The 53708-nt window shown below is 68.4% G+C and carries 63 protein-coding genes and 2 pseudogenes (2 of these 65 only partly in view); 32 read left to right on the top strand and 33 right to left on the bottom strand.

What is annotated here, in order from left to right; genetic code table 11:
* Positions 1-30, bottom strand: partial view of an AMP-binding protein gene (locus KLK06_RS57710; RefSeq protein ID WP_308169022.1) — the 5' end (the start) only. Its footprint begins 510 nt before the window's first position; 30 of the gene's 540 nt are visible here — the first part of the coding sequence; its start codon is at positions 28-30; its stop codon lies off the left edge, out of view.
* Between KLK06_RS57710 and KLK06_RS57705 the strand changes: the two genes are divergently transcribed.
* Positions 1-210, top strand: the 3' portion of a protein-coding gene (locus KLK06_RS57705; RefSeq protein WP_250907677.1) for a cytochrome C oxidase subunit IV family protein. Its footprint begins 12 nt before the window's first position; the window shows 210 of its 222 coding nt (coding positions 13-222); its start codon lies off the left edge, out of view; the stop codon is at positions 208-210. The genes KLK06_RS57710 and KLK06_RS57705 overlap by 42 nt on opposite strands.
* Positions 211-299: 89 nt before the next feature.
* Here the strand turns inward: KLK06_RS57705 and KLK06_RS57700 are convergent, their stop codons facing one another.
* Positions 300-605, bottom strand: a complete 306-nt coding sequence (locus tag KLK06_RS57700; protein ID WP_214644410.1) for a hypothetical protein — start codon at positions 603-605, stop codon at positions 300-302.
* A 493-nt stretch (positions 606-1098) separates the two neighbouring features.
* On the opposite strand from KLK06_RS57700, the gene KLK06_RS57695 reads away from it, so the two are divergent.
* On the top strand, positions 1099-1749 hold the full coding sequence (locus tag KLK06_RS57695) for an alcohol dehydrogenase catalytic domain-containing protein (protein WP_250907662.1): 651 nt from the start codon (positions 1099-1101) through the stop codon (positions 1747-1749).
* A 120-nt stretch (positions 1750-1869) separates the two neighbouring features.
* Positions 1870-2022, top strand: a complete 153-nt coding sequence (locus tag KLK06_RS57690) for a hypothetical protein (RefSeq protein ID WP_214644409.1) — start codon at positions 1870-1872, stop codon at positions 2020-2022.
* 540 nt (positions 2023-2562) lie between these two features.
* Here the strand turns inward: KLK06_RS57690 and KLK06_RS57685 are convergent.
* Positions 2563-2994 (bottom strand): calmodulin-binding protein, encoded by a 432-nt coding sequence (locus KLK06_RS57685; protein WP_250907661.1) that lies wholly within the window; start codon positions 2992-2994, stop codon positions 2563-2565.
* Between the two features lie 204 nt (positions 2995-3198).
* The gene (locus tag KLK06_RS57680) at positions 3199-3681 is read right to left on the bottom strand and encodes a hypothetical protein (RefSeq protein WP_214644407.1); all 483 of its coding nucleotides are present in this window, start codon (positions 3679-3681) and stop codon (positions 3199-3201) included.
* A 406-nt stretch (positions 3682-4087) separates the two neighbouring features.
* Between KLK06_RS57680 and KLK06_RS57675 the strand changes: the two genes are divergently transcribed.
* Complete coding sequence (locus tag KLK06_RS57675) at positions 4088-5008, top strand: AraC family transcriptional regulator (protein WP_250907660.1); 921 nt, start codon at positions 4088-4090, stop codon at positions 5006-5008.
* Here the strand turns inward: KLK06_RS57675 and KLK06_RS57670 are convergent.
* The 3 genes from KLK06_RS57670 to KLK06_RS57660 are packed head-to-tail and all read right to left on the bottom strand — an operon-like array spanning position 4962 to position 8484.
* Positions 4962-7016 (bottom strand): xanthine dehydrogenase family protein molybdopterin-binding subunit, encoded by a 2055-nt coding sequence (locus KLK06_RS57670; RefSeq protein ID WP_214644405.1) that lies wholly within the window; start codon positions 7014-7016, stop codon positions 4962-4964. The two genes, KLK06_RS57675 and KLK06_RS57670, sit on opposite strands and share 47 nt — an antisense overlap.
* Positions 7013-7957: a xanthine dehydrogenase family protein subunit M gene (locus tag KLK06_RS57665; RefSeq protein ID WP_214644403.1), complete on the bottom strand. Its 945-nt coding sequence runs from the start codon at positions 7955-7957 to the stop codon at positions 7013-7015. The genes KLK06_RS57670 and KLK06_RS57665 overlap by 4 nt, the downstream gene beginning before the upstream one ends.
* Positions 7954-8484 (bottom strand): (2Fe-2S)-binding protein, encoded by a 531-nt coding sequence (locus tag KLK06_RS57660; protein WP_214644402.1) that lies wholly within the window; start codon positions 8482-8484, stop codon positions 7954-7956. Before KLK06_RS57660 ends, KLK06_RS57665 begins: the two co-directional genes overlap by 4 nt.
* A gap of 184 nt (positions 8485-8668) precedes the next feature.
* On the opposite strand from KLK06_RS57660, the gene KLK06_RS57655 reads away from it, so the two are divergent.
* The 4 genes from KLK06_RS57655 (at position 8669) to KLK06_RS57640 (ending at position 11534) form a co-directional block, all read left to right on the top strand.
* Complete coding sequence (locus KLK06_RS57655) at positions 8669-8884, top strand: hypothetical protein (protein WP_214644400.1); 216 nt, start codon at positions 8669-8671, stop codon at positions 8882-8884.
* A 169-nt stretch (positions 8885-9053) separates the two neighbouring features.
* Positions 9054-9479 carry a hypothetical protein gene (locus KLK06_RS57650; protein ID WP_214644399.1) on the top strand — a complete coding sequence of 142 codons (426 nt, stop codon included), beginning with the start codon at positions 9054-9056 and terminating at the stop codon, positions 9477-9479.
* Positions 9476-9781, top strand: a complete 306-nt coding sequence (locus KLK06_RS57645; protein ID WP_214644398.1) for a transcriptional regulator — start codon at positions 9476-9478, stop codon at positions 9779-9781. Before KLK06_RS57650 ends, KLK06_RS57645 begins: the two co-directional genes overlap by 4 nt.
* Before the next feature lie 406 nt (positions 9782-10187).
* Positions 10188-11534 (top strand): serine hydrolase, encoded by a 1347-nt coding sequence (locus KLK06_RS57640; protein WP_214644396.1) that lies wholly within the window; start codon positions 10188-10190, stop codon positions 11532-11534.
* 542 nt (positions 11535-12076) lie between these two features.
* On the opposite strand, the gene KLK06_RS57635 is transcribed toward KLK06_RS57640, so the two are convergent.
* On the bottom strand, positions 12077-12613 hold the full coding sequence (locus KLK06_RS57635) for a hypothetical protein (protein WP_214644394.1): 537 nt from the start codon (positions 12611-12613) through the stop codon (positions 12077-12079).
* A gap of 128 nt (positions 12614-12741) precedes the next feature.
* Between KLK06_RS57635 and KLK06_RS62885 the strand changes: the two genes are divergently transcribed.
* A complete protein-coding gene (locus KLK06_RS62885) occupies positions 12742-12912 on the top strand; it encodes a hypothetical protein (RefSeq protein ID WP_214644393.1) in 171 nt (56 codons plus the stop codon).
* 225 nt (positions 12913-13137) lie between these two features.
* Here the strand turns inward: KLK06_RS62885 and KLK06_RS57625 are convergent, their stop codons facing one another.
* Positions 13138-14001 carry an oxidoreductase gene (locus KLK06_RS57625; protein ID WP_214644392.1) on the bottom strand — a complete coding sequence of 288 codons (864 nt, stop codon included), beginning with the start codon at positions 13999-14001 and terminating at the stop codon, positions 13138-13140.
* A complete protein-coding gene (locus KLK06_RS57620) occupies positions 13998-14357 on the bottom strand; it encodes a nuclear transport factor 2 family protein (protein WP_214644391.1) in 360 nt (119 codons plus the stop codon). The genes KLK06_RS57625 and KLK06_RS57620 overlap by 4 nt, the downstream gene beginning before the upstream one ends.
* 108 nt (positions 14358-14465) lie before the next feature.
* Between KLK06_RS57620 and KLK06_RS57615 the strand changes: the two genes are divergently transcribed.
* Positions 14466-14981, top strand: a complete 516-nt coding sequence (locus KLK06_RS57615) for a helix-turn-helix domain-containing protein (protein WP_214644390.1) — start codon at positions 14466-14468, stop codon at positions 14979-14981.
* A gap of 208 nt (positions 14982-15189) precedes the next feature.
* Here KLK06_RS57615 and map read toward each other — a convergent pair whose 3' ends face one another.
* The gene (gene map / locus KLK06_RS57610) at positions 15190-15957 is read right to left on the bottom strand and encodes a type I methionyl aminopeptidase (RefSeq protein WP_214644389.1); all 768 of its coding nucleotides are present in this window, start codon (positions 15955-15957) and stop codon (positions 15190-15192) included.
* Positions 15958-16017: 60 nt separating this feature from the next.
* Here map and KLK06_RS57605 point away from each other — a divergent pair, with 60 nt between their 5' ends.
* Positions 16018-16293 (top strand): helix-turn-helix domain-containing protein, encoded by a 276-nt coding sequence (locus KLK06_RS57605; protein WP_214644388.1) that lies wholly within the window; start codon positions 16018-16020, stop codon positions 16291-16293.
* Positions 16294-16534: 241 nt separating this feature from the next.
* Here KLK06_RS57605 and KLK06_RS57600 read toward each other — a convergent pair whose 3' ends face one another.
* From KLK06_RS57600 to KLK06_RS57590, 3 genes are read right to left on the bottom strand one after another with little or no spacing between them, the layout of a single operon-like run.
* The gene (locus tag KLK06_RS57600; protein ID WP_214644387.1) at positions 16535-17365 is read right to left on the bottom strand and encodes a class I SAM-dependent methyltransferase; all 831 of its coding nucleotides are present in this window, start codon (positions 17363-17365) and stop codon (positions 16535-16537) included.
* Positions 17362-18069 (bottom strand): alpha/beta hydrolase, encoded by a 708-nt coding sequence (locus tag KLK06_RS57595; RefSeq protein ID WP_214644386.1) that lies wholly within the window; start codon positions 18067-18069, stop codon positions 17362-17364. The genes KLK06_RS57600 and KLK06_RS57595 overlap by 4 nt, the downstream gene beginning before the upstream one ends.
* Positions 18070-18080: 11 nt before the next feature.
* Positions 18081-19001 (bottom strand): EamA family transporter, encoded by a 921-nt coding sequence (locus tag KLK06_RS57590; protein ID WP_214644385.1) that lies wholly within the window; start codon positions 18999-19001, stop codon positions 18081-18083.
* A 95-nt stretch (positions 19002-19096) separates the two neighbouring features.
* On the opposite strand from KLK06_RS57590, the gene KLK06_RS57585 reads away from it, so the two are divergent.
* Together KLK06_RS57585 and KLK06_RS57580 are read left to right on the top strand one after the other, a co-directional pair.
* Positions 19097-20020, top strand: coding sequence for a LysR family transcriptional regulator (locus KLK06_RS57585; protein ID WP_214644384.1), 924 nt, complete (start codon positions 19097-19099; stop codon positions 20018-20020).
* Complete coding sequence (locus KLK06_RS57580) at positions 20017-20481, top strand: hypothetical protein (protein WP_214644383.1); 465 nt, start codon at positions 20017-20019, stop codon at positions 20479-20481. The genes KLK06_RS57585 and KLK06_RS57580 overlap by 4 nt, the downstream gene beginning before the upstream one ends.
* Positions 20482-20485: 4 nt before the next feature.
* Here KLK06_RS57580 and KLK06_RS57575 read toward each other — a convergent pair whose 3' ends face one another.
* Positions 20486-21649, bottom strand: a complete 1164-nt coding sequence (locus tag KLK06_RS57575) for an NAD(P)/FAD-dependent oxidoreductase (protein WP_214644382.1) — start codon at positions 21647-21649, stop codon at positions 20486-20488.
* A gap of 102 nt (positions 21650-21751) precedes the next feature.
* Between KLK06_RS57575 and KLK06_RS57570 the strand changes: the two genes are divergently transcribed.
* On the top strand, positions 21752-22450 hold the full coding sequence (locus KLK06_RS57570) for a TetR/AcrR family transcriptional regulator (protein WP_214644381.1): 699 nt from the start codon (positions 21752-21754) through the stop codon (positions 22448-22450).
* 331 nt (positions 22451-22781) lie between these two features.
* Here the strand turns inward: KLK06_RS57570 and KLK06_RS57565 are convergent, their stop codons facing one another.
* The 3 genes from KLK06_RS57565 to KLK06_RS57555 form a co-directional block, all read right to left on the bottom strand.
* Positions 22782-25571, bottom strand: a complete 2790-nt coding sequence (locus KLK06_RS57565) for an FAD-binding and (Fe-S)-binding domain-containing protein (protein ID WP_214644380.1) — start codon at positions 25569-25571, stop codon at positions 22782-22784.
* 29 nt (positions 25572-25600) lie between these two features.
* Positions 25601-26461 (bottom strand): fumarylacetoacetate hydrolase family protein, encoded by an 861-nt coding sequence (locus KLK06_RS57560; RefSeq protein WP_214644379.1) that lies wholly within the window; start codon positions 26459-26461, stop codon positions 25601-25603.
* A 114-nt stretch (positions 26462-26575) separates the two neighbouring features.
* Positions 26576-27373: an IclR family transcriptional regulator gene (locus KLK06_RS57555; protein WP_308169018.1), complete on the bottom strand. Its 798-nt coding sequence runs from the start codon at positions 27371-27373 to the stop codon at positions 26576-26578.
* Positions 27374-27733: 360 nt separating this feature from the next.
* Here KLK06_RS57555 and KLK06_RS57550 point away from each other — a divergent pair, with 360 nt between their 5' ends.
* Positions 27734-28273 (top strand): DUF1062 domain-containing protein, encoded by a 540-nt coding sequence (locus tag KLK06_RS57550; protein WP_214644377.1) that lies wholly within the window; start codon positions 27734-27736, stop codon positions 28271-28273.
* A gap of 326 nt (positions 28274-28599) precedes the next feature.
* Here the strand turns inward: KLK06_RS57550 and KLK06_RS57545 are convergent, their stop codons facing one another.
* A complete protein-coding gene (locus tag KLK06_RS57545; protein ID WP_214644376.1) occupies positions 28600-29475 on the bottom strand; it encodes a helix-turn-helix transcriptional regulator in 876 nt (291 codons plus the stop codon).
* A 269-nt stretch (positions 29476-29744) separates the two neighbouring features.
* Here KLK06_RS57545 and KLK06_RS57540 point away from each other — a divergent pair, with 269 nt between their 5' ends.
* Together KLK06_RS57540 and KLK06_RS57535 are read left to right on the top strand one after the other, a co-directional pair.
* Entirely contained in the window at positions 29745-30365 is a 621-nt protein-coding gene (locus KLK06_RS57540; RefSeq protein WP_214644375.1) for an NADPH-dependent FMN reductase, read from the top strand.
* A 443-nt stretch (positions 30366-30808) separates the two neighbouring features.
* Positions 30809-31675 carry a site-2 protease family protein gene (locus tag KLK06_RS57535; RefSeq protein WP_308169016.1) on the top strand — a complete coding sequence of 289 codons (867 nt, stop codon included), beginning with the start codon at positions 30809-30811 and terminating at the stop codon, positions 31673-31675.
* 284 nt (positions 31676-31959) lie between these two features.
* Here KLK06_RS57535 and KLK06_RS57530 read toward each other — a convergent pair whose 3' ends face one another.
* The 4 genes from KLK06_RS57530 to KLK06_RS57515 all read right to left on the bottom strand — a co-directional run bounded on the left by KLK06_RS57530 (position 31960) and on the right by KLK06_RS57515 (position 35512).
* Complete coding sequence (locus tag KLK06_RS57530; protein ID WP_214644374.1) at positions 31960-33195, bottom strand: RNA polymerase sigma factor; 1236 nt, start codon at positions 33193-33195, stop codon at positions 31960-31962.
* The gene (locus tag KLK06_RS57525; RefSeq protein WP_214644373.1) at positions 33192-33515 is read right to left on the bottom strand and encodes a YciI family protein; all 324 of its coding nucleotides are present in this window, start codon (positions 33513-33515) and stop codon (positions 33192-33194) included. Before KLK06_RS57525 ends, KLK06_RS57530 begins: the two co-directional genes overlap by 4 nt.
* Before the next feature lie 39 nt (positions 33516-33554).
* Positions 33555-34166, bottom strand: a complete 612-nt coding sequence (locus tag KLK06_RS57520; RefSeq protein WP_214644372.1) for a dihydrofolate reductase family protein — start codon at positions 34164-34166, stop codon at positions 33555-33557.
* A 737-nt stretch (positions 34167-34903) separates the two neighbouring features.
* On the bottom strand, positions 34904-35512 hold the full coding sequence (locus KLK06_RS57515) for a TetR/AcrR family transcriptional regulator (protein ID WP_214644371.1): 609 nt from the start codon (positions 35510-35512) through the stop codon (positions 34904-34906).
* 333 nt (positions 35513-35845) lie between these two features.
* Here KLK06_RS57515 and KLK06_RS57510 point away from each other — a divergent pair, with 333 nt between their 5' ends.
* Together KLK06_RS57510 and KLK06_RS57505 are read left to right on the top strand one after the other, a co-directional pair.
* Positions 35846-36406, top strand: a complete 561-nt coding sequence (locus tag KLK06_RS57510) for a hypothetical protein (protein WP_214644370.1) — start codon at positions 35846-35848, stop codon at positions 36404-36406.
* 1 nt (position 36407) lies between these two features.
* Complete coding sequence (locus KLK06_RS57505; protein WP_214644369.1) at positions 36408-37874, top strand: NAD(P)/FAD-dependent oxidoreductase; 1467 nt, start codon at positions 36408-36410, stop codon at positions 37872-37874.
* A 569-nt stretch (positions 37875-38443) separates the two neighbouring features.
* On the opposite strand, the gene KLK06_RS62880 is transcribed toward KLK06_RS57505, so the two are convergent.
* Positions 38444-39148, bottom strand: a complete 705-nt coding sequence (locus KLK06_RS62880) for an NIPSNAP family protein (protein WP_214644368.1) — start codon at positions 39146-39148, stop codon at positions 38444-38446.
* Between the two features lie 444 nt (positions 39149-39592).
* On the opposite strand from KLK06_RS62880, the gene KLK06_RS57495 reads away from it, so the two are divergent.
* Genes KLK06_RS57495 through KLK06_RS57485 form a run of 3 tightly spaced genes read left to right on the top strand, consistent with a single transcriptional unit; the run spans position 39593 to position 40600 of the window.
* Positions 39593-39919: a PadR family transcriptional regulator gene (locus KLK06_RS57495; RefSeq protein ID WP_214644367.1), complete on the top strand. Its 327-nt coding sequence runs from the start codon at positions 39593-39595 to the stop codon at positions 39917-39919.
* Positions 39916-40272, top strand: coding sequence for a DUF1048 domain-containing protein (locus KLK06_RS57490; RefSeq protein WP_214644366.1), 357 nt, complete (start codon positions 39916-39918; stop codon positions 40270-40272). Before KLK06_RS57495 ends, KLK06_RS57490 begins: the two co-directional genes overlap by 4 nt.
* A gap of 1 nt (position 40273) precedes the next feature.
* The gene (locus tag KLK06_RS57485) at positions 40274-40600 is read left to right on the top strand and encodes a DUF1048 domain-containing protein (RefSeq protein ID WP_214644365.1); all 327 of its coding nucleotides are present in this window, start codon (positions 40274-40276) and stop codon (positions 40598-40600) included.
* Here KLK06_RS57485 and KLK06_RS57480 read toward each other — a convergent pair.
* Positions 40569-40991, bottom strand: a complete 423-nt coding sequence (locus KLK06_RS57480; RefSeq protein WP_214644364.1) for a hypothetical protein — start codon at positions 40989-40991, stop codon at positions 40569-40571. The genes KLK06_RS57485 and KLK06_RS57480 overlap by 32 nt on opposite strands.
* A 48-nt stretch (positions 40992-41039) precedes the next feature.
* On the bottom strand, positions 41040-41201 hold the full coding sequence (locus KLK06_RS57475) for a hypothetical protein (protein WP_214644363.1): 162 nt from the start codon (positions 41199-41201) through the stop codon (positions 41040-41042).
* Positions 41202-41312: 111 nt separating this feature from the next.
* Between KLK06_RS57475 and KLK06_RS61200 the strand changes: the two are divergent.
* Positions 41313-41462 (top strand): annotated as a pseudogene (locus KLK06_RS61200) (transposase); the annotation flags it as partial.
* A gap of 23 nt (positions 41463-41485) precedes the next feature.
* Here the strand turns inward: KLK06_RS61200 and KLK06_RS61195 are convergent.
* A pseudogene (locus KLK06_RS61195) lies at positions 41486-41650 on the bottom strand (VOC family protein); the annotation flags it as partial.
* Here KLK06_RS61195 and KLK06_RS61190 point away from each other — a divergent pair.
* Entirely contained in the window at positions 41612-41854 is a 243-nt protein-coding gene (locus KLK06_RS61190; RefSeq protein ID WP_250907658.1) for a hypothetical protein, read from the top strand. The pseudogene KLK06_RS61195 and the gene KLK06_RS61190 overlap by 39 nt on opposite strands.
* Positions 41855-41870: 16 nt before the next feature.
* On the opposite strand, the gene KLK06_RS57465 is transcribed toward KLK06_RS61190, so the two are convergent.
* On the bottom strand, positions 41871-42041 hold the full coding sequence (locus KLK06_RS57465) for a hypothetical protein (protein WP_214644362.1): 171 nt from the start codon (positions 42039-42041) through the stop codon (positions 41871-41873).
* Between the two features lie 97 nt (positions 42042-42138).
* Positions 42139-42336: a hypothetical protein gene (locus KLK06_RS57460; RefSeq protein WP_214644361.1), complete on the bottom strand. Its 198-nt coding sequence runs from the start codon at positions 42334-42336 to the stop codon at positions 42139-42141.
* Positions 42337-42590: 254 nt separating this feature from the next.
* On the opposite strand from KLK06_RS57460, the gene KLK06_RS57455 reads away from it, so the two are divergent.
* Both KLK06_RS57455 and KLK06_RS57450 read left to right on the top strand, forming a co-directional pair.
* A complete protein-coding gene (locus tag KLK06_RS57455) occupies positions 42591-43823 on the top strand; it encodes an acyl-CoA dehydrogenase family protein (protein WP_214644360.1) in 1233 nt (410 codons plus the stop codon).
* Complete coding sequence (locus tag KLK06_RS57450; protein ID WP_214644359.1) at positions 43823-45049, top strand: nitrate/nitrite transporter; 1227 nt, start codon at positions 43823-43825, stop codon at positions 45047-45049. Before KLK06_RS57455 ends, KLK06_RS57450 begins: the two co-directional genes overlap by 1 nt.
* Before the next feature lie 50 nt (positions 45050-45099).
* On the opposite strand, the gene KLK06_RS57445 is transcribed toward KLK06_RS57450, so the two are convergent.
* The gene (locus KLK06_RS57445; RefSeq protein ID WP_214644358.1) at positions 45100-45693 is read right to left on the bottom strand and encodes an AfsR/SARP family transcriptional regulator; all 594 of its coding nucleotides are present in this window, start codon (positions 45691-45693) and stop codon (positions 45100-45102) included.
* A gap of 209 nt (positions 45694-45902) precedes the next feature.
* On the opposite strand from KLK06_RS57445, the gene KLK06_RS57440 reads away from it, so the two are divergent.
* Positions 45903-46235, top strand: coding sequence for a hypothetical protein (locus KLK06_RS57440; RefSeq protein ID WP_214644357.1), 333 nt, complete (start codon positions 45903-45905; stop codon positions 46233-46235).
* Positions 46236-46312: 77 nt separating this feature from the next.
* On the opposite strand, the gene rox is transcribed toward KLK06_RS57440, so the two are convergent.
* Positions 46313-47842 (bottom strand): rifampin monooxygenase, encoded by a 1530-nt coding sequence (rox, locus tag KLK06_RS57435; protein WP_214644356.1) that lies wholly within the window; start codon positions 47840-47842, stop codon positions 46313-46315.
* Between the two features lie 425 nt (positions 47843-48267).
* Between rox and KLK06_RS57430 the strand changes: the two genes are divergently transcribed.
* The 5 genes from KLK06_RS57430 to KLK06_RS57410 all read left to right on the top strand — a co-directional run bounded on the left by KLK06_RS57430 (position 48268) and on the right by KLK06_RS57410 (position 51901).
* Positions 48268-49683: an aldehyde dehydrogenase family protein gene (locus KLK06_RS57430; protein WP_214644355.1), complete on the top strand. Its 1416-nt coding sequence runs from the start codon at positions 48268-48270 to the stop codon at positions 49681-49683.
* Positions 49684-49846: 163 nt separating this feature from the next.
* Positions 49847-50500 (top strand): maleylpyruvate isomerase family mycothiol-dependent enzyme, encoded by a 654-nt coding sequence (locus KLK06_RS57425; RefSeq protein WP_214644354.1) that lies wholly within the window; start codon positions 49847-49849, stop codon positions 50498-50500.
* A gap of 134 nt (positions 50501-50634) precedes the next feature.
* Positions 50635-51327 (top strand): hypothetical protein, encoded by a 693-nt coding sequence (locus KLK06_RS57420; protein WP_214644353.1) that lies wholly within the window; start codon positions 50635-50637, stop codon positions 51325-51327.
* A gap of 89 nt (positions 51328-51416) precedes the next feature.
* A complete protein-coding gene (locus KLK06_RS57415) occupies positions 51417-51575 on the top strand; it encodes a hypothetical protein (protein WP_214644352.1) in 159 nt (52 codons plus the stop codon).
* 89 nt (positions 51576-51664) lie between these two features.
* Positions 51665-51901, top strand: a complete 237-nt coding sequence (locus KLK06_RS57410; RefSeq protein ID WP_214644351.1) for a hypothetical protein — start codon at positions 51665-51667, stop codon at positions 51899-51901.
* A 616-nt stretch (positions 51902-52517) separates the two neighbouring features.
* Here KLK06_RS57410 and KLK06_RS57405 read toward each other — a convergent pair.
* Complete coding sequence (locus tag KLK06_RS57405; RefSeq protein WP_214644350.1) at positions 52518-53138, bottom strand: L-threonylcarbamoyladenylate synthase; 621 nt, start codon at positions 53136-53138, stop codon at positions 52518-52520.
* A gap of 477 nt (positions 53139-53615) precedes the next feature.
* Positions 53616-53708: transposase (locus tag KLK06_RS57400; RefSeq protein WP_214640960.1), on the bottom strand; the 93-nt coding region annotated here is incomplete at its 5' end.

The raw sequence follows: 53708 nt of genomic DNA, 5'->3' as shown, positions 1-53708 counted from the left end.
GCGACCTCCTGGTACCTCGGAGACGGTCACGGGACCCGGCAGCTCGCCACCGTGGTGGTGCTCGTCTTGGCGTTCGCCAAGGTCTACCTCGTCGGCCGGTACTTCATGGAACTGAGGGAAGCCCCCCGAGCGCTACACCTGTTGTTCGGTGGGTGGACTGTGGTGGTGTGCGCGATCCTCATAGCGATGTTCATCCTCACGGACAACTGAAGCCGTCGCCGGGCATGCGCATCTGGGGAGCGGACGTCATGCACACCCAGGTCGGCGTTGTAATTAATCTACAATGTAAAGGCGGTGGGTTAATACAACTTACAAATCCACCAACCCTCACCCAAACCGTCAACAAGCTCAGACCGCTTCCCGAAGTGAGATTTGAGTTCTGTCGGTGAGCGCGGTGCCGATCTCGGTGTCGGTGACTTCGGCGAGCGGCCGGCCGCGACCGGCCGCTCGCGGCCGAGCCGGTCGATGGTGCGGTCGATGGCCGAGGTGTAGGCGCGGTGGGTGTTGGGGTTGGCCGTGCGCGGAATCGCGAGGAAGGCGTCGGCGGCCGCGGCGAGCGTGACGTGCCCTCCGCGCAGAGCGGAGACTTTCGGCGCGGCGCTCATGCCGGCCGCCGGGCGGCGGTCGCCGTGCCTGTCCGAAGGATGTACCGGATAACGTGCCGGAGTCGCGCATCTCCTCGGCGAGAGGTTGTCCTGGTCGCCGCGCCGCCGTGATCGCTCATGTGCGTGGTAATAGACCATTATCACGTACATGAGCGATCGAGCGCGCTGGTCCTGAGGGAGGGGAGGGGTCAGGGCGCGGCCGGGGCGAGCGCCGCGTGTTGTGCGGGTTGCCCAGCAGCAGCGCTGTGCTGATAGGAGGTGAGGTTGGCCAGGTAAGTCGGCCACTCCTTCAACAGCTCGCCCGGCGGGAGCACTCCTCCGGATCGGCGTGCCTCGTACGAGCTGGGCATATCTATGGTGACATCTGACCAGAGATGGAACGTATGCCCTGAAATTTGAGGGAATGCCGCCGACCAACGTATCCAGCGCACCGCCGCCGCACACGAGCGCACGCCAGCCCGTGGGCACATAGCAAACCAATCAAGGGGACAGCATGAAAGCACTGGTCTACAACGGTGCCCGCGACGTGGTGGTCAAGGACGTGCCGGACGCCCGCATCGAACGGCCGACCGACGTCCTGGTCCACGTCACCACGACCAACATCTGCGGGTCGGACCTGCACATGTACGAAGGGCGCACCGACTTGGTGCCCGGCCGGGTGCTCGGCCACGAGAACCTCGGCGAGGTCGTCGAGGTCGGGTCGGCGGTCGACCGGATCAAGGTCGGCGACATGGTGTGCATCCCCTTCAACATCTCCTGCGGACACTGCAAGAACTGCGAGACCGGACTGACCGCCTTCTGCCTCACCCTCAACCCTGATGCGGCCGGCGCCGCGTACGGTTTCGCCGGCATGGGCCCCTACGACGGCGGCCAGGCCGAGCTGCTGCGCGTGCCCTACGGCGACTTCAACTGCCTGCGGCGGCATCGGCGTAGTCGGCATCTTCCTGCCCCAGGACCCCGGCGCCCCCGACGCGATGGCCAAGAAGGGCGAGATCCCCTTCGACATGGGCCTGTTCTGGTTCAAGGGCCAGAAGATCGGCACCGGTCAGGCCAGCGTCAAAGCCTACAATCGGCAGCTGCGCAACCTTATCCACGCCGGTCGCGCCACGCCGTCGTTCGTCGTCTCACACGAGTTGCCGCTTGAGCAGGCTCCGGAAGGCTACCGGAACTTCGACGCCCGCGAGGAGGGCTGGACCAAGGTCGTCCTGCACCCCAACGGCCACAGGCATTGACACCCGCCGAGCCGACGAGGAAGAGAAGTCACATGACGGCCACCCGCACCGTCGCACCGCCGTCGGGCGTCCTGGTCCCGGCACTCGGCCAGGGAACCTGGCATATGGGCGAGGATCCCGCCCGCCGTAGCGAGGAGATGGACGCGCTGCGGGCCGGCCTGGACCTCGGCCTGACGCCACCCTGATCACCATCACGCTGGGCGTGCTCTGCCTGTATACGGTGCTGTTCGTGGTGCTCACCGGGTGCCCGCGACCGGAGCGCACGGGGCCGTCGAGGCAATGGCCGCCCGCCGTGTGAAGGGATAGTGGCGCATGGGATCGCGAACGAGACTGCAGGGCCGGTTCGGGCGGCCGGGACGGCGGCTGCGGGCCACAGCGCCATGCTGTGGGTTATCGTCCTGCTCTCCCATAAAGATCGGCTGGTCCGCGACACCCGCTCGAGATCACGACGGGGCCGCCGTCGATCATCATCCCGCGCAGGGTCAACAGATGTGACACCAAACCCGGTTCGCCGTTCCACTCCTACAAGTCTGACAGGCCAACGAGCGGTGGCCGCCGATGAGTCGGTGTCGTGGGTGGTGGTCTTCCCTGTCAAGTCTGCGTGTTGAAGTTCTTGCCGCGGCCGACAGCCGAAGGCTGACGTTCCCGCAGAAGCTGCTTCTCTGCGCATGACCGCGGCCCCCGGATCGGTTCCTCAGGGGCCGCAGTGGCAGGGGACGTCGGGTCTATGGCGTCGGAAGTTCGCGCACGAGCCTGGAAGTCCAGGGGCACCAGATGAGGCCGGGCAGGAACGGGCCGCCGGCCTCGTCCAGATGCTCTTCGACGTAGGGGATGGTCGCGTCACAGACCTCGATTGCGTAGTCGAAGAATTCAACCCTGTCGGGCTGGAGGTAGTAGGTCCAGCGGTAGTTGTAGGGGGCGGGGCGCTTGACGATCCGTCCCATGAGGTGTGGCTCGTCCGTGGTCGCGCCGCTGAGCAGGTTGCGGGCGTGCTGGATCTTGACGGCGTCGGTGAGCTGGACGACGAACCGCTCGTTGGTGATGTCGGTGAACTCGAAGTAGGCCGATGGCGCTGCCTGGGCGGGCGCGGGGGCGGCGACGCCGAGCCCTGCGATGGCGGCGAGAGCCGTGACGATCTTGGTCAGGGTGCCGTGCATGGAGACCTTTCACTACGTGCGATTACCGTGAGTGCTCTTTGCATACGTTAAGTAATCACATGAAGATGGGCGCAGCCCCTGCCATCACAGTGATAACGCTGTTACCGCCCGCAAACAGCCGTCTGAGCGGCCGTGTGCGATCCCCGAGCGCCGCGAGTCGCAGACGGCGCGAACTCGCGATGACCGGGAAGCGAACACACTTTCTCAGCGCCGACGATGCAGCGGGGTGACGTTCGGGCTGGGCAGCTCCAGTTGCGCGCGCAGTTCCTGGTTCTCCAGAGTGAGCTGGTGGACGGCCCGGACCAGAGCGGGGACGTCCCCCCGGATTTGGGCGAGTTCCTTGTTCTTGTTCGCGATCGTCTTCTTCAACTTGGTGATCGTCTCGCGCAGGCGCACCTCGACGTCAGGAATCATCACGTCTTCGTTGGCGATCAGCTTCCGAGCGGTGGTCGCGTTGATGGTCGTGCCTTCGAAGCCGGTGGCGCGGGCGGCGGCCTTGATGACGCGCCGGGCCGCTGGGCCGGAGATTCTCTCACCGGCGTCCAGGCCGTCGCGCAGCTCGGCGACGGTGTCAGCGACCGCCCGGACGGTCTCAACGTCGATGAGTTCGTGGACACCACCGCGGCTGCGGGAGGCGTAACCCTCGGAGACGAGCGTGGTGCGCAGGTGCCCGTATAGGTGCCTCATGACTGGGAGCGGAGCCATGCCGACGATCAGCGGATTGAGGTAGGCGTGCAGGGCCTCTTGTCCCGCAGGAGTGGAGGGGTTTGGAGGACGGTCAGCGTCACGGGCCGCTACGAGGCGTTCGTCTACCGCACGGGGACCGGGGGAGGCAACACTCTCAGGCACTCGCAACGCTGAGTCGTGGCTCGGCCCGGCTGGCGGAGCGGAGGATCGACTTCAGCGCCGCCGGTGCCTCCTGGATCTTTCTCGGCCAGGTCGACGCGTCATCCGCGGACGAATTCACCTTCGGGCTGGCGCGGGCCGGGGCGGGATGCATCCGCGCCGACACGGTGAAACTCACGCGTCGTTGAAGCGCTGGACGGAGGTCTCCGCAGGCCCAGGCTGTCCCATGGCGGGAGGCGGTGATTGGATGGGGACCATGGCCCTCGACGAGCTGCGCGATCTCCTCATCCGCCATGCTCGACCCGATCTCAGGACTCCCATCGAGGATGTCCTGATCTTCAAGGCCGAACAGCCCCAGCCACCAACGCCGACGACCTATGGCAAGGTGCTGGCGGTCGTCGCCCAGGGCACGAAACGTTTCGCGCTGGGCGGTCACCTGTACGAGTACCGAGAGGGCCAATACCTGGTCGCCTCGGTCGACCTGCCGGTGACCGCGCATTTCGCGAAGGCCAGTCCTGACCTACCGGGGCTCGGCGTCGGACTGACCCTGCACCCGGCGGCCATCGCCGAGGTGTTGCTGCAGGCCACTCCAAGCGACCTGCCGGACCTCGGCGACGGCGTGCCGTTCGGCCTGGCGGTCAGCACCGCCTCCGCCGAACTCCTCGACGCCGTCGTCCGCCTGCTGCGCCTGCTCGACCGGCCCAGCGACATCACCGTCCTTGCGCCGCTCATCAAGCGGGAGATCCTCTGGCGGTTGATCACCAGCGATCAGGGCGCGATCGTGCGCCAGTTCGGGCTTCCCGACAGCAGCATCAGCCACGTGGCTCGCGCTGTCCAGTGGATCCGCGACCACTACGCGCAGCCTTTCCGTGTCGAGGACGTGGCCAAATTGGCGGGGCTGAGCGTCTCGGCCTTCCACCGCAACTTCCATGCCGTCACCGCGATGAGCCCGATCCAGTTCCAGAAGCAGATCCGGCTGCAGCATGCGCGGCTCCAACTCGCCGCGGCCCCCGGTGACATCGCCGTCATCAGCCGCCGCGTGGGTTACGACAGTCCGTCACAGTTCAGCCGCGAGTACCGCCGCCAGTTCGGCGCCCCGCCCAGTCAAGATGCCAAGCGCCTCACTCCAGCACGCGATCGAGACGGATCGGCAGAGATCTCTGCCTGACCCCGGTGGCGTGCCAGACGGCATTCGCGATCGCGGCAGCCGTACCGACGTTGCCGATCTCACCGGCGCCCTTGACGCCTACGGGGATGCCGGGCTCGTGGTCGGGCACGAAGTCGGCTTCGATGTCGGGCACGTCGGCGTGCGCGGCGATGTGGTAGCCGGCGAAGTCCGCGTTGACGTGCCGACCGGAAACCGGATCGCGAACGCCCTCCTCGTGCAGGGCCATGGAGAGCCCGCCGATCATCCCGCCGATGACTTGGCTACGAGCCAGGAGCGGGTTGACCACCCGGCCCACGGCGAACATCCCGAGCAGCCGGCGCACACGCACCTCACCCGTCGCCGGGTCGGCGGTCACTTCGGCGAAGACGGCGCTGTAGGCATGGCGTTCACGACCCGGGAGGCCGCCGAGCGACTGGGTTGTGTCGATCGTGACCGTCCCGCGCCACTCCTGGCCGCGAAGCTTCTCCGCGGCCTCGGTGATAGCCCAAGCCCAGGATGTGGTTCCCCGGGATCCGCCCGCGCTCCAGGCGGGCCCGAGGTCGCTGTCGGAGATCCTGAGCCGAATCCGCTCCGTGCCGGCCTCCAGCGCGTCGGCGGCGATCGCGGTCAGCGCCGTGCGAGCGCCGGTGCCGAGGTCGGTGGCGCCGATGGCCACCGTGAAGGTCCCGTCCGCCTCAGCGGTGATGGTCGCCGACGAGGGAAAGGCCCCGGCGCTGAAGGAAGTGGCGGCCAGCCCGGTGCCGACCAGCAGGGATCCCTCCCGTCGTAGCCGCGGCCGATGATCACGCGTGCCCCAGCCGAACCTGTGGGCGCCCTCGCGCAGGCACTCGACCAGGTTGCGGCTGCTGAACGGCAGGCCGGACACCGGACCGGCCGCCGGCTCGTTGCGCAGCCGGAGTTCGAGCGGATCAATGCCCAGCCGTTCCGCCAGTTCGTCCATGGCGGATTCGAGGGCGAACGATCCGGGCGCGGCGCCCGGTCCTCGCATCGAGTACGGCGGCAGGATGTCGAGCGGGACCGCGGTGAGCCGGGTACGGATCGCGCGCGCCGCGTAGAGCGTCTTGGTCAGCTCCGTACAGCCCTCGATGTACTCCACCAGCGGCGAGATCTCGAAAGCCGGCTCATGCCAGATCGCGCGCAGGCGCCCGTCGGCGTCAGCGCCGATCCGGATCAGCTGGTCGGTCGCCGGCCGCATCGCGGTGGTCAGGAACACCTGGGTACGCGTGAGCGTGACCCGCACGGGCCGCCCGAATCGGTGCGCGGCCATCGCGGCCAGGATCAGCTGTGGCCCGCACAGCCCCTTGGACCCGAACCCGCCGCCGACGTGCTCGGTGCGGATGCGCACCTTCTCCAGGCTCAGGGAGAAGAGCGTGGCCAGGGTGGCGGCGATGACGAACGGTCCCTGGTTGGAGTCGATGGCCTCCAGCCGCTCGCCATCCCACCACACAGTCGCCGAGTGCGGCTCCATGGCGCTGTGATATTCCTCGGGCGTGCGGTAGCGCTCCTCGACCACCACCGAGGACGCGGCCAGTTCCGCCTCCACGTCACCGACGTCCACGGGCTCGTCGAAGATCGTCATCGCCGGGCGGCCCGCCGGGTGATCGGCGGTGAAGTTCGTGTCGTGCGGCTCCTCGTCATAGGTCACCGGCAGAACGTGAGCCGCCGCTTGAGCCTGCTCAAGGGTCTCGGCCACGACGAGCGCGACAGGCCGCCCGGCAAAGGGGATCATCTCATCCTGCAACAGCTGCAGCTGGCCGTCCGGGCCGAAGAATCCCCCCGCCTTCGGGTTGAGGCGGGGCGCGTTGCGATGGTCGATCACGCCCAGCACGCCGGGCATGTTCCGGACCGCGTCGACGTCGATGTCTCGGATGCGGCCGCGGGTCACGGTCGCCAGAACGACCGCTCCGAAGGCCAGGCCCTCGATCGGGACGTCGGCGGCGTAGCGGGCAGCCCCGGTGACCTTGGCCGGGCCCTCGATCCTGGGCTGCGCGACCCCTACTGCGTTCATGGCTGGAGCTCCTTCAGCACGGTCTCGATGAGATTACGCGCCAGCGTCACCTTGTAGCCGTTGCCGGGCAACGGTTCGGCAGCCGACAGCTCCGCCTCGGCGGCGGCCCGGAAGCTACCGGGACTGTCCAGGAGAAAGGCCTCTGCCGTACGGCATCGCCAGGGTCGTGAGGCGACCCCGCCCAGAGCGATCCGCACCGAACCCTCGGTGAAGGCCGCCGCGATCGAGACGGTGGCGAAGGCGTAGGACGCGCGTTCGCGGACCTTCCGGTAGCGCGAGCGCGGGGATGCCGCGGCTCCGGGCAGGACGACCGCGGTGATCAACGCTCCCGGTGGCAGCGCCGTCTCCACGTGCGGCGTGTCACCGACGGGCGGGTAGAACTCCGACAGCGGGATCTCGCCGGCGCCGTCGAGTGTCTCGTAACGCACGATCGCGTCGAACGCCGTCAGCGCCACCGCCATATCGGAGGCATGCGTGGCCACGCAGCTTCGGGTCCAGCCGAGGATGGCGTGGTTGTGGTGTGCCCCGGCGATCGCGGGACACCCGGTACCGGGGACCCGTTTGTTGCACTCCTGCGCGGCGAAGTATGCGCACCGGGTCCGCTGCAGCAGGTTGCCGCCCACCGTGGCCATGTTGCGTAGCTGGCCGGACGCGCCGGCCAGCACCGCCTGGCTCAGCGCGGGATAGCGCCGCCGTACCTCGGGATGGGCTGCGAGGTCGCTGTTGGTCGTCGTGGCGCCGATGACCAGAGCGCCGTCCGCAGCCTCGCTGATGCCGTCGAGCGGCAGCCGCCGTACATCGATCAGCCTCGTGGGAGCCTCCACCCCCTCCTTCATCAGATCGACGAGGTTCGTGCCGCCGGCCAGGTAGCGGGCTCCGCCGCCGCCCGCGATCAGCGCGTCACGGATGTCGGCCGCGCGCTGGTAGGCGAACTCCTTCATCCCGCCGCCTCCGTTTCCAGCACCGCGCGCACGATCGACGGGTAGGCGCCGCAGCGGCACAGGTTGCCGCTCATCCGCTCGCGCACCTCGGCCGCGTCCAGCACCGGCGTCGGGCCATCCGGTGATACGTCGGCGGTGACCGAGCTGGGCCAGCCCGCCGCGTGCTCGGCCAGCATGCCGACGGCCGAGCAGAGCTGCCCCGAGGTGCAGTATCCGCATTGGAAGCCGTCGAACCGGATGAAGGCCTGCTGAAGTGGCAGCAGTTCGCCGTCACCGGCCAGGCCCTCGACGGTCGTGACCTCGGCGCCCTCGGCGGCCACCGCCAGCGTCAGGCAGGACACGACGCGCCGGCCGTCGAGCAGCACGGTGCAGGCGCCGCACTGGCCGTGGTCGCAGCCCTTCTTGGGTCCGGTGTGGCCGAGGTTTTCGCGCAACGTGTCCAGCAGCGTCGTGCGATTGTCGACGCCCAACCTGTGTGTCACGCCGTTGACGTGCAGCGAGATCTCGCTGCGGTGGTGGTTCGTCATGGTCCTTCCTTTCTGAGGTCTACGTAAGCAGCCCTGTGCGGGGGCGGACGATCCCCAAAGCTCGCGCGTCCTTGCCCATTCCTGCTTTCGACGACGATCAGAGGGACCAGGATGACCACCACGCCGGCTCGGCGATCGCCGCCGCCAGGTGGGGGTCGGGCACCCCCCGGCCGAGCAGGAGAAGATGATCAAATTCAACTCTCTGCTGGCCAACTGCGTGATCTTCCATACCGCGCTGAACATGACCGATGTGCTGCGCCTGCGCCCCGACGACTTTGACCCCGACCTACCCCAGATCGACTTCACCGACGTGGCCGATGTCGCCGACGGGCTTTGCCCCTTCCACGAGTTCACGCAGCAGCCGCAATCACCCCAGGCGCACCCGCTGCCGAGGCGTTGAACGTGGGGCGGGTGTCATACCTCGCTCCCCGCGGCGGGCCAGGCCCGCTAATAGATCGGCCGGTCCCATCTGGGCTTATCCATTCATCTCTAGACACTTGAACGCTAGTTGAGTACTCTCCTGAGAGGCAAATAAATGAGCAGGAGGAAACATGCCGGAACATGATGACATGTCAGCTGATGCCGCACTTCGTGAAGTGGACCGCGCGCAGGGTGCGGTGCGGAAGGCCAGCCGACGGGGCGCGTACTTCTTCCTGGGGATGTGGCTCGGGAGCACCGGCTGCTGGCTGGCCACGCTGCTCGGCCCCAAAACGGTCAATATCTACGTCAATCTCGCGCTCGGCGCCCTTACCGTGGCCGGGTTCATCTACATCTCCCGCCAGCGGGTCTACGACCGGCTGCTGTCCCGGCTGGCGTACCCCGTCACCTACGCGTTCGTGGGGACGACCGTGGTCGCGGCGCTCTACAACATGTTCCTGCACCCGCAGGAGCCGGGCCCCCTGCGTGCGGTGGCCGGTGTACTGGTCGCGCTGATCGCGAACGCCCCTCTGCTGTATGGCGCGGTGCGCATCTTCCGCGCTGCGGGGGACCGGTGAGCCATCCCCGGCACGCGCTCGACGAGATCATTCACGCTCCGGTGCGGCTGTCCATCATGGCCCTGCTCGCGGCAGCGGAAACGGTCGAGTTCGGCTTTTTGAGGGACACGATCGAGGTCAGCGACTCGCTGCTGTCCAAGCACATCAACACACTGGAGAAGGCCGGCTACGTGCGGGTGACGAAAGGCTTCGTCGGCAAACGCCCCCGGACCTGGCTGGCGCTGACCGACGAAGGGCGCAACGCCTTCCAGGACTACACGTCCATACTTCGGCAGATCACGGAGGGACCCCATCACACTTGAGACGCAGGGACTGGGGATCACCCCGCTACCGTGAACGTGATCGAGGCCTGATGGCCCAATTAGACACACACGGGGTGCTGGAGATCGTCAAGGCGACAGGTCGCGCCCCGGGGACCGTCTCTTTCATACTCGACCGGCTGGAGCGCAGCGGATAGCCATCCCCACCTGAGAGCCAGACTCTGCACGGAGAGCGCCATGCCGGAGCCTCTACCAGCCGGCGGGAGACGCCCTGCCCGCCGCGCGCCGCGTCGTCGCCAAGCACACGACCGCGCGCCAGCCGATCGGCCAGAGCTTGACCCGCATATGTGTACGCCCGTCCTCACCAGCAAGAACGGCGGCTCCGTTGGTGCCTGCCGCCTGTCGCGATTGCCCAAGAGGCGCCACCCTCATCAGAAGGAGCCTTATCTTGATCACTTCGTTGAAGCCCATCCGTTTCCTAGCAGCGGCCGCCGTGATAACGATGACGGCGGTCTGCGTGGGCCAGGCCGCGCCTGTTCGGGCCACGGCCGTCGCCGTCGCCGCTCCCGAGATCCCCGACACGCCCGCTGGCAAGCAGTTACGCTGGCTGCTCGACGCGGCCACCCGCCCGCCGATCCCGGAGAGTGAGCTGAAGGAGCACTTCGCCCTCGACTTCCTCCAAGACTTCCCCGCCGACCAGCTCAACCAGACCCTGACCGCTTTCAAGGGCATGCGGCTCCAGGAGCTCACCAGGTCGGAGAGCACCCTGCTGATCGCCACGGTCGAGGCTGCCGGTGTCCTGTTCAACCTGTCGCTGTCGACGAACGGCGTCGGCCTCATCGACGGACTGCGGTTCAGCCAGCACATCGCCCCAGCCCCCAAAGACTGGGCGGAATTGGACCAGCGGCTGAGCAAGCTCGCGCCGCAGGCGGGCTTCATCGCCGCCGAGGTGACCCAGGACGGGACCTGCCGTCCCGTGCACGCCGTCGCCCCCGGCACGGCGCGGCCGCTCGGCTCCATGTTCAAGCTCTACGTGCTGGGGGCCGTGGCCGAGCGCATCGCGAGCGGGGCGTTCGGATGGGACACCCAGCTCACGATCACACCGGAGCTGAAGAGCCTGAGGTCAGGCGAACTGCAGAACCGCCCGGACAACAGCAAGGTGTCAGTACTGGAAGCCGCCAAGCTGATGATCTCCATCAGCGACAACACCGCCGCCGACCTGCTCATCCACAAGGCGGGCCGCAAGTACGTCGAGCGCACGGCGCGGGCCTGGGGCGCCCGCGACAAGCGAAACACGCCCCTGCTCACCACCCGGGAGATGTTCGTGCTCAAGGGGGCCGACTATCCGCGGCACACCAAGAAGTACCTGTCGCGCGGAACGGCCGGGCAACGGACGTACCTGGACAGGGTGGTCGCCGAAGTGCCGCTGTCCCGCATCGCCGGGTGGACCGCGCCGCGCGAGCTGGACACGCTCGAGTGGTACGCCTCTCCCGCCCAGGTGTGCCAGGCCTTCGCGCGGCTGTCGAAGCTGCCCGACAAGCGCGTCGGCGAGGCCCTGTCGATCAACGACGCAGGGCTCGCGCTGGACAAGGCACAGTGGCCGTCCGTCTGGTTCAAGGGCGGGTCGGAGCCCGGGGTGCACGACCTGGGCCACCTCGCCAGGACGGCGGACGGGCGCTCGTTCGTGGTGACGACCCTGGCGACCAACCCGAAGATCCCGTTCGACGGGGCACGGATGATCTCGGAGCAACTGGGGCTGACCCGTGGCGCGTTCACACTGGTCAAGGGCTCCTGAACGACCCATCGCCACAGGCTCGACGGTCGACGGCGAGCCGGGCAGCGGGACGGGGTGGCGCTTCAGCCCATGCATGAGGACCATCTCACACCGATCGTCCTGCTGGCCGACCACAGGGCCGCACGACTGATCACGCCGGAGCGCGGACGCGAACTCCTGGCCACGAGCCAGGGCTGAACGCAGATCAGTTCACCGCCGCGACATCAGTGGCGGCAACGCGTGGTTCGTTCTGCTCGGCGGTGTTGCAGGGCGTCTACGTCAATGGACTATGTGCGGGAAGGCGACTGCCATCCAAATGCACCAGGAACACGCAGCGTCACCCACTAGGCCAAAGGGATGGACGACAACTCGCGACAGTCGAATAGACGAGCCCACCAGTACCGACGCCGGACCAGTCACCCAGGATGCCCCACCCATCGCTCAGCACCCGCTGTCGCCGGGCGCGAGCAGGCTGGTGAACTCGGCGATGGCTTCTGGGGAGGGCCTGAAGTAGCGGCGCAGATTCTCCGGCTTCTTGTGCCGCGACTTGGCCATCAGCATCATCAGGCTTGAGTCCGCGCACCTTTTGCCTTGACCTGACACCGGCGCCCTGCAAAGTCCAGGTCCTCGATGTTCACGCCCAAGATCTCTTCCGACCGCCCGGCGCTCTCATACAGCATCCGATACAGAGTCTTCTCCCTCAGATGCACCTCCCGGCGGGCAATCATCCGGTCGATGGCCATGCGCGAGCGGATCGGAGTTTCGGAGTCCGGAACCGTCAGCCGCTTGGTCCACGCTGGCATCACCGGCGCCTCATAGCCGCGCTCGCGGCACCACCTCAGCCAGGACAGTACCGACGCGCGGCGGGCATTCCAGGTGTTGACCGCAGCGGTGCCCCACAGCACTTCCAGAGCCTCGCCGACCTCATCGTCGGCGACGGAGGCCAGCGGCCGATCCTCGCCGAGGCGCATCGCGGTCTTGCCCACCCCGATCCCGTAGGTGCGGATCGTGTTCGCGTTGCCGAGCGAGTCGAGGAAGACGTCGGCCGCGGTCCGGACGGTGAACGTCTTCCCGAGCGGTAGGTGTACGACGGCGGGCACCGCTTCCCCCTTGCCACAGATAACGGGGCCGCTTCACGTCGCGGCCCGAAGACATCGCCGCAGGTCATGATCAGCCGCGCCGTAGATAATAGGGCATTAACCTGTGGGTCGATCAACCCTCTGCCCTGGTGCAGTTCGCGGACGGCCGTGATGAGCAGGTCGGGGTCGCTGTCCTTGAGCAGGAAGCCGGCCGTTCCTGCACGCAGCGCGCCGAACAGGTACTCGTCGAGGTCGAACGTGGTCAGGGCGAGCACCCGGGGAGCGGATTCGGCGGCGGCGAGACGGCCCAGGAGCGGTAGCGGGGGAGGAGTCCTCGGCGGCGCAAGCTTGCAGTAGCAGCCGCATTCGCTCGTGGGCGAACCCCTCGCTGCCCACGTTCATGCCGAGCAGCGGGGCATGTGCGCATGGCTGGGGAAAATCCCCGATAGGGCCACCGGCGCATTCGTTGCAGCTTCTCCATGCGTGCGAGCCCGTGGTTGGTTCGGCTCGACATCCGCCTGCCTGGCCGTGGGATCGGGCTCGATCTACGTCCTGGGTGACGGGTCATCGACCTGGGGGAAGTCCACGGAGCGGGAGACGTTCTCGTGGGCGCGGATCTCGGTGAGCATGGACTCCAGCTCGCCGATCACGGCGTCGTATCCGGCGCCCCCAAGTACGAGGCGGTGGGGCGGGTCGTTCCGGTTGATCGCGGCCACGACGGCCCGCGCGCCCTGGAGGGGGTCTCCGGGCTGGTTGCCGTCCTGCTCGATCATGACCGCGCGGACGCTGTCCAGCATCGGCCGGTAGTCCTCGATGCTCTCCCGCACCGGCTCGTCGGCGAACCTGGCGTAAGCATGGGTACGGAAGGCCCCCGGCTGCACGGCCAGCACCTTGACGCCCAGGGGAGCCACCTCCTGGCGCAGGACATCGGTCATGCCCTCTATGGCGTGCTTGGCCGCGGTGTAATAGCCGAAGCCGAGCACTCCTCTCAGCCCGGCGACGGACGAGAGGTTGATGATCCAGCCGCTGCGCCGGGCGCGCATGCCGGGCAGGACGGCGCGGGTCACGGTCAGCACGGCGAAGAAGTTCAGTTCGAACAGCTGCCTGACGGCCGCGTCGTCCATGCCCTCCACCGAGCCGTACCAGCCGCGTCCGGCGTTGTTGACCAGGACGTCGATGCCGCCGAAGTGCGCCTCGGCGGCGGCGACGGCCTGGTGGACCTGCTTGGTGTCGGTGACGTCGAGCCGAAGCACCAGCACCCTGTCGCCGTGCGGTTCGGCCCAGTCGCGCAGTTCCTCGGGCCTGCGGGCGGTCAGGGCGACGCGGTCGCCGGACTCCAGGGCCGCGTCGGCGAAGGCCATGCCGAACCCGCCGGGTGTGCCTCCGGTGATGAACCAGGTCCTGTTCATGGCTCGATGACCAGGCGCTGGATGAGGCCGTCGCGAAGGGTGAAGCGGAAGCGCAGGTCCACGGTGCCCCCGGGGAAGTCGCCGGCCAGGTGCTGGGTGACGCTGTAGTCGCCCTCGCCCTCGCCGGACTGCTCGGCGGCGATCGGGGTGATCGTGTACGTATAGGCGCTGGCGGAATGGCTCATCCACGCGGCGATGGCGCTGCTCCCGGCGTGGGTGTGGCCTTCGTCGACCACCGTGGCGTCGGCGGCGAACAGACCGAGCTGGGCTGCGATAACGCGGTCGCGGTGGGCGGTGAGGTAGGCGGTGATGGTGCCGGGCAGCATGTCAAAGGCGATTGCCTGGTTGTGGGTCATGGCATGTCCCTCGCATGTCAATGGTGGGCGTCGCGTAGGCGAACTAGTGACTGCTAATATGAAACCGACTTACTTCGACAATAGCAGTGACTGTTGGAGGGTGCTCCCGTGCCAGCCCGGACCAGGAAAGAAGACCGTGAGTGTCCGCTGTCCGCCACGATCGAGCACATCGGCGAGTGGTGGACTCTGTTGCTCCTGCATGACGCCTTCGACGGCTATACCCGCTTCGACCAGTTCCAGGAAAACCTGCGCATCTCCTCCAGCATGCTCACCAGCCGGCTCAAGACCCTGGTCGCCGACGGCCTCCTGGAGCGCCGCCCGTACCAGACGAACCCGGTGCGCCACGAGTACGTACTGACGGAGCTGGGCCGTTCGCTGCGCCCGGTCATCGTCGCGATGGCCGCCTGGGGCAACGCCCGCCTGGCGCCCGAGGAGCGCAGCATGATCCTGGTCGACACGGCCACCGGAGAGGAGGTCGAGCCCGTCGTGATCGACGCCAAGACCGGCCGCCGCCTGGATGACAGCCGCGCGTACGTCTTCACCGCCGGCCCGGCCGCCAGCCCCGTCATGCGCGCCCGCTACACCCCCGCAGCAAGGGAATCGCGACGGCCGATCTCCCGGTGATCATCGTGCAGCAGCGAGAGGACATCGCCCGCTTGTCCCGTTCGTGCGCCACCACATCGACGTGCTGGGCTGCTACTCCTTCCAGCTTCCCGACCTGCCGGGCGGAATGCGGCCCCTGCGCGACCGATGAGGCGTGACGTCAGCCCTGGCATGTCCGGCCCGGTCTCAGAAGGGCTCGGGGCCGGGCGCCGCCCATTAGGCACGAAGGTCAAGGCAGGGTCAGGATGCGGGGGCCCTGGTCGGTGATGGCGACGGTGTGCTCGATGTGGGCGGCCCGGCTGCCGTCGGTGGTACGCAGGGTCCAGCCGTCGGTGCCGGTGCGGTAGGTGTTCTGCCCGCCGGCCATGAGCATGGGCTCGAGGGCGAGGACCAGGCCGTGGCGGAGGGGGAAACCGCGACCGGGGCGGCCGCGGTTGGGGACATGAGGGTCTTCATGCATGCGGCGGCCAATGCCGTGACCGCCGAAGTCGGCGGGCATGCCGCAGCCCGCCTTGCGGGCGACGGTGTCGATGGCGTGGGAGATGTCGCCGAGGCGGCTGCCGACCTGAGCGGCGGCGATGCCGGCGTCGAGGGCCTGTTGGGTGGCGTCGATCAGGTCGAGGTCGGTGGGGCGCGGAGTTCCGACGGTGAAGGTGATGGCCGCGTCACCGGCCCAGCCGTCAAGCTCGGCGCCGCAGTCGATGCTCACCAGGTCGCCGTCCCGCAGCCGGTAGCCGGTGGGGATGCCGTGCGACACGGCGTCGTTGACGGAGGTGCAGATCACGGCGGGGAAGGGCACCGGGGCGAAGGACGGCCGGTACCCGAGGAATGGGGAACCGGCCCCCGCCTCGGCCAGAACCGCGCGGGCCGCCTCGTCGAGTTCCTGCAAGGACACCCCGACGCCGGCTGCTTCTCGCACTGCGGCCAGGGCGCGGGCCACCACGCGCCCGGCTTCCCGCATCGCGTCCATCGCGGCATCGGTCTTGATCTCTACCATGTGCTGTGGCTCCCCGCCTCAGTCGAATCCAATACTTATACCGGTATTAGTATCACGGTCATGGTGAGGACTGCTTTGGCCCCATGGGAACGGGAACGCGGCGAGCGGTTCGGCTCGCTGTTGCGGCAGGCACGCGGCAGCCGGAGCATGGCGGAGGTCGCCGCCGCGGCAGGAGTCTCCGCCGAGACCTTACGCAAGATCGAAACCGGCCGGGCCCCGACCCCGGCTTTCTTCACCATCGCGGCCCTGGCCACGGCGCTGCACGTGTCTCTGGACGAGTTGGTGGCCGCGTGCGCGCACAACCCGGATTGGCAGGAACCGGCGCTCTCGGCCTGAGGGAAAGGTCAGCGACCACTGGAGGTCGGCCGCGCGCAGAAGACCATTTTCGTCGCCCGCTACCTGCGGCTCCGTGATTCGAAGGCCGATCCGTTGGTCGCCGTCCGGGGGGCGCCGGGAGCAACCGCGTTCACCGTGATTCGTCGGACTCTGAGCTCGTGGGTCAAGGTCATGCTCAGCGGTCGCGGAGCAGGGGCATTGGCCGGCTGGTTTGCTTGGGTCAGGTTGGGTGCGGTGGTGGTCAGTGACGGCGCGCTGTGATGATCCAGGCACGTGAGTCGAAGTACACGCCGCTGTCGGTGTTGTGGGCGGCGAGGGTGGCGCGTAGCCGCGTGCGTGCTTGCTCGGCTGTCGCGGTGTCGAGGTTGGCAAGCAGGTCTTTGTATTCCTGTAGGCGGAGCACGTTATCGAAGGCGGTGGCGGTGTCCGGGCCGTAGAAGACGGGTTCGTGCACGTCGGTGAAGCTGACTTGCGTGAAGCCTGCCGCCGCCAGGATGCCTTGCGTGATGGTCGGATCGGCGAGTGAGAACGGGCCTGGACCGCCGGTGGAAGGGGCGGGTGTGGATGCTGCGGCGGTGAGGGCCTGGCGGATCGCGGAGGCCCATTCATTGCGGTCGCGGTCTTGCCAGACCAGCAGCACGAGGCGCGCCGCGGGGCGCAGAGCGCGCCCGATATTGGTGAACGCCGCCACTGGGTCGGCGAAGAACATCGCTCCGAACCTGCTGATACAGAGGTCGAAATGCGCTGGTGGGAAGCGGTGAACCTGCGCGTCCGCTAGCTGGTAGGTGATGTTGGGCAGTCCCTGGTCGTCGCTGAGCTGACGGGCCCGTTCGAGCATTGGCGCGGAGAGGTCGATGCCTACCGCGCTTCCGGTGACGGCGGCGCGGGCGGCCTCGCGCGTGGACTGGCCCATGCCACAGCCGATGTCGAGCACATGGTCGCGGGGGCCGACGCGGGCAGCGGCGCGGAAGAGTTCGTTGTGCAGGCGCAGTTCTGCGTCGTAGTCGAACAGGTCGGTGTGCCTGGTGCCTGCGGTCGGCTCGGAGTTCCGTCGCGTCGTGGAGCGCTTCACTGCTCGATCCTCGTGGCAGATGCGGCAGTCGCGTAGCCCACCAGCAGGTCCGCCACCTGTTTGGGGCGGCTGAGTGCGACGCAGTGGCTGCCCGCGATCTCGTCGGGGACGATGCCCAGGCGCTCGGGCACCAGCCGGCGAAAGAAGTCGGGCGGGAAGAAGCGGTCCTCGCTGCAGAGCACGAACCTCGTCGGTACGTTCGGCCACGCGGCCAACGGCCACGGAGCGGCCGACGCGGCCGTCGACGGGTGCGCGCGCTCCTTGCCCATCGCCTCCTTGGCCAGCTCTCGCGGTACATCGTGGTAGAAGCTCACGTATGGATCCGCGTTGCCGGTCAAACCGCCATCGCGCTTGGCCTGCTCCTCCACCGCGCTCTGGCAGCCGGTGTTGGCCCACCACTCATCCGGCGACTCACCCGGCGACGGGATCATGCCGGCCAACAGGACCAGCACATCGACGGGCAGCCGATCGGCGACAAGCGGGGCGGTGAACGCACCGAAGGAGTGGCCCACGACGACCAGGTTCTGCTTGTCGCCGACGGCCTCGACCACGGCGTCGGCGTAGTCCGCCAGGGTCTTGGACTCGTCATCGCCCGGAAGGTCGGGAGCCAGCACGTCGTGCCCGCGCGCTCGTAGCTCGGCCTCCACCAGGTGCCAGGACCATCCGACGTCTCCTCCGCCGTGAATCAACACGAACGTGCTCATGGACTTTCCCTTCATCGTTGGAATTCGGAGCGTACGACGACGGCGACCGCGAGTACCGTGATCAGGCCTCCGACGAGGGTCGGCACCGTCACCGGTTCGGCGAGGATCAGCCATCCCAGGCACACGGCCACCAGCGGATTGACGTAGGCGTACGTGGCCGCCAAGGAGGTCGCCGTCGACTGCAGCAGCCAGATGTAGGCGGAGAACGCCAGGACGGATCCGAACAGGACCAGGTAGCTCCACGCCGCCCACGAGCGACCTGAGTAGGCGACCGGATCGAAGCGCTCGCCGCTCGCCAGCCCGATGATCGTCAGTGCCCCGCCACCGATGAGCATCTCGTAGACCGCGACCACGAACGGGTCACGCGGCAGCCCGATCCGCGGCTGATACCACGAGCCGAACGCCCACGACAGGCCGGCGACGAGGACGACGGCCATGGTCCAGATCGGAAAGGCGCCACCGAGACCGTTCGCGGTGACCACCACGACCAGGCCGCCGAAGCCCATCGCCACGCCCGCGACCGTCCGGCCGGCGGGGCGTTCGCCCGACAGGAGGCGGTGGCAGATCACCCACAGCGGCACCGCGGCGATCAGCAACGCCGTGATCCCCGACGGAGCTCCGCCGTGCTCGGCGAGGGTCACCAGGCCTTGGCCCATCACGATCAGCAGGAGCCCGATCTGCGCGCACCCCAGCAGTTGCCGACGGGTCACGGCCAGTCGACCCAGACCGCCACGCACCGCCAGCGCCCCGCCCACCAGCAGGCCAGCCGTCAGGAAGCGGACCCCGGCGCTCACGAAGGGAGGCATCTCCTCGACCATGATCCGGATCGCGAGGTACGTCGAGCCCCAGACGATGTAGACGATCGCCAGGGCGGCTCCGACGAGCAGGAGAGGGCTTCGAGCTTTTGTCGGTGCAACGGCGGTTGCTGTCATGCCTGCCACGCTAGGAGCCCGGCGCCATCGTGAAAAGCGATTGTTTCCGATCAACTCGATCGCTAGAAGCGATGACTGGGAGTACGCTGGGAGCCGTGACCGATCTCGAACTGCGGCACCTGGCCGCGATGGCCGCCGTCGTTGAGGAGGGCTCGTTCGGCCGGGCGGCTGCCCGGCTCGGCTACACCCAGTCGACCGTGAGCCAGCAGATCGCCGCGTTGGAGAGGTCCGTTGGCGGCCCGGTGTTCGACCGACCGGGCGGGCCCAGGCCGGTACGGATCACACCGCTCGGCGCCCTCGTCCTCGAGCACGGACGCGAGCTGCTGGCGAAGGCGGCGGCTCTGGCCGAGGCCGTGGACCGGTTCCAGGCCGGCGAAGGCCGGATCGACATCGGCACCTTCCAGAGCGTATCCACGGTGATCTTGCCAGTCGTCGTACGTCGGCTGCGCGACGAGCACCCCGGCTGCGACATCCGGCTGTCGGAGGAAGAACCGGAGGCGCCTCAGATCGGCGACCTCGACCTGCTGTTCTACGACGGCCCCCTCGACGGTGACGTCGAGCATGTCAAGCTGCTCGACGATCCGTACCTGCTGGTGGCCAGGCGCGGCACCTTCTCCGAGCATTCGGTCCCGCTGGGCCGGCTCGACGGCGCACCGCTGGTGGCCTGGCCGTCGACCTGCGACCAGCCCAGGATGGAGGAGGCATTCACCCGCGCCGGCGCGAACCCGAAGATCGTCTTCCGTACGGCAGGCAACGAGACGCTGCTGTCGATGGTGCGAGCCGGGATGGGATCGGCAGTGCTGCCGTGGCTCGCCATCCACGCCGCCGACGCCGAGTCCGACGACCGGCTCCGTGTCCACGAGCTGCGACCGGCCATTTCCCCACGCGAGATATGCCTGCACTGGCGGGCCGGCCGTACCCACTCTCCCTTGGCGGCTCGAGCGATCGAGATCGCCGTCGAGGTCGCGTCCGACCTGGCCGACGTGCGGTTGCCGCGCCGGCGAAGGGGCCGCTCATGATCACCGACCCGACGATCATCCGGATCGGCCAGGGGGTGGAGCTGCATCACCACCGAGGTCAGCGTGAAGCCGCTAGCGAGTTGTTCGCGCAGATCTGGGATGACATCGGCGGCGAGGAAGGCGACCCGCTGCATGTTTGCGTTCTTGCCCACGCGATGGCCGACGTGCAGGACGACGTGCACCAGGAGTTGGTGTGGGATCTGCGGGCGCTTGCCGCCGTCGGTCTGGTCACTGATGAGCGGGTGGCGCAGGCCGGGGTGACGCTTTCGGTCGCGGGCTTGTATCCGTCGTTGCACCTCAATGTGAGCGAGTGCTATCGCAAGCTGGGCGATCTCGGTCGCGCCCGTGAGCACCTGCGGCAGGCGCGGGCCGAGATCGGCGCGCTTGGCGACGACGAATATGGTCTGCTCATCAAGGGCGGCCTGGAGCGGCTGACCGAACAGTTGGGTGATGCCACCTGATGGCTTAAAGCTGCCCCTGCGCCCCGGCCTGGCCCTGGGGATCACCGTTGAAGAGGTCGATGAATCCGAACGGTGCGCGGTCGCCGAGGCAGAGGTCCAGCACTTCGTGCGCGTCGGCGTAGAAGGTCTCGGTGCGCGGGAACAACGCCTGTTCGTAGGCGGTCAGTGCCGCCTCGAAGTCGTCGGGGTGGGCGGCGATTGCCTTACCGAGTTCGGCGCCGTCGAACATCGCCAGGTTCGCGCCGTCACCGGACGGCGGCATCAGGTGCGCGGCATCGCCGAGGAGCGTCACCCCGGGCACGCGCTCCCATCGGTGTCCGTCCGGGAGTGTGTGGATCATGCGCGCGACCGGAGCGGTCTCGCCGTCGGTGATCAGCGCGGTGAGCTCCGGAGCCCACCCGTCGAACTCGGCCGCGACCCGAGCGGTCGCGGCGGCGGCGTCGGTGAAGTCGATGCCGGCGATCCACTCGGCGGGGCGCTTCAGCTCGACGTAGGTGTGCAGGATGTTGCCCGCCTCGCGGTGCGCGATGATCCCCTTGCCCGGTGTCAGCGCGTACATCGCGCCGACACCGACCGCCTCGGCCGTGGCGGGGTGCCGCTCGTCGGCGTCGTACAGGTAGGTGTCGATGAACGTCGTGCCGACGTACTCGGGCCTGGCGTCGGACAGCAGTGGGCGGATCTTCGACCAGGCGCCGTCGGCGCCGACGAGGAGAGTGCTGGTCACGGTCGAGCCGTCGGCGAAGGTCAGCTCGTGCCGGCCGTCGCCGAGGGGCCGGACACCGGTGACCTTGTGTCCCCACTGGACGGTCTGCTCGGGCAGGGAGTCGAGCAGGATCCGGCGCAGGTCTCCGCGGAGCACTTCGGGACGCCGCGCCGCGCCGTCGTCGGGGGAGTCGAACAGCAGCTTGCCGTGCTGGTCGAGCACGCGCGACGCCTCAGCGCCTTCGTGGATGATCGCGCGGAACTCGTCGGTGAGGCCGGCGTCGGCGAGCGCGCGCTGCCCGTCGTCCTGGTGGATGTCGAGCTGGCCGCCCTGCGTGCGGGACATCGCCAAGGGGTCGGCCTCGTAGACCGTTGCGGGGATGCCGTGGACGTGCAGGACCCGGGCGAGGGTCAGGCCGCCGAGGCCGGCGCCGACGATGGCGATCGGGTGGTGGCTGGTGTTCATGGGCTTCCTCGTTTCTGTACGGGCGGAGCGCCGGGCATCCATATGGATCGGCGTTCCATAAGTAATATGGAACGTCGGTCCAGGGTGTGTCAAAATGAGGCCATGCCACGGACACGAGGAAGGGCACCCACCGGGGGGCGTGCCGACGCCCTCTCGCGAGAGATAATCGTCGGCGCGGCCGTCGCGCTGCTGGACGAGCGCGGCGAGCGGGGACTCACCTTCCGGCTGCTGGCCAAACAGCTGAACACCGGACCCGGCGCGCTGTACTGGCACGTGGCGAACAAGGACGAGCTCGTCGCCCTGGCCGCCGATCAGGTGCTCGGCCACGCCTTCGCCGCGGTCCCGCGCCTCGAGGAAGGCGCCGGCGCCGGGCTGCGCGCGCTCGCCATCGCCGTCTTCGATGCCCTTGATCGGCACCCGTGGGCAGCCTCCCACGTCACCGCGCCGGCCACGCTGGCGAACGCGCTGCGCCTGCTCGACCGCATCGGCACCCTTGTCGCACGAACCGGGCTGCCCGCCGAACGGCATTTCGCGGTCTCCACCGCGATCTCCTACTACATCACCGGCGTCAGCGCCCAGATCATCGCCCCACGCAGCGCCCTCGACTCGACCACCAGCCGCGACGCCTTCCTCACCCAGACCGCCGAACGCTGGGAAGAACTCGACCCCGCCGACTACCCCTTCCTGACGCGCACCACCACGGACCTTCGCGACCACGACGACCGCGACCAATTCACCACCGGCCTCGACCTGCTCCTGAACGGCCTGAACACGACCGCCGACCCGCGACCGCCCGCGTGATGCCGCGATTCAGGCATCGACTGGCGCGCGGCCGAAGACCGAGTACGGCGGCTGCGGAGCAGGATCTTCAAGGTGGTCTGCAGGCGCTCGTCGCGGGGCCGGGCCCCGCAGCATCGAAGCGGAATCCGCGCAGCTCCTCAGCGGCGCGTGCCTGCGCACCTACCACACCGGCACCTGGTCGGAGCACCAGCTCAGCCTCCCCCTCACCCCGGCCACCCCGCTCACCTTCACCTTCGGCCCCAACGACAACGGCAACGTCAACCTGGACTCCATCACCCTCGACCCCGACCCCGGAGTCGTACACCGATAAACGGTGGCCTTGGACCGTTTATCAGGCGGTGGCCAGGTCGAGGAGTTCGAGGAGGTGGTGGTACGGCCGGCCGGTGGCGCGGGTCAGGCCGAGTTCGCAGGTGCGGTTGACCGAGGCGTGGGCGCCGCAGTTCGCGCCGGCCACGGAGGCGGCTTCGGCGCGGGTGGCCGAGGCGGTCAGCTCCGGGTGGAGCAGGCCGCGGTCGCCGGCGAAGGCGCAGCACTGCCAGCCGTCGGGGACGATGACCTCCTCCGCGATCGTCTCGGCGATCCGGGTGAGGGCGGCGTCCAGGCCGAGGCGGGTGGAGGAGCAGGTGGGGTGGAGGGCGAGGGAGGGCAGGCGGCGGGGGACAGGTAGGCGGGGCAGGATGTGCTCGGCGGTGAAGGCGACCGCGTCCACCACCTGAAGGGTGGGAACGAGGTGGTCGAAGCCTTCGGTGCAGGAGGCGGCGTCGCTGACGACGGGGACGCGGCCGTTGCCGGTGGCCGCCAGCAGCGTGTTCCGGACGCGGCGGCCCATGGCCTCGTGGCCGTCGGTGTAGCCCTTGGAGGACCAGGGCGTGCCGCAGCACAGGCTCGCGATCTCTTGCGGTATGTGCAGGCGCAGGCCGGCGCGTTGAGCCAGGCGCTGGAAGGCGGTCATCACGCCGGGGCCGCCGTCCGCGGGGGCGAACAGGGTGTTCAGGCAGGACGGCAGGTAGACGGCGTCGGGGTTGTCGGCTGGAGCCGGGCGGCGGCGCGTCCCCCCGCGGGGCAGGTCTTTGGTCCATGCGGGGACGGAGTCCAGGCCGGTGAGGGCTCGGGCGGCCGTGGCGGCGCCTTCGGCCAGCTTGGGCGTGAGCGTCGCGGCGGTGTCCAGGGCCAGGTTCATCGCCCGGGTGACGCCGTCCCAGTGTCTCGCGGCGCTCTTCCAGCCCGCCTGCGCGGCGCGGCCGTGGCGTTCGGCGCGCAGACGTTTGGTCAGGTCGCCGGTGTTGATGAGGACGGGGCAGGCGGTGGCGCACATGCCGTCCACGGCGCAGGTGTCCACGGCGTCGTAGCGGTACTCGCGCTCCAGTTGCCGGGCCAGCGCGTGGTCACCGGCGGCTTGGGCGGCGGCCAGTTCGCGGCGCAGCACGATGCGCTGGCGGGGGGTGGTGGTCAGGTCCCGGCTGGGACAGACGGGCTCGCAGTAGCCGCATTCGACGCAGCGGTCGACCTCGGGCTCGACGGTGACGACGGTCTTGAGGTCGCGCAGGTGCGCGTCGGGGTCGTCGGTCAGGACGACGCCGGGGTTGAGGGTGCCGGCCGGGTCGCACAGGCGCTTGACCTCGTGCATGACCTCGTAGAGTTCGTCGCCGTACTGGCGGCGGACGAAGGGGGCCATGACCCGGCCGGTACCGTGTTCGGCTTTGAGGTTGCCGCCGCGGCCGAGGACGGCTTCGACCATGTCCTCGGTGAAGTCGGCGTAGCGTCGCAGGTCGCTGCCGAAGCGTTCGTTGAGCATGAAGTGCAGGTTGCCGTCCTTGGCGTGGCCGAAGATGACGCTGCGCTCGTAGCGGTGCTTGGCGAACAAGGAGGTCAGGTCGTCGCAGAGGTCGGCCAGAGCGGGCACGGGGACGGCGACGTCCTCCAGCAGGGCGGTGGTGCCGCTGGGGCGGGCTCCGGCGACGGTGGCGTACAGGCCCTTGCGGATGTGCCACAGCGCGGCCCGGCCGCCGCCGTCCCTGCTGAGCCGGGCCGGGGCGGCCAGGTGCAGTGCGGCGAACGCGTGCTCGGCCGCGCGTTCGCGCCCACCGAGCCGGTCGGCGTCGGATTCCTGCCATTCGATCAGGAGCGCGGCGTGCTCGTGCACGGCCAGCGTACGCAGGACGTCGTCGGCCTTGGCGTCGGTCTGGGCGACGCGCAGGGATTCGGCGTCCAGCAACTCGACGGCGGCGGGTTCGGCCGCCACCAGCTCGGGCATGGCCGCCATCGCCTGGCGCAGGGTCGGAAAGACGAGCAGGCCGGTGGCGGCTAGGCGGTGGGCCGCGACCGTGCGCAGGACCGCTTCGGCGACGAATCCGAGCGTGCCCTCGCTGCCGATGACCAGGTGGGCGAGGATCTGCGCGGGGCTGTCGTGGTCGAGGAAGCTGTTGAGCCCGTAACCCATGGTGTTCTTCAGCGAGAACTGGGCGGTGATCCGGCGCACCGAGTCCGGGTTGCCGCGGATTCGCTCACGCAGCCGCTCCAGGCCCGCCGCCAGCTCGGGCTCCAACGCGCGCAGGCGGGTGTCGGCATCAGGGGCCGCGGTGTCAAGGACGGTGCCGCTGGGCAGCACGAGGGTCATCGACTCCAGGGTCTGGTAGGTGTTGGCGTGGGTGCCGCAGGTCATGCCGCTGGAGTTGTTGGCCACGACGCCGCCGATCGTGCACGCCGACTCACTGGCCGGGTCCGGGCCCAGCTTGCGGCCGTACGGGGCGAGCCGGGCGTTGACCTGCCGCAGCACGGCGCCCGGCTGCACCCGTACCCGCGCCCCGTCGTCGAGCACCTCGATCGAGCGGAAGTGCCGGCGGGTGTCCACCAGCAGATGCTCGCTCACTGCCTGGCCGCTCAGGCTGGTGCCGCCCGAGCGGAAGGTGAGGCGCAGCCCGGTCCGCAGCAGCGCCGCGACCTGCTCGGCGCTCTCGGGCACCAGCACCGCCTGCGGGGTGAGCAGGTAGTGCGAGGCGTCGTGCGCCATGCCGAGCCGATCGCTCGCCCGCGTGCGGGCGATGCCCGGGACGGCCGCCTCTACCGCGGCCAGGATGGCCGGGTCGGACGCGCTCAGGCGCTGAGATTCAGGATCAGTCACGCTGGTGCTCTCTTCGCAGGTCTATCTAATTAGCGGGGTCCGAGGACGTTCTGTCGCTGGCTGCCGAGCCCGTCGATGCCGAGCTCCATGACGTCGCCCGGCTGCAGCCAGACCTGCGGGGTCAAGCCCATGCCGACACCCGGCGGGGTGCCGGTGTTGATCAGATCGCCGGGCTCCAGCACCATGAACTGACTCAGGTGGTGCACGATGACATACGGGTCGAAGATCATCGTCTTGGTGATGCCGGTCTGACGGCGCACCCCGTTGACATTCAGCCACATGCCCAGGTTCCCGACGTCGGCGATCTCGTCGGGGGTGACCAGCCATGGCCCGGCCGGGTTGAACGTCTCGGCCGACTTGCCCTTGCTCCACTGCCCGCCGCGCTCCATCTGGAAGGCGCGCTCGCTGACGTCGTTGACCACCAGGTAGCCCGCGATGGCCTCGTGCGCCTCCTCGATCGAGTCCAGGTAGGAGGTGCGCTTGCCGATCACGACGCCCAGCTCCACCTCCCAGTCGGTCTTGGTGGAGCCGCGCGGGATGCGCACGTCGTCGTACGGGCCGATGAGGGTGTTGGGCGACTTGGTGAACAGAATCGGCTCGTCCGGCACGGCCTGCCCGGTCTCGGCGGCGTGGTCGCTGTAGTTCAAGCCGATGCACAGGATCTGGTGTGGGCGGGCGATCGGGGCGCCGATGCGCTCACCGGCGAAGGCGTGCACCTCGCCGCGTGCGATCCGATCGGCCACCGGCTGGGCGAGCAGGGCGGTGCCGCCCGCGCCGAAGAACTTCTCGTCGAAATCGGGGGTGACGTCGGAGACGTCGGCGTAGTGGGTGTCGTCCACGCGAACGACGGGCTTTTCGGCGCCGGGCGCGCCGATGCGCATCAGGTACACGAGTGCTTCTCCGAATCTCAGTTGAGCGGGCTCAGTTGGGCGTGGGCAGGCCGCGCGCTCCGGCCTTCGCCGTGAACAGCCGGCCGGAACCGGGGTGGGCCGCCAGGTCCTCCGTCACGAGGGATCGTGTCCGGAAGCAATGGCGCGGATGGCGGCCAGGTCGTCGATCAGCGTCTGCAAAGGGGTGCGGTAGGCCAGGCCGCTGACGCTGATCGCGCCGCTGGGCACGGTGGGCGAGGTCAAGTAGGCCGGGACCGCCACGCAGTTGACGCCCGGCTCGTTCTCCTGGTCGTCGGCGGCGTAACCCTGCTCGCGGATGCGTACCAGCTCGGCGTGCAGCTCCTCGACCGTGCCGATCGAGCGCTCGGTGCGGCGTTCCAGCGTCCGGTTCCCCACCCAGGCGCGGACCGCGTCCTCGTCCCGCAGGGCGTCGGCCAGCAGCACCTTGCCCACAGCCGTACAGTGCGCCGGGTTGCGGCCACCGACGACCGAGGTCAGCCGTACCGCCCCGGCAGACGGGTCGAGTTTGGACCGATAGACCACCGATGTCCCGTCCAGCACCGCATAATGAACCGTCTCGCCGTAACGGTCGCACAGCGCCTTCAACACCGGCGCGACACGCACGTGATCGGGACGCGCCTCGTGGTGCGCGAAAGCCATCCGCAGGAACTCGTCCCCCAGCACGTAACGGCCGTGATCGTTCTGCGCGGCGAACCCGGCCCGGCGCAGCGCGGCCAGCGCCCGATGCGCCGTCGGCTTCGGGCTGGCCACCGCGCGCGCCATCTCCTCCAGCCCGATCCCATCGGGATGGCGCGCCAGCTCGGCCAGCACCGCCAGCACGCGGTCGGACCCGACCAGCCTGGAGCCGGCGTCGGCATCGATCGCCGACTCGGCCACGTTTTGCGAGAACACGTTCCGAATGTTAGACCACCGTTCCACCAAACGGAAGTTCTCCTCGATGAGCGCTTCTGTCATGGCGAAGTGCGTCGGCCGGAGCCGGCTGAGGGACCCGCCGCCGCCGGAAAACCGGTTGAGCCTTCCTTCCACGTTCCCGTAGGTTGCCTGCGGCCCCGTCGCTGTGAGGACAGAGGACAAAACCGCGTGACCCCGCCTGCTCTTTAGACCTGACACCTTCTTCCGCTCACCTTCAAGCCGACCCTCCCGTCGGCTCTGCCGGGCTGCCCGTGTGCGCCCGGTCATACAGCGCTTGAGGCCGCGCGCAATCGGCCTCGTGTCAGGTCTAGAGAGATCATGTCTTCACAACCTCATACTGTGCTGCCCTGGGTCGTTCACCGGACCAGGCTTCCTCTGCTGTCGTTGCGGTGCGTGGACTGCCTGTCGGAGTCGGCCACCACCGGCGAGGGCAGGTTCCGCGTCAACGCCAACGGCAAGCTGCTGGATGTGTGGCTGCTGGTCCGCTGCGTGTCCTGCGATCGGACGAGCAAGCTCACCGTGCACGAGCGAGCGCCGGTCAGATCCTTCGATCCGGCCGAGCTCGACGGCTACCACGCCGGCGATCCAGAGCTCGTGGCGTCCCGGCTGCTGGATCCGCTGCTCGCCCGGCGCAACCGCTTCACCCTGGACTGGAAGGGGGCCTGGCGGCTGGACGCCCCGTCGGCATGGCTCGACGAGGCGTGGCCGGTCCAGGTGGAGGTCGTCTTCAAGGACCCGGTGCCGGTGCGCCCGGACCGGCTCATCGCGCAGGGGCTCGGCCTCAGCAGGAACGAGGTGCTACGCCGGATCAAGTGCGACATTCCGCTGCGCCGTACGACAAGCGCCGGGTTCACCTTTACCGTGATGGCCGGGGACTAGCGGGCATGTAGCCGCGGCTCAAGCATCCGTACGAAATACGCCTCGTTCAGCGGCGGCTCCAGAGGCACGGAGTCGCCGCTGAACGGCCAGGGTGTGCCCGGAGCGGGCCAGCGGCGCGGTCGCCGACCACTCGCAACGGCCCTGTCCGCCGCCCGTCGGCGGCGCCGCGATGAGATGGCCAGCGGATCAGCTACCTACAGCAGCCATGTGCGGGCGACTTCGGAAATCGACAGTGATGACCGGGTCCATGTCGCCCCCATATTCGGGACTCTCTCGGCGCCTGGTGATCGGGTACTGCGGCGAGTGGCTTGCCGGCGGTCGGCCTGCTAGCGATGGGCTCGTGGATCGTGGTCGCCCACGGTGCTCGATGCGGCGGGGTGATGGTCATTGAGGCGGTCGAGGGCGGCGGCGGTGGCTTCGTCGGAGGCGAGGTAGACGACCAGCCGCTGCTCGTCGGGGTCAGGCAGTTCCAGGCTCTCGTACGCCAGCAGCAGTTCCCCCACCTCCGGGTGCGCCCACCGCTCGACGCCGGTGCGCGCGGGCAGTGCGGCCGAGCCCTCGAACCGGTCGCGGAAGCCGGCGTCGGCAGTGATCGTCAGCTCCTCGGCGAGCAGTGCCGCGTGCGAGTCGCCGAGCGCTGCCGCGGCCCGTAGCGCGGCGGCCCGCTCGCCGGCGACCGCGTCCCAGTCCGGGTGGGCATCGTGCGCCCGCGGGTCGGTGAATGCGTACCGGACCAGGTTCGGTGGCTCGGCCTCCAGCAGCCCGGTCGGGCCGGCGAGCCGCGCGAATCCGGCCGTCCACGCGAGCAGGTCGCCGGGCCGGTTGGCGACCAGCGCCGGCGCGGGCTCGAGCTGGTCCAGCAGCGCCCGCACGGTCGGGCGCACCGTCCGGGCCCGCGCCGCGGCGGCCCCGTCACACGCGCCGCCGCCGGTGGTCTTCGCCAGCCGGTGCAGGTGGATCCGCTCGTCACGGGAAAGGCCCAGCGTCTCCGAGAGCGCGGCGAGCACCTGGGTGGACGGGCTGCGGTCGCGTCCTTGCTCCAGCCGGGTGAGGTACTCCACGCTCACGCCGGCGAGCGTGGCCAGCTCGGCCCGGCGCAGCCCGGGTGTGCGGCGCCGGTTCCCGTTCGGGAGCCCGACCGCGGCCGGCGGGACCGCCTCGCGGTGCGCGCGTAGAAACGCGCCCAGCTCTGTCTCGGTCATCAACTGCGATTGTATTCACGGCGAGCCTGGCCCTGCCAGGGCTAGGAAAACCGCAGCCTGGCCCGGACCCGCCCAGCTCCGGGACGCTCGTAGGCATGAGCACCTTCACCGACGGTGAGAGCGCCTTCCTGAGCCGGGGCCGCTGCGCGCCGCACGTCACCCCATTGGGGGTGCTTCACGATCCCGATCCCGAGGCGGTGATGTCGGCACCAGCCTGGCGGCGAGCAAAAGGTCATACCCCGACCGAGACAGAACCTGAGGAGAGGCCCATGATCCAGATCGCGATCATCCTGGGCAGCACCCGCCCCGGGCGCCGCGTAGAGGACGTGGCCCGGTGGGTCGCCGAGGCCGCCGGCCGGCACCCCGCCGTCACGGCCGGGGAGGCCGGCCTCGAACTCGTCGACATAGCCGACTACGAGCTGCCGTTACTGGACGAGCCCGCGCCCGCAGTCATCGGTTCCTACCAACATGCACACACCAAGCGGTGGGCGGCCACGATCGGCAGGTTCGATGGCTTCGTGTTCGTCACCCCGGAGTACAACAGCGCCATCCCCGCCGCGCTGAAAAACGCCATCGACTACCTGTACGCGGAATGGAACGACAAGGCAGCCGGGATCGTCAGCTACGGGGTCTACGGCGGCACCCGCGCCGCCGAACAACTGCGGCAGACCATGGGCGAGATCAAAGTCGCCGACGTACACGCCCAAGTCGCGATCAACCCGTACTTCGACTTCGACTTCACCGACTCCAAGGCCGGCGTCTGTGCCCCCGGCGAACGCCAAGAAACCGCCCTGACCCTCATGCTGGATGAAGTCCTCGCATGGTCCCACGCCCTCCGGGCGCTGCGGGACCCCACCGCCAGCGCCGATCCCCGGCCCGGGCCGACCTGATCCACGCCACCCGCTCCTCACGCGTGGCCCGCTCGACGGCAGCACGTTCCAGGTCTTCAGCGGTCGCACCCCCTTCGGGTGGGAGCGAGCGATCCTGGCCATCGGTGGGCGCTTCCATCGCCGTGGTCTTCGTCGACGCTGTGACGATCGCCGCTGCTCGCCCCGCGTCAAGATGCCAACCACCCGCGAGGGCCACTACACCCTGGATGCGCGATCTGGGCAGGATCACCATGCTGCGGGTCGACACCCCCGGCGGCGACCAACGCGCTCTACCTGCACACCGGGCCGCTGCTGGCCGACCGGTGGAACAAGGACCTGATCTGCGAGTGCTCTGCGGATGGGCGGATCGCTGAAGTTCGGGGAGGCCACCGCCTCGCCATCGTCGGGAAGTGGTCAGCCGCCTTTCGGCAGAACACCCTGGCCGCGGCGTTGAAGGAGTGGGGGTGGATGCGCCGCACCATCCACGCCGCCGCTACCTTTCGGATCCGGTCTGCGGCCAGTCCGTCGTTGGTGTTGGCCACGATCAGCTCACGTTGAAGCTCTGCAAGCCCGGCGACCAGCTCACCCCGGCCGCGCAGGCAGGCCTCAAGCCGGGCGATCACATGGTCTCCTTCAACGGCGCCACGATCGGCTCCTGGGACGACGCCAAGCGCCTGATCCGCTCCCACGGCCCCGGCCGGGTCAAGCTCGGCATCGTGCGCGATGGCAAGCCGATGACATTCGACGTCACGCTCATCGCCCAAGACCAGCCCAACCTCGAAGACCCCGACAAGATCGACAAGAACGTCGGTTTCCTCGGCGTGCGGCCCACCAAGGTGATGGAACAGCAGAGCGTCGGCCAGGTGATCGGCTACATGGGCGAGCAGACGGCCAGGGTGGCGGGCTCGATCTTCAACCTGCCGGACAAGATGGTCGGCATCTGGCACGCAGCCTTCTCCGGCGAGGAACGCGACCCCGAGGGCCCGGTGGGCATGGTCGGCGCGGGCCGCATGAGCGGCGAGATCCTGGCCTCCGACTTGTCCGACGAGGAGAAGATCGCCACCTTCGTCAGCCTGCTGGCCGGCTTCAACCTGGCGGTCGGCATGTTCAACCTGATCCCGCTGCTGCCGCTCGACGGCGGGCACATCGCGGGCGGGCTCTGGGAGGGGCTCAAGCGGGCCTACGCCAAGGTCATGCGGCGGCCGAAGCCCAAGTACGTCGACATCGCCAAGGTGCTGCCGCTGACGTACGCGGCGGCGCTGGTAATGATGATCATGGCAGGCCTGCTCGTCTACGCCGACCTGGTCAACCCGCTCACGCTGACGAACTGACGGACCGGTTCGTGATGTTCGCGACCACCATCATGACGACCGGCTGGCGTTCTGGTGCGCGGCGCCTCCGGGGACGCAGGAGGAACTGGTGGCCGAGGACCCCGCGCGGTTCCTCCGGCCTCTCACGTGGTGCACCGTGTGCGACTTGGATCGCTCGATGGGCCTGGCGATCTTCGTGTGGTGTGGCCACGGACGGTTGCTCTCGTCTCGTCCGGGAGCGATCGCAATCGGGTAACGTCCCGCGACTCTACGGCCGCCGCAACCCGGCGCTTCAAACGCGGGCGCTACTGCAGTTGGTCGCGGCGGCGGGTGAGGTAGGCGGTCTCGCCGGTGTTGCCGGCCAGCTCGATGGCCCGGTCGTAGGCCGCGCGTGACTGCTGACTTTGGCCCAGCCGGCGCAGCAGGTCGGCGCGGGTGGCGTGGTAGGCGTGATAGCCGGCCAACGCCTCGGCGAGGCGGTCAACGATGGCCAGTGCCACCTCCGGCCCGTCGAGCTCGGCCACGGCGATGGCCCGGTTGAGGGCGATGATCGGCGAGCGGTCGAGGCGGACGAGCTGGTCGTAGAGGGCGAGGACCTGCGACCAGTCGGTGTCGCGCATGTCGCGGGCGGAGGTGTGCACGGCGTTGATCGCCGCGAGGATCTGGTAGCGACCCGGAGCCACCCCGGCGGCGGCAGCGGCGAGGCGCTCGCGCACCAGCCGGTGACCCTCGGCGATCAGCGCCGCGTCCCAGGCCCCACGGTCCTGCTCGTCGAGAGCGACCAGTTCGCCGCCGGCCGAGACCCGGGCGGGGCGGCGCGCCTCGGTCAGGAGCATCAGCGCCAGCAGCCCGGCCACTTCTCCGTCCTGCGGCAGGAGCGCGCGGATCAGGCGGGTGAGCCGGATCGCCTCGGTGGTCAGGTCGTGTCGTACGGGATCGGTGTCGGGACCGCTGGCCAGGTAGCCCTCGTTGAAGACGAGGAACAGGACGGCCAGGACGCCGGAGACACGTGCCGGCAGATCGTCGGCGGACGGCATCCGATAGGGGATGCGAGCCGCCTTGATCTTGGCCTTCGCGCGGGTGATGCGCTGCTCCATGGTGCTCCCCTGCACCAGGAAGGCACGGGCGATCTCGGGCACGGTCAGACCGCCGACCATGCGCAGCGTCAACGCCACGCGCGCTTCCACCGCCAGCGCCGGGTGACAGCAGGTGAAGATCAGCCGAAGCCGGTCGTCGTCGATGGCGCCCAGCGGCTCGGGTGGGGTGTTGTCGTGCAGCATCTGAGCCTCCTTGTGCTTGTCGTCGCGTTTGTTCTCGCGCCGGATCCGGTCGATGGCCTTGCGGTTGGCGGTGGTGGTCAGCCACGCGCCCGGGTTGGGGGGCAGGCCGTCGGCCCGCCACCGCTCGACGGCGGTCGTGAACGCCTCGGCGGCCGCCTCCTCGGCGATGTCGAGGTCACCGAAGCGCCTGGTCAGGGCGGCCACCACCCGCGCCCACTCGTCGTGGTGGGCCCGAGTGATCGCCTCCTCGACGTCGCTCACTGGAACGGCCGCACTTCGATCTTCCGATCGCAGACCTTCGACGCCTCGGCGGCGAGCTTGAGCGCCACATCCAGATCGGGGACCTCCCACACCCAGACGCCGGCGAGGTACTCCTTCGACTCCACGAAGGGCCCGTCGCTGACCACCGCCTGCTCGCCCCGGTTGTCGATGACCGTGGCCGCGTCGGTGTCCGCGAGTCCGCCCGCGAAAACCCAGTAGCCCTCGGCGATCAGTCGTTCGTTGAACGCGCTGATGGCAGGCTGCCTGTCCGTGCTGCCGGGATTGCTCTTGTCATCGATCACGGAAACCAGGTACTGCATCTGAAGATCATCTCCTGTGATGGTTCGGTGGTAGGGACTTCAGGCCGTTGCATACCGCGGGCGCCCGGCCGGCCGGTAGACCTGGATCGTCACGCCCTTCGAGTCGACCCGCGACTCGACCAGGTCGAGCGCGAGATCCGGACCGGTCTCCGGGAACAGTCTCGCGCCCTGGCCGAGGATCACCGGGACCACGATCAGAATCATCTCGTCGACCAGGTCGTTCTCCAGCAGCCACCGGGTCAGGGCGCCGCTGCCGTGCACCTGCAGCTCACCCCCGGGCTTGGCCTTCAGCTCACTGATGGCCGCCGCGAGGTCACCGCGGAGAACGGTCGTGTCCTCCCAACGCGGCGCGGTGAGCGTGGTCGAGGCAACGTACTTGGGGGCCTGGTTCAAGGCCACGCCGATGGGATGTGCGCGCATCTGGTCGATTGATCCCCAGGAGCCGGCGAACAACTCGTAGGTGCGCCGGCCGAACAGGAACGCCTCGGCGCGCTGGTAGGTCTGCGTGATGAACGTCCTGGTCTCGTCGTCACCCGCCCCCGGGGCCCATCCGCCGCGCTCGAATCCGTTCCTGCGGTCCTCATCCGACGCACCGCCGTTTCCCTGCATCACTCCATCGATGGTGACCTGAGTCACGGTCGTCAGCTTCATGATCGCGGTTCCTTTACCTCGGCGCCGCCCCCTTGCGGGCGACCTCACCCCTGCTACGAACACCCCCGCCCCGATCCGACACCGCCTCCCGGACTTCTTTGAAGAATTTTCCGGGACGCCGGTCGTCAGCGATCCGACAGCACGACAGTGTCGCGGCGACTGCGCGATCTCGGACGGCGCGATGCCGTCCAGCCACGCGTCGGTGTCACCGAGCGCATCCACCTGATCCAGCCACTTCACCTGCCCGCGGAATCGCGACCAGGTGGCCCGCTGGGCGGGCTTCTTGAGCCGGTTGAACGTCGATTTCCCGTCCGGCCCGACGACGAGCAGACCCTCCATCCGGGCCCGGCCGGCCTCGCCCTGCGTCGTACTTCACCCCTTGACGCTGCCGTACCAACTTGCGATGCGCGTGGTCCGGCCAGACCTCTCCGGGCAAGCCACCTCCTCCGCCGACGGCGTGAAGAACACATGCAGCACCCGCGCCGAACGGCCCTGTCCATCAAACCGCAACCAAACCCACGCGGAAGGTCACATCAGCTGACAAACACACCCTCTGAGCAGCACCTCAACACCCCACTGTCCCTTTCTCTCGTACTTGGTCTGCCCCCAAGTAGTCCGGAACGTGCTTCCGCGGCCGACCGTCATGCCAGGTGAATACCGCCGCCGCGCCGTGGGATCCGGCCGGCAACCGCCGGCAGGGGCTCGACCGCTTCGTTCCTGAGCGGAGGCCTGCGGCTTCAGGCGCCCGCCGGTCCGCTGTAGTCGGTAACGGCATAAACCTGCAGGAGCCTCTCGACTCCGCGCAGGAAGGTCTCGCAGATCAGCGCCGGGTCGAACAGGCAGCCGGCGGCCATGGCGCCGTCGCGCATCATCACGAAGTGGCGGGCGGCGGGCTCGGCGCCGGTCTCCTGGATCTTGGCCAGTAGTTCTGTGACGGTTTCCAGGAACCATTGGCGGTGGGCGAGCACGGCCTTGCGCACCGGGGACTCGGGGTCGGGATACTCGGCGGCAGCGTTGAGGAAGGCGCATCCCCGGAAGCCGGGGGACTGGATGCTTTGGGCGATGGACTTGCTGAGGGCCCGGATGGTGTCGGCGGCCGGTAGTCCGGCGACGACGGCCTCGTGCGCTTGACCCCGCATGGCCCGGTCGACCTCGTTCAAGTAGGCGAGGACAAGGTCTTCCTTGCCGGGAAAGTGCCGGTAGAGGGTGGCCCGCGTCACCTGCGCTTCGGCGACGATGCGATCGATGCCGACGACGTGGATGCCCTCCGCGTAGAAGAGCCGGGTGGCCGTGTTGAGCAGCCGGGACCGCGCTTCGGACGGCCGACCTTCGGATTGGCTGGGCATACCCAACACTCTAGCGGATAGAACGTTCGGTCTTGACAGGCTGCGCCGCAGGTTGCCATGCTGTGCCGCGACAGAACGTTCGGTCTAGTGAGGGAGTAGCAGCGGCTCGTCGTATCCACGTACGCACCAGTGGCCGCCGCGACCGGGAGCGTCGCGCAGCGCCATCCGCCGGCACGAGCGAGGCGGCGGCCTGGCAGACCATCCCGTCCTGGTACCTGCTCAGCAGGCAGGACCAGGCCATCACTGATCGCTGGTCGCCCACCTGATCGAGAAGGCCGACCACGGGCCGCGCTGAACCGCTCTCCACATCGCTCATCCACCGAAAGGATCATCATGAGCACTATCGCCGCTTCACCCGGTATTTCCGGGACCGCGTCCACGCTGCGGCGGCTGTACTTCGTCCGGTTCGCGTTCGCCATCGTCTGGGCTCTCGTGATGTTCACGACCGCCTCGAACCTGGGTCCGCTCGCGGTCACTCTGCTCGTGCTCTACCCGCTGTTCGACGTGGCCGCCGCCATCATCGACGCCCGCGCGTCGCGCACCACCGGATCACCTGCCCTGCTGTACGTGAACATCGCGGTCAGCCTGATCACCGCCATCGGCGTGGCCATCGCCTGCGCGTCCGGTATCCCGGCTGTGCTGCGCGTGTGGGGCGCCTGGGCGGTCGTGGCCGGGCTGGTCCAGCTGATCGTGGGCGTCACCCGCCGCAAGATGGGCGGCCAGTGGCCGATGATCATCAGCGGCGGCATCTCCGTACTCGCCGGTGCGTCGTTCATCGTTGGTGCCTCCGCGAACAACCCGACGCTGATCAACGCGGCCGGCTACGCCATCCCCGGCGGCATCTTCTTCCTCATCTCGGCCTTCCGTCTCGGCCGCGCCGCGAAGGGAAACTGACATGGACAGCAACACCTACGACGTCGTCGTCCTCGGAGCCGGCCCGGTCGGGGAGAACGTCGCCGACCGGGTGGTGCAGGGCGGGCTCGGCGCCGCCATCGTCGAGCGCGAGCTCGTCGGTGGGGAATGCTCCTACTGGGCCTGCATGCCGACCAAGGCATTGCTGCGCAGCGCGGCGGCGTTGCGGGCGGCGCGTCGGTTGCCGGGAGCGCGCGAGGCGGTGACCGGCGGTCTCGACGCGGCCGCGGTGCTGGGCCGCCGGGATGGCTTCGCCTCGCATTGGAAGGATGACGGTCAGGTCGGCTGGCTCGATTCGGCCGGGATCGCTCTGCACCGTGGTCAGGGCCGGATCGTGTCCGCGAACGTGGTCGAGGTGACCGGCGACGACGGCGTCCCGGTCACGTTGACGGCCCGGCATGCGGTGGTCATCGCGACCGGAAGCGGCGCGCTGCTGCCGGACATTCCTGGTTTGCGCGAGGCCGCGCCGTGGACCAGCCGGGAGGCGGCTGCCGCGAGCGCGGTCCCCGGCCGGCTCGCGATCATCGGCGGTGGCGTGGTGGCGTCGGAGATGGCGACCGCCTTCGCCGCCCTGGGGTCCTCGGTGACGATGCTGGCGCGTGACGGTGTGCTGCCGCTGGCCGAGCCGTTCGCCGGCGAGCGGGTCACCGAGTCGTTGCGGGAGGCCGGTGTGTCGGTACGCCTGGGTGCGGAGGCCGCATCGGTGCACCGCGACGAGGCCGGAACGGTGCACATCACGATGACCGACGGAGAGCGGGTCGAGGCCGACGAGGTTCTGGTGGCGATCGGCCGGATACCGAACACCCAGGACATCGGTCTCGGCGCCGTCGGCCTGATGCCGGGCGCCTGGCTCACGGTGGACGACACGCTGCGCGTGGTCGGGGAGGACGGGGCGCCGATCGGTGACGGATGGCTGTATGCCGCCGGTGACGTCAACCGGCGAGTGCTGCTGACTCACCAGGGTAAATACCAGGCCCGCGCGGTCGGCGACGTCATCGTGGCGCGGGCGAAGGGCGAAGCGGTCGAGGACGGCCGCTGGGGCCGACACGTGGCCACGGCCGACGAGCGCGCGGTGCCCCAGGTGGTCTTCAGCGAACCGGAGATCGCGTCGGTGGGGCTGACCGCGGCCGCGGCCGAGGCCGCCGGGGTACGGTTCCGCGTTGTCGACTACGACCTGGGCGCCGTCGCCGGATCCGCCCTGCACGCCGACGGCTACCGGGGGCACGCCCGCATGGTCGTCGACGAGGACCGGACAGTGATCGTCGGCTTCACGCTCGTCGGCCCGGACGTCGCAGAACTGCTGCACGCCGCGACGATCGCGGTCGTCGGCGAGGTTCCGCTGGAGCGGCTGTGGCACGCGGTTCCGGCGTTCCCCACGGTCTCCGAGGTGTGGCTGCGGCTGCTGGAGGCGTACGGCCCCCCGCGCCAAGACCTCGGGAGCTGCCGGTGACGAGGACGCCGGCAGCTCCCAGACGGAGCCGGGACAAGATGTCACGCCAAGCCGCTCCCATCCAACATGCTCGTCAGCCCCCGATGCGAGCGCGGTCAGCACGGCTCGATGACGGTGCGCTGGGCGGTGCTGCCCGTCGGCCGCCGCGCCGACCCTGCGCTGGTACCGGTGCCGTACCCACACCAACCGGCACGATTGGCCGATCGGTGCTGGACCGATCGTCCGCGTGCTGACCGAGGCCTTCGGCCCCTCCTGTCAGATGTGCGGCGAAGTACTCGGCCGCTACGTCGATCATCACAAGCAGACGCAGTTGGTGCGCGGCCTGGCATGCCACCACCTACGGTGCGGCCATACCGGTGGAGTTCCGCATAACTCTGCGTTCAAGTGCGCCACGAGCGCGGGAGGCGAGTCTCTTCTCCTTGGGCTGGGGCTTCCGGCGCCGTGCCGGGGGACCCTCAGGAGGCCAGACCGACCACCGGCTGGCCCCGCGCTGGAGGCTGGAGCCGCTGGGCGGCGGCATCCTGGGCGACCGGCTCAGGTGCTCAATGCCGGTTCAGCGGCCGGTGTCCTCAGGTGAGCGGAGAGAACTGCGTCGGCCAGGCGATCACCGAGGTGGCTTCGAGGATCTGCTCGGGCCCGCCCGGCGGTGGCCACAGCCCGGACGCATACAGATCCCTGCGGATGGCGACCCGCTCGTCAAGGCTGTGAAACGGCCAGATGTGGAGAATACGATCGGGACCGTCCAGTGCGTACATCACCACCGTCAACGGATCGATGCGGTGCCTTGCCGGCAAGGCCTTTCGCCAGCCCACCATCGTCGCGGGAAGGCCGCCAGGCCGGAGGTGATAGTCGCGGATCTCGTACGCCGGCCCGAACTGGCCCGTTTGCACCGGCGGAATGAACGGGAACGGAACGAAACTCTGCGTTGTCAGATCGGTCAGATGATCACCGGCGCCGAACGGCCGGTCACTGGCACGCGCTCGCATCCGCTCCCGCAGTAGCTCCGCGTCGTCGGTGAAGCCGCGCAGCACGATCAGGCGCCCCAGCGGGCCGTTCTCCGTTTGCCAGCAGCCAAGGAGCTTTCCATATGCGTCAGGGCTGTTCACCCAGGGTTCAACTCCGGCAGCCGCCTTCTCGGCATCGAGCAGGCGAAAGGCAAGGATCGCGAGCTCGTACCGGATGTTCTGCTGCTCCTGATCGACGTCTTCTCCGCTGATCGGCGCGGGCTGTTTCATGGCGGTTTCGCTCCTGGTATCGACGGTGGTGGTATCCACGGTCAGATACCCGCACCGTGGCCGAGATCGCCAAGGCCCTGGGGGCTGGCCATGGCATCATCTACCGGGCCGTGCAGCAGGCCTCCTGACGCCAGGCCGAGGTCGCGTTCGCTTGAGGTCACATCCACGGACGCGACCTCGCTCTGGCCGGCAATAGGAGGTCAACAACCACAGACAACGATGGGGCGCCGCAAGATCTGAGCCTCAAGACAAGTCCCTTGAATCTGGATGGTGCCCGCAGCGCCCTATATCCAAAACCAACATAACCACAGGTCAGAGGCAGGTTCGTTGGATTCCCACGATTGCTAGAAGCGACCCTCTCAGCGAGGCGCCTACACCACGCGGTGATTCTGGCGTACTGCCAGTGCCGTAGCCCCACTACTCGGTGGTACTGTGTAGTAGTACTCGGTGCCACCGAGTACTAGGGGCGGAAGAGGACCCACGATGGACGACCTGACGGAGATGCTGAAGGGCACGCTTGAGGGCTGCGTGCTTGAAATCATCGGCAGCGAGGAGACCTACGGGTACGCCATCACGCGTCGGCTGAACGAACTCGGCTTCGCCGACGTCGTCGAGGGGACGGTTTACACCATCCTGCTGCGGCTGGAGAAGAACGGGCTCGTCCAGGTGACGAAACGACCGTCCGGGCTGGGCCCGCCGCGCAAGTTCTATGCGCTCAATGACGCGGGGCGCAAAGAACTTGCGACGTTCTGGGCTAAATGGGAGTACATCACATCACGGATCGACAAGCTCAAGGAGGGTGGGGAATGAACTTCTGGGAAACCATGACAGGCAGCGATCTCACCAGGGAATGGAAGGCGTTCGAAGCCCGGGCCGAGGCATTGCCGGCCGACTACCGGGCGGCGTGGGAGAAGGTCAAGGGTCATCTTTTTCCGTACGGGGATTTCACCGGTCGAAACCTGATGCCGATTCTCGACGGTGCTCTGGGGCTGCTCGAAGAGACAGCGGCCGATGGGCAGAGCATTCACGAGGTGCTGGGTGACGACATTGAGGGCTTCTGCGCGGCGCTGGCCGGCGGATCAGGGGCTCGAGGCTATCGCGACCGGTGGCGCGAGCAGTTGAACAGGAACGTCGCAAGGAAATTGGGCCGGCTAGGAGGCTGACGTGGGCATCCAAGACATCATCGAGGGCAAGAAGCAGTGGCGGGCGCACATGGCGCGGGTCAAGGCGCTCCCACCGGACTACCAGATCGTCTACAAGGAGATTCAGAGGTACTTCTTCAAGGTCGGACCGATCGACTTGCATGATGGGCCCCTGCTTTCAGGGATCGTCGATTTCTTCGAGGAGGGCGTCGCGGCCGGCAAGGGAGTCCTGGAACTCATCGGCAACGACATCGCTGCCTTCTGCGACGACCTGGTCAAGGACTCGCGCACCTACGCGGACATTTATCAGGAGTCCGTCAGCGGGAAACCCGGCGCGGCCGAGAAGTAACACCCGTCGCCTTGACGTCGTGCCAGTGGGCGTATGCCCGGACGGCCCTTGGCGAGCTGAGCACCTTGTAAGCACGCTCCTCCAGACTGCACGCCGAGGCCCGAGGCGTGGACTCAACTGGGACGTTGGGAAGATCCTCACAAAGGATCAGTGACACCCTCTTCAGCCGCGCATTGGCGCGTAGCGGCGGGGCCACTCGCACGAGGGGCTGCGTGAGCCCGCCGGAGATTTGATCACCAGCTTCACCGACCACGTGCACCTGCGGGTGGATGCGCGGGTTCTTGACGCTCCAGCGCGCCTCGGTGCCCAGTTGCTCGCCCAGCGCGGTCATCGCCGCCAGCACCGGGGCGCCCCGGGCGTTCGCGCCGAAGGTGATCGTGGTCGTGAGCATCCGGCACAGCCCCACCACGGTGGAGGCCCTCTTGACCAGCTCGGCTCGTCAGTCGCCCTCGGGCGGCGGCAGCATCCCGGTCACGGTGGCCACCGCGAGGCGTACCTGTTCGCGGGCGATCCGCGCCTCGATGGCCTCCCACACCACCGCGATCCGGACCTGGTCCTCTTCACCCCATGTCCGGGCCTCCAGCAGCACCTGGGCCACCACCGCTATGGCCTGTACGGAGTTGAGATCAGAGGGATTCCGCTGCGCTACGGTCTGCGGCCTCGGTAGGCCATCGCCATGGCGCGTGGAGACCTCACTGACGAGGAATGATCCTTGATCGAGCCTTGCCTGCCGTTGGGTGAGCGAGGCCCGATTCCGGACCTGCGGCAGCAGTTCAACGCGGTGATGTGGCGGTTTCGTACCGGCAGTCCGTGGCGGGATCTGCCCGCCGAGTACGGGCCATGGTCCACCGTCTATGAACGACCCGCGGATGAAGAGGGTCCGCGTCAGGCCGGGCCGAGGACGCAGAACTCGTTGCCCTCCGGGTCGGCCAGAACCGTCCACGAGACGTCGCCCTGGCCTACGTCGGCGAGCGTCGCGCCGAGGACCTCAAGCCGGGCCACCTCCGCCGCTTGACCGTCAACGGTCTGGGGCAGCAGGTCGAGGGGGACTTCGCCGAGCTGCCGGAGGCCTTGGGCGGGTGCGGAGGCGGTGATGGCGTAGCGGCCCAGGAAGTTGATGTGGGCGTGGCTGAGGCGGGCGGCGCCCTTGTCCTTGACTGGGACGCCCTGGGCACGGAGCTGGTCGACGGCGGCCGAACACCTGCCCGTGCGGGGTGGATTGCCGTTGTGGCGAACATGCGCAGCAGGTCGTAGGCGCGGACCTGGTTGGTCACCAGCGATCCGGCGACCCGGCCCCTTCGATCACCGACACTAGGATGACCGCGCTGATGGCGGCGAGTATCCAGGACGGTCGGGGCAGGTGCCGTACCCTCGCCCCGACCGTCTTGTCGACCTCGCCGGCCAGCAGCCGAGGGCAGGCGTAGATTCCGGCGGCCAGCACGACGACGCCGATGGCCGTTCGGCATCGCCAGACCGTAGAAGGCGATCGCGAGCGCCGCCGCCGGCCTGGTGCCGTATCGGGAGAGCAGGAAGCCCATCTAGGCGATGAAGACGACGGAACCGATCCCGACCGCGCTCGCGGCCAGCCCGATCTGGGCGTCCGACGACCGCGTCTGCTCGGCGATGTCCGGCAGATGGACGATCCAGCTGGTCGTGGCCAAGCTGTTGACGAACAGCAGGGTATAGGTGGCTTTGCGTGCTGAGTGCAGGGTGCGATGGACTGCTTGAGCAGACATGGTGGCCCTCTCATCGAGGCGGGTGAAGAACGGGGGGACAGGGCCGGCCGAGCCGTAATGAGAATGCGTACTCGCATTCCGGTCGTCTTTGGCCCGGCCCACCATGTGTAAAGCGCTAACGGAATACACACTTGTCCTGACTTTGCCGGTTAGATCGAGGGTCTTGACAGGCGCGCCGGGGCGGGCGGTTCACTCTGTGAACCGGAATGTTCATTCGCATTTTGCAGTCCGATAGAGAGGCACTCTCCATGACCATGACGGAACCGTTGACCTCCGCTGCCGCTGTCGTGGCGGCGATCCGTGCCAGGCGCGCGGACCTTGCCGCCGGCGGCTTCCGGAGCGACCGCCACAACGCCGATCCCGCCGACAATTTCGCCGTGCTCTCCGAGATCGGCGCCGCCCGGTTGCTTGTCCCCGCCGCATACGGCGGCCTGTGGGACGGCACGGCGAGCGGCGGATGGGGCGATCTCATCCGGGCGATGGTGGAGATCAGCGCGGGTGACGGCCCGACCGGCCAGAACTGGGGCACCACGGCCCTGGTCGCCCGGGAGGTGTTCGACGCGCATGCCGGCCTGCCCGAGGAGACCCGGAGCGAGCTGGCACGCCGGCTCCTGCACGAGGGACTGCGCATGCTGGCCTCCAACGCCGAGACCGGCGTGAACGGAGTGAACGGCGTGAACGGCGTGAACGGTGTGAACGGTGTGAACGGTGTGAACGGCAAGGTCACGGCCCGCCCGGCCGACGGCGGCGTGATCCTCAGCGGCACCGAGTCCTTCAACACCAACAGCGGCGGCCTCGGCATCGCCAACGTCGGCTGCCTCCTGGAAGGAGCGCCCGGCCGCCACCACGTCCTGGTGGAGCTGACCCATCCAGGCGTCGAGCCGCACGACGACTGGGACAACATGGGCCAGCGCGGCACCCGCAGCCAGACGATCACCTATCGCGACGTCTTCGTGCCGGACGGCCGGCACTACGCCGCCTCCATGCCGTCGCCGGTGTTCTTCGGCGCGGTGATGCTGCTGCACGCCGCGTTGATGCAGGGCATCGGCGACGGCGCGCTGGACGCGACGCTCCAGTACGTGCGCACGATGAAGCGGGGCATGCTGCCGCAGTTCGCGACACCGGTCGAGGACCCGCTGATGATGCGGCGGCTGGGCGCGCGCTCGAGCCGGCTGGCGGCCTCCCGGGCGCTGCTGTTCTCCGCCGCCGACCGGCTGGAGGGCGCGGCCGGTGAGGACCTGTCCGCGATCGTGGCGGAGTGTTTCCGGGCCAAGGTGGCCTGCGTGGACGCCTGCCTGGAAGCCGCGGGCGAGATCCACGAGTTGGCCGGGGCACGCGGCACCTCGAACGCGTACCGGCTCGACCGCTACTGGCGCAACGCCCGTACCTTCGCCTCTCACGATCCCACCGACACCAAGAACGTCTACATCGGCATGTACGAGGTCACCGGCGAGCTGCCCTCGCTCGCGGCCATCGTGCGCGTCTGATGGCCACCGAGACCGTCAGTCCTGCGGCACCCACCCGGGGGCGCGTGCTCAACTCCACGCTGATCGTGGTGTGCCAGAGCATGCAGGCCCTCGCCTTCGGCGGCATCGCCCTGTTCCTCCCGCTCATCCGGCAGGACATCGGCATCAGCCCCTCGCAGGCCGGGCTGCTGGCCGCCGCGGGCACGTTCACGTACGCGCTCATGCAGATCCCGTCGGGATACCTCGCCGACAGGTTCGACCCCAAGCGCCTGTTCGTGTTCGGGCTGCTCGGCACCAACCTGCTCGCGCTCACCTTCGCACTGCTGAACTCCTACGGCTGGCTGCTCGCCAACCAGGCACTGTCCGGCATCTTCCGGTCGCTGGTGTTCGCGCCGGGCCTGCTGCTGATCAGCCGGCAGTTCCGCGCCGACCGCCGGGCCACGGCCATGGGCCTGTACGTGGCGGGCGGCTTCTCCTCCAACATCCTGCTCAACGCGCTCGGCCCGGCGCTGGTCGGGCCGCTGGGCTGGCGCTGGCTGATGATCTCCTTCGCCGCCAGCGGCGTGCTGGTCCTGCTGGCCTTCGCCAGGCTGGGCGACCCTGCCCCTGCGAAGGCCGGTGCCAAGCCGCCGACCTGGGCCGACGCGCGCGAGATCCTGTCTCACCGTGCCGTGTGGCTGAGCGGCTTCATCCAGTTCGTCCGCCTCGCGGTGGTCGCCGGGACGGCTTTCTGGATGCCCAGCCTCATCGTCGAGGACAAGGGCTACTCGCTCGGCGTGGCCGGCGCCGTCGTGGCCATCGGCGCGGCGGTCACGGCCCCGTCGAACTTCCTCGGCGGCTGGGTGTCCGACCGCCTCGGCCGGCCGCTGGCCGTCGTCGGCGTCTCCCTCGCCATGCTGGCCGTCACGATCTTCCTCATCCCCTTCGTTGACGCCCTCCCCGCGCTGATCGCGCTGATCGCGGTGAACTCGATCTTCCTTCAGCTCTACTTCGGGCCACTGTTTGCCGTGCCGTTGCGCTACGTCGGCACCGCTAACACGGGTCTGGTCACGGGGTTCAGCAACTTCTGCGCCAACCTCGGGGGAGTGGCCCTCTCCTTTGGGCTGGGCGCCGGCAAGGACGCGACGGGCTCCTTCGACGCGGGCCTGTGGGTCCTGGCCGGCCTATGCACCGCCGGGCTGGTGGTCACCTGGCTGATCTCCCGCCTCCCGGCCCGCGACATCGCTACAGAAAGGACACGCCCATGAGCCTCAGCCCGCCGGTCGAGCTGGACACCCGCCCCATGGCCCGGCCTGAGCTAGTGCAGGTCCCGCCGGTGCCGGTACGTGGCGAGCGCGTCGGCCTGCCGTCCGCTGCGGTACAGCGCGATCATGAGCTGGGCGTGCAGTTGCTCGTCGAAGGCATGCTCCTTGATGAGGGCCTCCAGCTCCGGCAGCAGCTCCGCATGCTCGCCCAGCGCGAGCCGGGTCTGCGCGAGCGCGCGGCTGGCTCGCAGCCGCAACTGCTCCAGGCGCCCGGCCTGCTCTTCCATCCAGGGCAGCCCGGCCACGTCGGCCACTGGCTGGCCACGCCACAGCGCCAGCGCCTCACGCAGCTGCCGCGCGTGAGCGTGGTCGGAGACCTGGGCACCCTGCCGGATCAGCATCTCGGCGGCGGCGACGTCGGTTTCCACCTGAATCGTGTTGAGCCGGTACCCGGGCGGGTGCGCCACGATCGCTTCCCGGCTGCCCAGCACCCGGCGCAGATGCGAAACGTGGCGCTGCACCGTGTTCAGCGGCGTCGCCGGTGGGTCACCGGCCCACACCACATCCGCAAGCCGTTCGTTGCTGACGATCTCACCGCGCTGCAACGCGAGCACCGCCAGAACCGCCTTGCGGCGCAGCCCGTTCACCGGCCGGGACGCCCCGTCCGCGACTACGTCAACCGGCCCAAGCAACCGTACCCGCATCCCCGGCCCATCCCCGTTCCTGTAAGAGAAGGCGTTCCATCCCGTTCCACGCATCAGGGGGCAGTGGCGAGCAGCGCGTTGCCAGGGCGGCATCCGATCGTTCGTCCCCCGACCTGACCGGCGACCCCGACCGCGTCCTCACCGTCTCGGACTTGGCCGCCGCGGCCGAGCTGGGCGCCCGGATCACCACCGAGATCCGCTACGACCTGATGGGCGCTTGCGTGTCTACCCAGGTCGAGACGGGACAGGCGCCGGGCGCGGTGTCGGCGAATGAGGCCGGCGAGCTGGTTCAGCTAACGCCCGCGGCCACCGCACGATCTTCAGGAGTCCACTCAACCCCCGATGATCACGCGGTGGCCGTACCCGTTCCCGACCAGGGTCCCTACAAGATCGCGATGTTGCGCCACGGGAACCCCGGTACCAGGCCGCAGACGACGCGGCGGCGCGGTCGGCTGAAGGGAACCGCGAGTCGGCTGGATACCTGACGCAGCGACTCCCTTCAGCGGGCGGTAGACCAGGCCGAGGCCACCCCGAGCGGACCAGCGGGAGCGAAGATCACTCCTTAGGTGGCGGGCTTGCCGAACCAGCGGGAGAGGTGGTCGTCAAGGTCCTGCTGATCGTCGCCGATCCAGGCGACGTGGCCGTCGGGGCGTAGCAGGACGCACGGAACATCCAGTACCGCAGTGGGATCCGCGAGGTAATCGACCCGGTCGGACCAGCCGCCGACGGTCAGGCGTTCGGTGCGGTCCAGCAGCAGGCCGCGGCCGCGATGCAGCAGACCGTAGAGGTGGCCCTGTTTCACGTCGATGTCGTGCATGCGGCGGCCGAGCAGGTCGGGGCCTGCGCCGAAGTCGTAGCGGATGCCGATCGCGGTGATCTTCTCGATCAGGTGGCGGTTCACCTCGTCGAAGTCCATCAGTTCGGTGAGCAGCCTGCGCACGGCCTGCGGGCCTGGTTCGGTGGACGTCAGTTCCATCTGGGCGCGGGTGTTGTCCAGCACGTCCTCGGCGACCGGATGACGTTCGGCCTGGTAGGTGTCCAGCAGTGTTTCCGGGGCCCAGCCGCGGATCTGTGCGGCCAGTTTCCAGCCGAGGTTGAATGCGTCCTGAACGCCCAGGTTGAGGCCCTGTCCGCCGATGGGTGGATGGATGTGTGCCGCATCGCCGGCCAGCAGCACCCGCCCGACCCGATAACGTTCGGCCAGCCGGGTGGCATCCCCGAAGCGGGACAACCAGCGCGGGGAGTGCACGCCGAAATCGGTTCCGGCGATGGTGCGCAACTGCTGTTGGAAATCTTCGAGGGTGGGCGGTTCCGCGCGGTCCCTGACTCCCGCGGCGGGGACTACGACGCTATAGACCCCTTCGCCGAAGGGCCTGAGCCAGAATCGCTTATGGGTCTTGCTGATTTCGGTCACCTTGGCGGCGATCTCCTCCTGCGGTACACCCACTTTCATCTCGCCCATGAGCGTGTCGGTCCGTGAGGGCTCGCCGGGGAAGCCGACGCCGAGCAGTTTGCGCACCGTGCTGCGCGCGCCGTCACAGCCGATGAGGTAGCGCGAACGCAGCTGTTCCCCGTCGGACAGCTCGACGGTCACACCCTCGTCGTCCTGCTCGAAACCGGCGACCGCGCGACCGCGCCGGACCTGCGCACCCAGTTCGATCGCATGTTCTTCGAGCAGATGCTCGATGGCCGGCTGCGGGATGCCCAGTAGATAGGTGTGCGCGGAATCCAGGCTCTTGGGCGCGGGTTTGGGGATGGCGGCGAAGATACCGCCGACCGGACGCTGTCTTCCGTGCTGGAGAATGCGCTCGAGCAGTCCGCGCATGGCCATCAGCTCGTTACTGCGGATATGCAGACTGACTATGCGGACGAACGACGCGGGCTCGGTTTCCTTCTCCACAACGAGTACCCGCACATCGTGCAGCCGCAGTTCGGCGGCCAGCATCGCACCAGTCGGCCCGCATCCGGCGATGATCACGTCGAACGTGAGGGGCGCGCGATCGGCGCCGGAGGCCGGCGACCAGAGTTCGGGGACGTCGCCCTCGACCGGACCGTTCGACGACGGCTCGGCGGTGAACTGCTGAGAGTGCATAGGTGTTGCCTTTCGGGAGTGCCTTGTTGTCGAGGCGCTCCCGGCGACACCTACGTCAATCGCCCGACCGTGACGGTAAGGGGGAGCACCCACATCGCTACAGCGTTCATGGGTCTCACCTCCTCGGGCGGTGTCTCGGTCAACTGCAAGCTACAAGCCCGAGCATCATCCCGTCCAATCCTTTTCCAGCCACGTGATCACGACTCCAAACGGGCCCGTGCGGTTGCAGTGGCGAATCCGGCGCGGCGGCCCGGCTGGTCCCGGTCACGGTCGACGGTCTGATCCTGGCCGCCCCCGAAGCGGACCGGATCTCGATAGGCGCTGCCCTTTCCGCGTTTGAGCGCGAAGTGGACGCCAAGCCGGGCACCCGTGAGGTGGCGATCAGCCGGTCATCGCGGTCTTGGATCGGGCCGAGGTCTGGTGGCATGTCGTCGGTGACGCGGGGCGGTGCAAGACCGTCTGATCCAGAAGTATCAGGTAATGGTGTTCCGCTAGGCGATGATGACCTCGATTCCGGCAACGTATCCATCGACGCCGGCAAGCCCATCACCGACTGCCGCGACTTCGACCTGCCGGACGTCATCAACACCTTCCGCTGGTACGCCGAAGCCATCGACAAGGTCTACGGCAAGACCTCACCGACCGGTCCGGAACACCTCGGCCTGATCGTGCGTGAACCCATCGGCGTCGTCGGCGCCGTCCTTCCCTGGAACTTCCCGGCCGCGATGCTCGCATGGAAACTGGCTCCCGCGCTGGCGGCCGGGAACTCGGTAGTGGTCAAGCCCCCGGAGCTCGCCTCCCTGACGACCCTTCGCATCGCGGAGCTCGCCGCCCAGGCAGGCATTCCCGCCGGGGTCCTCAACGTCGTTCCCGGACGGGGCCACATCACCGGCAAGGCCCTCGGGCTGCACCCTGACGTCGACGTCGTCTCCTTCACCGGTTCGACGGAGGTCGGACGCGCGTTCCTGCGCTACGCCGCCGACAGCAACCTCAAGAACATCGTCCTCGAATGCGGCGGCAAGAGCCCTCAGATCGTGACCGCCGACAACGCCGACCGCATCCCCGAGGTGGCGGCCGACCTCGCCGAGGCCGCCTTCTGGAACGCCGGCCAGAACTGCACCGCCGGATCGAGGATCCTGGTCCACTCCTCCATCAAGGACGAGTTCGTCGCCGCCCTGGTCAAGGAGGCCAACCGGCGCCGCGTTGCCGAACCGACCGACCCCGATACCGCGATCGGCCCGCTCATCGAAGCCGCAGCCCTCACCCGGGTCCTGGCCTACATCGAACAAGCCAGAGACGACGGCGCCACGGTCGTGGCCGGCGGCGAGCAGATGCACCAGGACTCCGGCGGCTGGTTCGTCGCACCCACCGTCATCGACGACGTCACCCCCGACATGGCGGTGGCCCGGGAGGAGATCTTCGGCCCGGTCGTGGCGGTGCTGTCGTTCGACACCGACGAGGAAGCCCTCAGCCTCGCCAACGACACCGACTACGGGCTGGCCGCGACTGTCTGGTCCCGCGACATCGACCGGGCCCTCAAGCTGGCCCGCGGTGTCCGGGCCGGCACCGTCGCCATCAACGGATACAGCGAAGACGACATCGGCACGCCCTTCGGCGGCTACAAGACCTCCGGATTCGGCGGCCGCGACAACGGTCTGGAAGCATTCGAGCAGTACACCCAGCTCAAGACCATCTGGATAACGCTGCACCTCTCCGGCGGTGACACAGCGCGAAGCCTGGATGCGTGCCCAGAATCCCGACCCGCCGTCGCCTCCAGACCGGGTTTCCATGACTGGCGTACAACAGTTACCACAGCCGTTGAACGTGAACGCTGCTGTTGATCATCGGCGTCTGTCTACGCGGGCTGGCGCCGGAACCGGAGCGCTTCATCGCCGATCGGGACAGTGATCGTGAGCACTGACGCCCCCGAAGGTTGGGGCTCCGGCAATCTCAATAGCCTATTGAGACGCACTCGGTTCCGGGTGACGTCGACAGGAGGCTGAGATGAACCGCGATGAGGTATGGCAGGCGATCGATCATGAGCGGTCCAGCCTCGCGGACCTTCTCGACGGTCTCTCTGAGCGGGAATGGGAGGTCGCGTCCCTGTGCTCAGGCTGGCGGGTGCGTGACGTCGCCGCCCACCTGACCCTTGCCCAGATGGGTGTCGCGCAGGTGGCGCGTGAGCTGCTGAAGGCCCGTGGAGATATCAACCGTATGCTTCACGACACCGCCATCCGGCAGGCCGAGTTACCCTTGCACGAGATCAGCGCCCTGTTGCGGGGCATGGTGGGCACTCGGAGAAAGGCTCCCGGCGGCCAGCCACTTCTGGACATCCTCGTCCACGGCCAAGACCTTGCGATCCCCCTCGGACGAGATCGTCCTATGCCGGTGAGAGCAGCGGCCTTCTCCGCAACCCGGCTCTGGAACCTGGGATGGCCCTTCACCATGGGGTGGTCATTCCGTGCGCGGCAGGAGCTGAACGGACTCGAACTCGCGGCCACCGACTGCTCCTGGTCTGTGGGACACGGTCAGCGTGTTGAAGGTTCCATCGCGGCGATACTCCTGTTGCTGAACGGACGAATGACCGCTCTGTCACGCCTGTCCGGTCCGGGCATGGCCGAACTGCGCGTTCGCCTGTCACCGGCCACCCAGTCCTAGATCACGGTCATCTCCACCGACCGGGTGCGGATTCGTACGTGGCGGATGACGGCGAGCTGGGCGGGAGAGGAGCCGGTTTCGCACGGGCAGCCGGCCGAAAAATCGAGAACTGCCCCATCAGGTAGAAATGAAGGATGGACTCTGATTTAGCCACCCGCATTCTTTACCGGGTCGGTTTTGTCCTCCGGCTGGTGCTGCTGCTTCCTCTGCTCGCGGGCTTGGTGATCCTCAGTGCCGGCATCTCGCCGTCATCGCGGACGTTGGAGCAGTTTCGCCGTGCGGTGCTGGCCGGGGATGTCGATCAGGTGACCTACCGGGCTTCCGGCTCCGGTGAGCTGGTGTCCCTGACGTGGTCGGAGTCACTGCTGGTCTGGCACGAGGTGGGGGGTGCCATAGCCGACGCCAAGGGGGCGTACACGACCGCGCGCCTCACGGCCGATGCGCGCCGAGCGTTCAACCGGCCGTCCTTGACGCAGAAAGCGAGCAAGTCCGACGGGAACGGCATCCTGCCTGATTGGCCCTTCGACGTTCGCGGAGGCTGGTGGATCGCCGCCTCCTGGGTGATCGTCTTCCTCGCCATGCTGTTCAGCCCTCCTCGTCTGGCCAACCGGTGGGCATGGTTCTGGCTGTTCACTGTCGGGCAGGTCGGAGCGATCTTGTACCTCGTGCTGGAACCGAGACCGTTGTGGCAAGGTCCCGGCGAAGGACTCACCCGGGACAAGCGGGTGGACGGCGGCAGCGGCTGCAGGTACTCGATCATTCTGGCCATCGTCTCGGGGCTCGCGGCACTGGGGATCGGGCGGCTCATCGAGCTGGTCCTGGGCTGAATCCCCTGAGCGACTCGCGAGGCACTCCGCATCCTGCGCACGCGTTGAGAGCAGCGCTCCACAAGGAGACGACTGGGTGAGGGCAGGCGTTGCCGTGGCCGGCCAGCGGCTCGGCGGCGTGGGCGAGCCAGGTGTCGGTGCTGCGCACATGGTGGCCGCCGCGCTGTCAGGAGGCGCACAGCCTCCGCGCGATGGGCGAGCTGACGACCTACCACGTGGAGTGCGTGGCTCTGCTGGCCAGGGGATAGATTGCGGCTCCGCTCAGCGACGAGTGGAACGGGATGGCACGCCTCACAGGTGAAGGGGGTGGCCAACTCCCTGGTGAGGAGCTTCCACGATGCGCAGACAGTTGGGCCGGGCCGTAAGCGCGCTGGCCTTTTCGGTACTTGCCCTGGCGTGCACCGGCGGCATCGCCCAGGCCGATGCGACAGAACCGGCGGACCCCGAGACCGTCATCGTCTCCGATCCCGGCCCCGGGGACGGGAAAGGGCCCAAGGTGACCGCCACCTCCGATACCAGGCCGGGAGTGGTCGTCATCTCGAACGGGGAAGAGCCGACCACCGGTCCTAAGTAGTTCGCAGCCAGTTCCGCGCCTTCCGGGGCGCTGCGCAGCCGGATCACGCGTACGTCCGGGTGCGCTCGGCGCGAGACTTGCGGTACGGACGGTTCGAGCAGGTCGGGGCGCTGCACAACCAACGGCGTTGATCTCACGGGCCGTCTGGGCTGCCGACAGCGCGATCATCTTCGACCGGCTCCCGGCCACCTTCTCCGAGTTGCTCAGCACCGGCCAATCCGAGCCGAAGACTCCAAACAGCCCATCGAGCACCAGGTTGCGCGGCTGGTGATGGTCCCGAGCGGCGGGCAAGCAGATCGCCCGCCGCCCGCCGAAAACGGCCCGAATGATCAAGTTCCTCGGTTGTCCCTGCGCCCCCGACGCTTCCTGGCCGCACCACCACCTCGCCACGCTGCGCCAATTGGCTCCGACGAGCTGCAACCCCTCGATCCCATCAACGTCACGCACATGTTCGCCAGCCAGCTACTCGCCTTACGTTCCTTAACGACCTTCCGGCGGCTGACCGGCTAGAACGTTTGACTACCCCAGATAGCGATCGCTGTACGCAACCGCCGGCCCCGCCCTCAGACGTCGAACTCGGCCTGGAGATCGCGGTCGGCGAGACCACTGCCGTCGCCTATTCGAACAGGGACGTGTCTCCCGTGCCCCGGCGGAGAATCTTGGGTTCATCCTGCGAGAAGTCGATGACGGTCGTCGGAGTGGCGCCGCATTCGCCGGAGTCGATGACCGCGTCCACCACGTGGTCGAGCCGCTCCTTGATCTCCCAGCCCTGCGTCGAAGGTTCGGTCTCGTCGGGCAGCAGCAGGGTGCTGGACACCAGCGGCTCGCCGAGCTCGGCCAGCAGCGCCTGGGTGACGACGTGATCAGGGATGCGAACGCCGACCGTCTTCTTCCGGGGATGCAGCAGCCGCCGCGGCACCTCCTTGGTCGCGGGCAGAATGAACGTGTAACCGCCGGGAGTCGCCGCCTTGACCTGGCGGAACAGCGCATTGCTCAGGTGAACGAACTGCCCGAATTGGGCGAAGTCACGGCATAGCAGGGTGAAGTGGTGGTCGCTGCCAAGGCCGCGGATCTCCCTGATCCGGTCAAGGCCCTCCTTGTTGCCCGGTCGGCATCCAAGGGCATAGCACGAGTCGGTGGGGTAGGCGATGAGCCCGTCCGCCCGCAGGATCTCGGCGATCTGGCTGATCAGGCGAGGCTGGGGATTGTCCGGATGAAGATCGAAGTATCTGGCCACGCCTCGGATCCTAGGGTCCCGCACCATGGCATGACAGGCGGCCCCAGGGCGATACGGTCTCGCCGCCCAGCAGCGTCTCCCCGAGTCCGCACCAAGACTCCTGATTTAGGTGGCTGACGTCGGCGAAGAGGGGGCGGCCGGAATACGCCGTAAACGGGCCGCGTGGTGGGGAGATGATTTGATCGTTTTGGGTAGGAGCGCGGTCTGCTCGGTGATCTTTCATAGGTGACGTCGATCGATCGGACGGCGTATCCCCGGTTTGCGCGGATGATCTCGGCCCGGGAGTTAGCCGAGACGTTTACCCCGACCGATGATGAGGTGGACTGGGCTCGGGACCGTACCCAGAATGCCTGTGGTGAAGTGGGTTCAGCGGATTCTGGCGTGGAACCCCGGGCGTTTACGCCCGGGAGGAGACGACAGCGCGGGAGGGCCTCCCGGCCCGGGTGGTGTAGTAGCGGGCAGGTCTGGATAGGCAGATCAGCCGGGTCGTTTCTGGTTCTCGATGTACTCCTTGATGATCGATAGTGGGGCACCGCCGCAGGAGGCGGCGAAGTAGGACGGGGACCAGAA

It is taken from the genome of Nonomuraea sp. NEAU-A123, from assembly GCF_018603905.1.
Classification (GTDB): Bacteria; Actinomycetota; Actinomycetes; order Streptosporangiales; family Streptosporangiaceae; genus Nonomuraea.
The sequence above is the reverse complement of the archived record's forward strand: the minus strand, read 5'-3'. Positions and strand labels throughout refer to the sequence as shown.

Coding starts and splice junctions, on each gene's coding strand:
- KLK06_RS57700 (WP_214644410.1), bottom strand. CDS start 605: ATGAGCGCCGCGCCGAAAGTCTCCGCTCTGCGCGGAGGGCACGTCACG.
- KLK06_RS57695 (WP_250907662.1), top strand. CDS start 1,099: ATGAAAGCACTGGTCTACAACGGTGCCCGCGACGTGGTGGTCAAGGAC.
- KLK06_RS57690 (WP_214644409.1), top strand. CDS start 1,870: ATGACGGCCACCCGCACCGTCGCACCGCCGTCGGGCGTCCTGGTCCCG.
- KLK06_RS57685 (WP_250907661.1), bottom strand. CDS start 2,994: ATGCACGGCACCCTGACCAAGATCGTCACGGCTCTCGCCGCCATCGCA.
- KLK06_RS57680 (WP_214644407.1), bottom strand. CDS start 3,681: ATGAGGCACCTATACGGGCACCTGCGCACCACGCTCGTCTCCGAGGGT.
- KLK06_RS57675 (WP_250907660.1), top strand. CDS start 4,088: ATGGGGACCATGGCCCTCGACGAGCTGCGCGATCTCCTCATCCGCCAT.
- KLK06_RS57670 (WP_214644405.1), bottom strand. CDS start 7,016: ATGAACGCAGTAGGGGTCGCGCAGCCCAGGATCGAGGGCCCGGCCAAG.
- KLK06_RS57665 (WP_214644403.1), bottom strand. CDS start 7,957: ATGAAGGAGTTCGCCTACCAGCGCGCGGCCGACATCCGTGACGCGCTG.
- KLK06_RS57660 (WP_214644402.1), bottom strand. CDS start 8,484: ATGACGAACCACCACCGCAGCGAGATCTCGCTGCACGTCAACGGCGTG.
- KLK06_RS57655 (WP_214644400.1), top strand. CDS start 8,669: ATGATCAAATTCAACTCTCTGCTGGCCAACTGCGTGATCTTCCATACC.
- KLK06_RS57650 (WP_214644399.1), top strand. CDS start 9,054: ATGTCAGCTGATGCCGCACTTCGTGAAGTGGACCGCGCGCAGGGTGCG.
- KLK06_RS57625 (WP_214644392.1), bottom strand. CDS start 14,001: ATGAACAGGACCTGGTTCATCACCGGAGGCACACCCGGCGGGTTCGGC.
- KLK06_RS57620 (WP_214644391.1), bottom strand. CDS start 14,357: ATGACCCACAACCAGGCAATCGCCTTTGACATGCTGCCCGGCACCATC.
- map (WP_214644389.1), bottom strand. CDS start 15,957: ATGGTAGAGATCAAGACCGATGCCGCGATGGACGCGATGCGGGAAGCC.
- KLK06_RS57605 (WP_214644388.1), top strand. CDS start 16,018: ATGGTGAGGACTGCTTTGGCCCCATGGGAACGGGAACGCGGCGAGCGG.
- KLK06_RS57595 (WP_214644386.1), bottom strand. CDS start 18,069: ATGAGCACGTTCGTGTTGATTCACGGCGGAGGAGACGTCGGATGGTCC.
- KLK06_RS57590 (WP_214644385.1), bottom strand. CDS start 19,001: ATGACAGCAACCGCCGTTGCACCGACAAAAGCTCGAAGCCCTCTCCTG.
- KLK06_RS57580 (WP_214644383.1), top strand. CDS start 20,017: ATGATCACCGACCCGACGATCATCCGGATCGGCCAGGGGGTGGAGCTG.
- KLK06_RS57575 (WP_214644382.1), bottom strand. CDS start 21,649: ATGAACACCAGCCACCACCCGATCGCCATCGTCGGCGCCGGCCTCGGC.
- KLK06_RS57570 (WP_214644381.1), top strand. CDS start 21,752: ATGCCACGGACACGAGGAAGGGCACCCACCGGGGGGCGTGCCGACGCC.
- KLK06_RS57545 (WP_214644376.1), bottom strand. CDS start 29,475: ATGACCGAGACAGAGCTGGGCGCGTTTCTACGCGCGCACCGCGAGGCG.
- KLK06_RS57540 (WP_214644375.1), top strand. CDS start 29,745: ATGATCCAGATCGCGATCATCCTGGGCAGCACCCGCCCCGGGCGCCGC.
- KLK06_RS57525 (WP_214644373.1), bottom strand. CDS start 33,515: ATGCAGTACCTGGTTTCCGTGATCGATGACAAGAGCAATCCCGGCAGC.
- KLK06_RS57520 (WP_214644372.1), bottom strand. CDS start 34,166: ATGAAGCTGACGACCGTGACTCAGGTCACCATCGATGGAGTGATGCAG.
- KLK06_RS57515 (WP_214644371.1), bottom strand. CDS start 35,512: ATGCCCAGCCAATCCGAAGGTCGGCCGTCCGAAGCGCGGTCCCGGCTG.
- KLK06_RS57510 (WP_214644370.1), top strand. CDS start 35,846: ATGAGCACTATCGCCGCTTCACCCGGTATTTCCGGGACCGCGTCCACG.
- KLK06_RS57505 (WP_214644369.1), top strand. CDS start 36,408: ATGGACAGCAACACCTACGACGTCGTCGTCCTCGGAGCCGGCCCGGTC.
- KLK06_RS57495 (WP_214644367.1), top strand. CDS start 39,593: ATGGACGACCTGACGGAGATGCTGAAGGGCACGCTTGAGGGCTGCGTG.
- KLK06_RS57490 (WP_214644366.1), top strand. CDS start 39,916: ATGAACTTCTGGGAAACCATGACAGGCAGCGATCTCACCAGGGAATGG.
- KLK06_RS57480 (WP_214644364.1), bottom strand. CDS start 40,991: ATGCTCACGACCACGATCACCTTCGGCGCGAACGCCCGGGGCGCCCCG.
- KLK06_RS57460 (WP_214644361.1), bottom strand. CDS start 42,336: ATGTCTGCTCAAGCAGTCCATCGCACCCTGCACTCAGCACGCAAAGCC.
- KLK06_RS57455 (WP_214644360.1), top strand. CDS start 42,591: ATGACGGAACCGTTGACCTCCGCTGCCGCTGTCGTGGCGGCGATCCGT.
- KLK06_RS57450 (WP_214644359.1), top strand. CDS start 43,823: ATGGCCACCGAGACCGTCAGTCCTGCGGCACCCACCCGGGGGCGCGTG.
- rox (WP_214644356.1), bottom strand. CDS start 47,842: ATGCACTCTCAGCAGTTCACCGCCGAGCCGTCGTCGAACGGTCCGGTC.
- KLK06_RS57430 (WP_214644355.1), top strand. CDS start 48,268: ATGTCGTCGGTGACGCGGGGCGGTGCAAGACCGTCTGATCCAGAAGTA.
- KLK06_RS57425 (WP_214644354.1), top strand. CDS start 49,847: ATGAACCGCGATGAGGTATGGCAGGCGATCGATCATGAGCGGTCCAGC.
- KLK06_RS57420 (WP_214644353.1), top strand. CDS start 50,635: ATGGACTCTGATTTAGCCACCCGCATTCTTTACCGGGTCGGTTTTGTC.
- KLK06_RS57410 (WP_214644351.1), top strand. CDS start 51,665: ATGCGCAGACAGTTGGGCCGGGCCGTAAGCGCGCTGGCCTTTTCGGTA.